The sequence below is a fragment of the Amycolatopsis sp. NPDC004378 genome, from assembly GCF_053602455.1.
The window spans coordinates 189,558-244,488 of the sequence record NZ_JBSGDR010000014.1 but is presented as its reverse complement, the minus strand read 5'-3'; the positions used below and the strand labels follow the sequence as shown (position 1 = coordinate 244,488).

Annotated in this window: 62 protein-coding genes (2 of these 62 only partly in view); 43 read left to right on the top strand and 19 right to left on the bottom strand. The window is 71.9% G+C overall.

What is annotated here, in order from left to right; genetic code table 11:
• From ACWEN0_RS33770 to ACWEN0_RS33750, 5 genes are all read left to right on the top strand, one after another.
• A protein-coding gene (locus tag ACWEN0_RS33770; protein ID WP_451982898.1) for a hypothetical protein crosses the window boundary here: on the top strand, nucleotides 1-501 show its 3' portion. It extends 183 nt beyond the left edge of the window; only the last 501 of its 684 coding nucleotides appear in the window; its start codon lies beyond the left edge, outside the window; it ends in the stop codon at nucleotides 499-501.
• An 82-nt stretch (nucleotides 502-583) separates the two neighbouring features.
• On the top strand, nucleotides 584-877 hold the full coding sequence (locus ACWEN0_RS33765) for a DUF2516 family protein (RefSeq protein WP_451982895.1): 294 nt from the start codon (nucleotides 584-586) through the stop codon (nucleotides 875-877).
• A 95-nt stretch (nucleotides 878-972) separates the two neighbouring features.
• On the top strand, nucleotides 973-1,515 hold the full coding sequence (locus tag ACWEN0_RS33760; protein ID WP_451982892.1) for a YbaK/EbsC family protein: 543 nt from the start codon (nucleotides 973-975) through the stop codon (nucleotides 1,513-1,515).
• Nucleotides 1,512-2,519 carry an ornithine cyclodeaminase family protein gene (locus tag ACWEN0_RS33755; RefSeq protein WP_451982889.1) on the top strand — a complete coding sequence of 336 codons (1,008 nt, stop codon included), beginning with the start codon at nucleotides 1,512-1,514 and terminating at the stop codon, nucleotides 2,517-2,519. Before ACWEN0_RS33760 ends, ACWEN0_RS33755 begins: the two co-directional genes overlap by 4 nt.
• Nucleotides 2,516-3,955 carry an aromatic amino acid lyase gene (locus tag ACWEN0_RS33750; protein ID WP_451982886.1) on the top strand — a complete coding sequence of 480 codons (1,440 nt, stop codon included), beginning with the start codon at nucleotides 2,516-2,518 and terminating at the stop codon, nucleotides 3,953-3,955. Before ACWEN0_RS33755 ends, ACWEN0_RS33750 begins: the two co-directional genes overlap by 4 nt.
• A gap of 328 nt (nucleotides 3,956-4,283) precedes the next feature.
• Here ACWEN0_RS33750 and ACWEN0_RS33745 read toward each other — a convergent pair whose 3' ends face one another.
• On the bottom strand, nucleotides 4,284-5,219 hold the full coding sequence (locus ACWEN0_RS33745) for a GNAT family N-acetyltransferase (RefSeq protein WP_451982883.1): 936 nt from the start codon (nucleotides 5,217-5,219) through the stop codon (nucleotides 4,284-4,286).
• Between the two features lie 57 nt (nucleotides 5,220-5,276).
• Between ACWEN0_RS33745 and ACWEN0_RS33740 the strand changes: the two genes are divergently transcribed.
• Complete coding sequence (locus tag ACWEN0_RS33740; RefSeq protein ID WP_451982880.1) at nucleotides 5,277-5,840, top strand: cadmium resistance transporter; 564 nt, start codon at nucleotides 5,277-5,279, stop codon at nucleotides 5,838-5,840.
• A gap of 18 nt (nucleotides 5,841-5,858) precedes the next feature.
• Here the strand turns inward: ACWEN0_RS33740 and ACWEN0_RS33735 are convergent, their stop codons facing one another.
• Together ACWEN0_RS33735 and ACWEN0_RS33730 are read right to left on the bottom strand one after the other, a co-directional pair.
• Entirely contained in the window at nucleotides 5,859-6,569 is a 711-nt protein-coding gene (locus tag ACWEN0_RS33735) for an ABC transporter permease (RefSeq protein WP_451982877.1), read from the bottom strand.
• Complete coding sequence (locus tag ACWEN0_RS33730) at nucleotides 6,566-7,255, bottom strand: ABC transporter permease (RefSeq protein WP_451982874.1); 690 nt, start codon at nucleotides 7,253-7,255, stop codon at nucleotides 6,566-6,568. Before ACWEN0_RS33730 ends, ACWEN0_RS33735 begins: the two co-directional genes overlap by 4 nt.
• 139 nt (nucleotides 7,256-7,394) lie before the next feature.
• Between ACWEN0_RS33730 and ACWEN0_RS33725 the strand changes: the two genes are divergently transcribed.
• On the top strand, nucleotides 7,395-8,318 hold the full coding sequence (locus tag ACWEN0_RS33725; protein WP_451982871.1) for an ABC transporter substrate-binding protein: 924 nt from the start codon (nucleotides 7,395-7,397) through the stop codon (nucleotides 8,316-8,318).
• Here ACWEN0_RS33725 and ACWEN0_RS33720 read toward each other — a convergent pair.
• Nucleotides 8,315-9,094 carry a class I SAM-dependent methyltransferase gene (locus tag ACWEN0_RS33720; RefSeq protein ID WP_451982868.1) on the bottom strand — a complete coding sequence of 260 codons (780 nt, stop codon included), beginning with the start codon at nucleotides 9,092-9,094 and terminating at the stop codon, nucleotides 8,315-8,317. The genes ACWEN0_RS33725 and ACWEN0_RS33720 overlap by 4 nt on opposite strands.
• Before the next feature lie 28 nt (nucleotides 9,095-9,122).
• On the bottom strand, nucleotides 9,123-9,605 hold the full coding sequence (locus tag ACWEN0_RS33715) for a MarR family transcriptional regulator (RefSeq protein ID WP_451982865.1): 483 nt from the start codon (nucleotides 9,603-9,605) through the stop codon (nucleotides 9,123-9,125).
• 84 nt (nucleotides 9,606-9,689) lie between these two features.
• Between ACWEN0_RS33715 and ACWEN0_RS33710 the strand changes: the two genes are divergently transcribed.
• On the top strand, nucleotides 9,690-10,124 hold the full coding sequence (locus tag ACWEN0_RS33710) for an SRPBCC family protein (protein WP_451982862.1): 435 nt from the start codon (nucleotides 9,690-9,692) through the stop codon (nucleotides 10,122-10,124).
• Nucleotides 10,125-10,219: 95 nt separating this feature from the next.
• Nucleotides 10,220-11,230 carry an NADP-dependent oxidoreductase gene (locus ACWEN0_RS33705; protein WP_451982859.1) on the top strand — a complete coding sequence of 337 codons (1,011 nt, stop codon included), beginning with the start codon at nucleotides 10,220-10,222 and terminating at the stop codon, nucleotides 11,228-11,230.
• Here ACWEN0_RS33705 and ACWEN0_RS33700 read toward each other — a convergent pair.
• Genes ACWEN0_RS33700 through ACWEN0_RS33690 form a run of 3 tightly spaced genes read right to left on the bottom strand, consistent with a single transcriptional unit; the run spans nucleotide 11,227 to nucleotide 13,087 of the window.
• Entirely contained in the window at nucleotides 11,227-11,859 is a 633-nt protein-coding gene (locus ACWEN0_RS33700) for a haloacid dehalogenase type II (protein WP_451982856.1), read from the bottom strand. The genes ACWEN0_RS33705 and ACWEN0_RS33700 overlap by 4 nt on opposite strands.
• Before the next feature lie 4 nt (nucleotides 11,860-11,863).
• Nucleotides 11,864-12,478, bottom strand: coding sequence for a pyridoxamine 5'-phosphate oxidase family protein (locus ACWEN0_RS33695; RefSeq protein ID WP_451982853.1), 615 nt, complete (start codon nucleotides 12,476-12,478; stop codon nucleotides 11,864-11,866).
• A gap of 9 nt (nucleotides 12,479-12,487) precedes the next feature.
• Nucleotides 12,488-13,087 (bottom strand): TetR/AcrR family transcriptional regulator, encoded by a 600-nt coding sequence (locus ACWEN0_RS33690; protein WP_451982948.1) that lies wholly within the window; start codon nucleotides 13,085-13,087, stop codon nucleotides 12,488-12,490.
• 103 nt (nucleotides 13,088-13,190) lie between these two features.
• On the opposite strand from ACWEN0_RS33690, the gene ACWEN0_RS33685 reads away from it, so the two are divergent.
• Nucleotides 13,191-14,240 carry an NAD(P)-dependent alcohol dehydrogenase gene (locus ACWEN0_RS33685; RefSeq protein ID WP_451982850.1) on the top strand — a complete coding sequence of 350 codons (1,050 nt, stop codon included), beginning with the start codon at nucleotides 13,191-13,193 and terminating at the stop codon, nucleotides 14,238-14,240.
• Nucleotides 14,241-14,261: 21 nt separating this feature from the next.
• Here ACWEN0_RS33685 and purU read toward each other — a convergent pair whose 3' ends face one another.
• The 5 genes from purU to ACWEN0_RS33660 form a co-directional block, all read right to left on the bottom strand.
• Entirely contained in the window at nucleotides 14,262-15,128 is an 867-nt protein-coding gene (purU, locus tag ACWEN0_RS33680) for a formyltetrahydrofolate deformylase (protein WP_451982847.1), read from the bottom strand.
• 23 nt (nucleotides 15,129-15,151) lie between these two features.
• A complete protein-coding gene (locus ACWEN0_RS33675; protein WP_451982844.1) occupies nucleotides 15,152-15,724 on the bottom strand; it encodes a maleylpyruvate isomerase family mycothiol-dependent enzyme in 573 nt (190 codons plus the stop codon).
• A complete protein-coding gene (locus tag ACWEN0_RS33670) occupies nucleotides 15,615-16,322 on the bottom strand; it encodes a DedA family protein (protein ID WP_451982841.1) in 708 nt (235 codons plus the stop codon). The genes ACWEN0_RS33675 and ACWEN0_RS33670 overlap by 110 nt, the downstream gene beginning before the upstream one ends.
• A 63-nt stretch (nucleotides 16,323-16,385) precedes the next feature.
• Nucleotides 16,386-17,186, bottom strand: a complete 801-nt coding sequence (locus ACWEN0_RS33665; RefSeq protein ID WP_451982837.1) for a class I SAM-dependent methyltransferase — start codon at nucleotides 17,184-17,186, stop codon at nucleotides 16,386-16,388.
• Entirely contained in the window at nucleotides 17,165-17,671 is a 507-nt protein-coding gene (locus ACWEN0_RS33660; RefSeq protein WP_451982834.1) for a DUF2505 domain-containing protein, read from the bottom strand. Before ACWEN0_RS33660 ends, ACWEN0_RS33665 begins: the two co-directional genes overlap by 22 nt.
• 24 nt (nucleotides 17,672-17,695) lie before the next feature.
• Here ACWEN0_RS33660 and ACWEN0_RS33655 point away from each other — a divergent pair, with 24 nt between their 5' ends.
• The 7 genes from ACWEN0_RS33655 (at nucleotide 17,696) to ACWEN0_RS33625 (ending at nucleotide 24,916) form a co-directional block, all read left to right on the top strand.
• Complete coding sequence (locus ACWEN0_RS33655) at nucleotides 17,696-18,751, top strand: UDP-N-acetylmuramate dehydrogenase (protein ID WP_451982831.1); 1,056 nt, start codon at nucleotides 17,696-17,698, stop codon at nucleotides 18,749-18,751.
• 225 nt (nucleotides 18,752-18,976) lie between these two features.
• Nucleotides 18,977-20,152 (top strand): L,D-transpeptidase, encoded by a 1,176-nt coding sequence (locus ACWEN0_RS33650; RefSeq protein WP_451982828.1) that lies wholly within the window; start codon nucleotides 18,977-18,979, stop codon nucleotides 20,150-20,152.
• Nucleotides 20,153-20,156: 4 nt separating this feature from the next.
• Nucleotides 20,157-20,972, top strand: coding sequence for an alpha/beta fold hydrolase (locus tag ACWEN0_RS33645; RefSeq protein WP_451982825.1), 816 nt, complete (start codon nucleotides 20,157-20,159; stop codon nucleotides 20,970-20,972).
• A 22-nt stretch (nucleotides 20,973-20,994) separates the two neighbouring features.
• On the top strand, nucleotides 20,995-22,299 hold the full coding sequence (gene mshA, locus ACWEN0_RS33640; RefSeq protein ID WP_451982822.1) for a D-inositol-3-phosphate glycosyltransferase: 1,305 nt from the start codon (nucleotides 20,995-20,997) through the stop codon (nucleotides 22,297-22,299).
• Entirely contained in the window at nucleotides 22,296-22,808 is a 513-nt protein-coding gene (locus ACWEN0_RS33635; protein WP_451982819.1) for a YbjN domain-containing protein, read from the top strand. Before mshA ends, ACWEN0_RS33635 begins: the two co-directional genes overlap by 4 nt.
• 69 nt (nucleotides 22,809-22,877) lie before the next feature.
• Entirely contained in the window at nucleotides 22,878-23,744 is an 867-nt protein-coding gene (locus ACWEN0_RS33630; protein ID WP_451982816.1) for a DUF4349 domain-containing protein, read from the top strand.
• Nucleotides 23,745-24,166: 422 nt separating this feature from the next.
• Complete coding sequence (locus tag ACWEN0_RS33625; protein ID WP_451982813.1) at nucleotides 24,167-24,916, top strand: phosphoglyceromutase; 750 nt, start codon at nucleotides 24,167-24,169, stop codon at nucleotides 24,914-24,916.
• Between the two features lie 52 nt (nucleotides 24,917-24,968).
• On the opposite strand, the gene ACWEN0_RS33620 is transcribed toward ACWEN0_RS33625, so the two are convergent.
• Both ACWEN0_RS33620 and ACWEN0_RS33615 read right to left on the bottom strand, forming a co-directional pair.
• A complete protein-coding gene (locus ACWEN0_RS33620) occupies nucleotides 24,969-25,850 on the bottom strand; it encodes a hypothetical protein (RefSeq protein ID WP_451982810.1) in 882 nt (293 codons plus the stop codon).
• On the bottom strand, nucleotides 25,847-26,485 hold the full coding sequence (locus ACWEN0_RS33615; protein WP_451982807.1) for a DNA-binding response regulator: 639 nt from the start codon (nucleotides 26,483-26,485) through the stop codon (nucleotides 25,847-25,849). Before ACWEN0_RS33615 ends, ACWEN0_RS33620 begins: the two co-directional genes overlap by 4 nt.
• Nucleotides 26,486-26,552: 67 nt before the next feature.
• On the opposite strand from ACWEN0_RS33615, the gene ACWEN0_RS33610 reads away from it, so the two are divergent.
• The 8 genes from ACWEN0_RS33610 to proC all read left to right on the top strand — a co-directional run bounded on the left by ACWEN0_RS33610 (nucleotide 26,553) and on the right by proC (nucleotide 35,025).
• On the top strand, nucleotides 26,553-27,428 hold the full coding sequence (locus ACWEN0_RS33610) for an oxidoreductase (RefSeq protein ID WP_451982804.1): 876 nt from the start codon (nucleotides 26,553-26,555) through the stop codon (nucleotides 27,426-27,428).
• A gap of 145 nt (nucleotides 27,429-27,573) precedes the next feature.
• Entirely contained in the window at nucleotides 27,574-28,815 is a 1,242-nt protein-coding gene (locus ACWEN0_RS33605) for a sensor histidine kinase (protein ID WP_451982801.1), read from the top strand.
• Complete coding sequence (locus ACWEN0_RS33600; RefSeq protein WP_451982798.1) at nucleotides 28,812-29,501, top strand: response regulator; 690 nt, start codon at nucleotides 28,812-28,814, stop codon at nucleotides 29,499-29,501. Before ACWEN0_RS33605 ends, ACWEN0_RS33600 begins: the two co-directional genes overlap by 4 nt.
• A gap of 114 nt (nucleotides 29,502-29,615) precedes the next feature.
• The gene (locus ACWEN0_RS33595) at nucleotides 29,616-30,599 is read left to right on the top strand and encodes a Ppx/GppA phosphatase family protein (RefSeq protein ID WP_451982795.1); all 984 of its coding nucleotides are present in this window, start codon (nucleotides 29,616-29,618) and stop codon (nucleotides 30,597-30,599) included.
• A 157-nt stretch (nucleotides 30,600-30,756) separates the two neighbouring features.
• On the top strand, nucleotides 30,757-32,340 hold the full coding sequence (locus tag ACWEN0_RS33590) for a hypothetical protein (RefSeq protein WP_451982792.1): 1,584 nt from the start codon (nucleotides 30,757-30,759) through the stop codon (nucleotides 32,338-32,340).
• Nucleotides 32,341-32,417: 77 nt separating this feature from the next.
• Complete coding sequence (locus tag ACWEN0_RS33585; protein WP_451982789.1) at nucleotides 32,418-33,230, top strand: sugar phosphate isomerase/epimerase family protein; 813 nt, start codon at nucleotides 32,418-32,420, stop codon at nucleotides 33,228-33,230.
• Nucleotides 33,231-33,363: 133 nt separating this feature from the next.
• On the top strand, nucleotides 33,364-34,191 hold the full coding sequence (locus ACWEN0_RS33580; RefSeq protein WP_451982786.1) for a thioesterase family protein: 828 nt from the start codon (nucleotides 33,364-33,366) through the stop codon (nucleotides 34,189-34,191).
• A 24-nt stretch (nucleotides 34,192-34,215) separates the two neighbouring features.
• Nucleotides 34,216-35,025 (top strand): pyrroline-5-carboxylate reductase, encoded by an 810-nt coding sequence (proC, locus tag ACWEN0_RS33575; RefSeq protein WP_451982783.1) that lies wholly within the window; start codon nucleotides 34,216-34,218, stop codon nucleotides 35,023-35,025.
• Here proC and ACWEN0_RS33570 read toward each other — a convergent pair.
• The gene (locus ACWEN0_RS33570; RefSeq protein ID WP_451982781.1) at nucleotides 35,013-35,342 is read right to left on the bottom strand and encodes a winged helix-turn-helix transcriptional regulator; all 330 of its coding nucleotides are present in this window, start codon (nucleotides 35,340-35,342) and stop codon (nucleotides 35,013-35,015) included. The genes proC and ACWEN0_RS33570 overlap by 13 nt on opposite strands.
• Nucleotides 35,343-35,383: 41 nt before the next feature.
• Here ACWEN0_RS33570 and ACWEN0_RS33565 point away from each other — a divergent pair, with 41 nt between their 5' ends.
• The 5 genes from ACWEN0_RS33565 to ACWEN0_RS33545 all read left to right on the top strand — a co-directional run bounded on the left by ACWEN0_RS33565 (nucleotide 35,384) and on the right by ACWEN0_RS33545 (nucleotide 38,981).
• A complete protein-coding gene (locus ACWEN0_RS33565) occupies nucleotides 35,384-35,944 on the top strand; it encodes a carboxymuconolactone decarboxylase family protein (RefSeq protein ID WP_451982778.1) in 561 nt (186 codons plus the stop codon).
• A 182-nt stretch (nucleotides 35,945-36,126) separates the two neighbouring features.
• Complete coding sequence (locus ACWEN0_RS33560; protein ID WP_013222402.1) at nucleotides 36,127-36,342, top strand: helix-turn-helix domain-containing protein; 216 nt, start codon at nucleotides 36,127-36,129, stop codon at nucleotides 36,340-36,342.
• Between the two features lie 154 nt (nucleotides 36,343-36,496).
• Complete coding sequence (locus tag ACWEN0_RS33555; protein ID WP_007030867.1) at nucleotides 36,497-36,598, top strand: 30S ribosomal protein bS22; 102 nt, start codon at nucleotides 36,497-36,499, stop codon at nucleotides 36,596-36,598.
• A 257-nt stretch (nucleotides 36,599-36,855) separates the two neighbouring features.
• Nucleotides 36,856-37,902: an NAD-dependent epimerase/dehydratase family protein gene (locus ACWEN0_RS33550; protein ID WP_451982775.1), complete on the top strand. Its 1,047-nt coding sequence runs from the start codon at nucleotides 36,856-36,858 to the stop codon at nucleotides 37,900-37,902.
• Between the two features lie 74 nt (nucleotides 37,903-37,976).
• Nucleotides 37,977-38,981, top strand: coding sequence for a lysophospholipid acyltransferase family protein (locus ACWEN0_RS33545; protein ID WP_451982772.1), 1,005 nt, complete (start codon nucleotides 37,977-37,979; stop codon nucleotides 38,979-38,981).
• A 3-nt stretch (nucleotides 38,982-38,984) separates the two neighbouring features.
• Here the strand turns inward: ACWEN0_RS33545 and ACWEN0_RS33540 are convergent, their stop codons facing one another.
• The 3 genes from ACWEN0_RS33540 to ACWEN0_RS33530 form a co-directional block, all read right to left on the bottom strand.
• The gene (locus tag ACWEN0_RS33540) at nucleotides 38,985-39,872 is read right to left on the bottom strand and encodes an HAD family hydrolase (RefSeq protein ID WP_451982769.1); all 888 of its coding nucleotides are present in this window, start codon (nucleotides 39,870-39,872) and stop codon (nucleotides 38,985-38,987) included.
• Between the two features lie 90 nt (nucleotides 39,873-39,962).
• Nucleotides 39,963-41,036, bottom strand: a complete 1,074-nt coding sequence (locus ACWEN0_RS33535; protein WP_451982766.1) for a DUF5667 domain-containing protein — start codon at nucleotides 41,034-41,036, stop codon at nucleotides 39,963-39,965.
• A 114-nt stretch (nucleotides 41,037-41,150) separates the two neighbouring features.
• On the bottom strand, nucleotides 41,151-41,843 hold the full coding sequence (locus ACWEN0_RS33530) for a sigma-70 family RNA polymerase sigma factor (protein WP_451982763.1): 693 nt from the start codon (nucleotides 41,841-41,843) through the stop codon (nucleotides 41,151-41,153).
• A 312-nt stretch (nucleotides 41,844-42,155) separates the two neighbouring features.
• Between ACWEN0_RS33530 and ACWEN0_RS33525 the strand changes: the two genes are divergently transcribed.
• From ACWEN0_RS33525 to ACWEN0_RS33465, 13 genes are all read left to right on the top strand, one after another.
• The gene (locus ACWEN0_RS33525; protein WP_451982760.1) at nucleotides 42,156-43,661 is read left to right on the top strand and encodes an AMP-binding protein; all 1,506 of its coding nucleotides are present in this window, start codon (nucleotides 42,156-42,158) and stop codon (nucleotides 43,659-43,661) included.
• Between the two features lie 10 nt (nucleotides 43,662-43,671).
• Nucleotides 43,672-43,911, top strand: coding sequence for a glutaredoxin family protein (locus ACWEN0_RS33520; RefSeq protein WP_451982757.1), 240 nt, complete (start codon nucleotides 43,672-43,674; stop codon nucleotides 43,909-43,911).
• A gap of 57 nt (nucleotides 43,912-43,968) precedes the next feature.
• Complete coding sequence (locus ACWEN0_RS33515; protein WP_451982755.1) at nucleotides 43,969-45,525, top strand: molybdopterin-dependent oxidoreductase; 1,557 nt, start codon at nucleotides 43,969-43,971, stop codon at nucleotides 45,523-45,525.
• A gap of 322 nt (nucleotides 45,526-45,847) precedes the next feature.
• Complete coding sequence (locus tag ACWEN0_RS33510) at nucleotides 45,848-46,762, top strand: redox-sensing transcriptional repressor Rex (protein ID WP_451982752.1); 915 nt, start codon at nucleotides 45,848-45,850, stop codon at nucleotides 46,760-46,762.
• Nucleotides 46,759-48,066: a glutamyl-tRNA reductase gene (locus ACWEN0_RS33505; RefSeq protein ID WP_451982749.1), complete on the top strand. Its 1,308-nt coding sequence runs from the start codon at nucleotides 46,759-46,761 to the stop codon at nucleotides 48,064-48,066. Before ACWEN0_RS33510 ends, ACWEN0_RS33505 begins: the two co-directional genes overlap by 4 nt.
• 20 nt (nucleotides 48,067-48,086) lie before the next feature.
• On the top strand, nucleotides 48,087-49,016 hold the full coding sequence (gene hemC, locus ACWEN0_RS33500) for a hydroxymethylbilane synthase (RefSeq protein WP_451982945.1): 930 nt from the start codon (nucleotides 48,087-48,089) through the stop codon (nucleotides 49,014-49,016).
• Nucleotides 49,017-49,095: 79 nt separating this feature from the next.
• Nucleotides 49,096-50,628, top strand: coding sequence for a uroporphyrinogen-III synthase (locus ACWEN0_RS33495; protein ID WP_451982746.1), 1,533 nt, complete (start codon nucleotides 49,096-49,098; stop codon nucleotides 50,626-50,628).
• Between the two features lie 165 nt (nucleotides 50,629-50,793).
• Entirely contained in the window at nucleotides 50,794-51,765 is a 972-nt protein-coding gene (gene hemB / locus ACWEN0_RS33490; RefSeq protein ID WP_451982743.1) for a porphobilinogen synthase, read from the top strand.
• An 18-nt stretch (nucleotides 51,766-51,783) separates the two neighbouring features.
• The gene (locus ACWEN0_RS33485) at nucleotides 51,784-52,326 is read left to right on the top strand and encodes a hypothetical protein (RefSeq protein ID WP_451982740.1); all 543 of its coding nucleotides are present in this window, start codon (nucleotides 51,784-51,786) and stop codon (nucleotides 52,324-52,326) included.
• A complete protein-coding gene (locus ACWEN0_RS33480) occupies nucleotides 52,323-52,769 on the top strand; it encodes a hypothetical protein (protein WP_451982737.1) in 447 nt (148 codons plus the stop codon). The genes ACWEN0_RS33485 and ACWEN0_RS33480 overlap by 4 nt, the downstream gene beginning before the upstream one ends.
• A gap of 13 nt (nucleotides 52,770-52,782) precedes the next feature.
• Nucleotides 52,783-53,121 carry a hypothetical protein gene (locus tag ACWEN0_RS33475; RefSeq protein WP_451982734.1) on the top strand — a complete coding sequence of 113 codons (339 nt, stop codon included), beginning with the start codon at nucleotides 52,783-52,785 and terminating at the stop codon, nucleotides 53,119-53,121.
• Between the two features lie 62 nt (nucleotides 53,122-53,183).
• The gene (locus tag ACWEN0_RS33470; protein WP_451982731.1) at nucleotides 53,184-54,482 is read left to right on the top strand and encodes an efflux RND transporter periplasmic adaptor subunit; all 1,299 of its coding nucleotides are present in this window, start codon (nucleotides 53,184-53,186) and stop codon (nucleotides 54,480-54,482) included.
• A protein-coding gene (locus tag ACWEN0_RS33465; protein ID WP_451982728.1) for an ABC transporter ATP-binding protein crosses the window boundary here: on the top strand, nucleotides 54,479-54,931 show its 5' portion. The gene runs 252 nt beyond the window's last position; only the first 453 of its 705 coding nucleotides appear in the window; its start codon is at nucleotides 54,479-54,481; the stop codon falls past the right edge of the window. The genes ACWEN0_RS33470 and ACWEN0_RS33465 overlap by 4 nt, the downstream gene beginning before the upstream one ends.

Sequence of the window (54,931 nt, the reverse complement as noted above, 5' to 3'; positions counted from 1 at the left end):
GAGCTGCCGACCGACGTCGAGAGCCTCCGCGAGAAGCTGGACCCGGCCGAGCTGCGCAAGGTCATCGACGAGTACACCGAGGCCGCGCTCAAGCTGTACAACAAGCTGGCCGAGTCGGGCGAGCAGGCGTGGGACAAGTTCGCGACGCAGCCGCAGGTCAAGAAGGCCATCGAGCAGCTCGAGGAGGCCCTGACCACCGCGCAGGGCCAGGTCGAGGGCGTCACCAGCGAGGTCCGCGAGCGCGTCGACGGCGTGCTGGGCACCTTCACCAAGCGCACCCGCTCGGTCGGCGAGAAGACCGCCCGCAAGGTGACCGAGGTCGCCGGCGACGCCGCCGAGGCCATCGAGGAGCTGGGCGACGACGTCGCCCACGAGGCCCGCTCGGCGAGCCGCAAGGTCGCCAACAAGACGGCCCCGAAGACGACCAGCCCGGCGGCCCGCCGGACGACCACCACCGCGACCGCCGCGAAGAAGCCGGCCGCGCCGAAGACCGACAAGTAAAAACGCCGTGAACGCCCGGCCCCGCCACCGCACCCGGTGGCGGGGCCGGGGTCGTTCGGGCGGTTTGCCGTAAGCTGTCGCTGTGCTGGTTGCCATCTGGATCGTCAACGTCATCCACTGGGGCAGCGCGCTGGTCGGGCTCTTCGCCTTCGTGCACGCGCTGCTTCAGCGCGCCGACGCTTATTCAGCCGCCGACCGCAAGACCAAGCCCATCTGGATGCTCATCACCGGTGGCGCGACGCTCGCGATGGCGCTGTTCGACGTCATGGGCCCCGGAATGATCTTCTGGGTCCCGGCCATGGCCGCGGTCCTGGTCTACATCGTGGACGTGCGCCCGAAGCTGATCGAGGTCCAGCGCGGCGGATCCAGCTGGTAGCAGCCGGCCCTCGCGCGGTGCGCGCCTGGTCCGCCGAAGCCATCGGCCGTGGCTGTGGCCGGATCGGCGACAACCGGCACGGTTAGGGTGGGGTCGTGACCTGGACCATTGCCGGGAGCCTCACCGTCGTTCCCGCCCCCACCCGTACCGACCTCGTCGCCGAGCCCGTCGCCAAGGCGCTGGCCGCGCTCGGCGAACCGGATGCCGTCGGCGTCGCGGAGATCGACCCGTCGCTCGCCGACACCGCCGCGTTCTGCGAGGCGTACGGCTCGCCGCTCGAGGCGTCCGCGAACTGCGTCGTCGTCGCCGGCAAGCGCGCCGGCGAAGTCCGCTTCGCGGCCGCGCTCGTGCTCGCGACGACCCGCGCCGACGTCAACGGCGTGATCAAGCGCCGCCTCGACGTCCGCAAGGCGTCGTTCGCGCCGATGGACGAAGCCGTCTCCCTGACCGGCATGGAGTACGGCGGCATCACGCCCGTCGGCCTGCCCGCGGAGTGGCCCGTGTTGATCGACAAGCGCGTCGCGGACGCACCCGAGCTCGTCATCGGCAGCGGGATCCGCGGCAGCAAGCTGCTGATCTCCGGTGCCGCGCTGGCCGCGTTGCCCGGGGCCGAGGTCATCGAGGACCTCGCCCGGTGACGTCCGTCTGGCTCCGGTACCTGACCGGTGCCGACATCGACTCGCTCGGCGTCACGGACGCGGACATCGTCGGCGCGGTGGAGGACGTCCTCGCCGACCACGGGCGTGGTCAGGTTGTCTTCGAGCCGCGCACGCACCTCGTGCCGGACAACGGCGGCAAGGGCCACTTCAACATCCTTCGCGGCCACCTGTCCGCGAAGCAGGTCAGTGGCGTGAAGGTCGTCGGCGACTTCGTGGGGAACTTCGAGCGGGGCCTCCCTTCGGAAATGGCGTTGATCCTGCTGCTGGACCCGGAAACCGGCATGCCGCGGGCGATCGTCGACGGCACGATGATCACCGAGGCCCGCACCGGCGCGATGACCGCCGTCGGCGCGAAGTACCTGGCGCGCCCGGACGCCCGGGTGCTCGGGCACATCGGTGCCCGCGGCACCGCCTGGTGGAACGTCGTCCTCCTCGACTCGCTGTTCGACTTCGCCGAAATCCGCGTGACCAGCAAGCGCCCGGAGTCCCGCGAGGACTTCGGCCGCCGGCTCTCCGAGCGGCTCGGCAAGGACGTCCGCGTCTGCGCCACGGCCGAGGAGACCCTGGACGGCGCGGACATCCAGGTCGAGGCCTCCCGGCTGGTCGAACCCGAAGCCCTGGTGCGCCGCGAGTTCCTCCGGCCGGGCACCTTCCTGGTGCCCTACGGCACGATCAGCGCGCTCGAGCTCACGCTGCTCGACGACATCGACAAGGTCGTCGTCGACGACTGGCGCGAATCGCGGTCCGGCAACCCGCGGTTCGGCGCCCTGCGCCCGCAGCTCAACGCCGGCCTCCTCACCGCGGACGGGGTCCACGCCGAGATCGGCGACGTCGTGGCCGGGAAGAAGCCGGGCCGCGAGCACGACGCCGAGCGGATCCTGTTCTGGCACCGCGGACTGTCCACAACGGACGTCGCGGTGGCGAACATGATCCTCGCCCGTGCCGAGGCTTCCGGCGTCGGCACCATGCTGCCGTACCGATGATCGTCACCGGAACCGAGTTCGCCGACGGTGAACGGCTGGAATTGGCCGAACCGCTGGTGGAGACGCTTTCGCGGCGCCGCAAAGCGCTGTTGACAGCGCTCGAAAGCCGCGAAAAGCCCGTCTACGGCGTCAACACGGGGATGGGCCGCCTCGCCGGCGTCCCGCTCGACGCGCACCAGCAGGCCGAGCACCAGCGCAACCTGCTGATCGGCCGGGCGGTCGGGGGACCGCCCTGGCTTCCCCCGGCGGACGTCCGCGCGCTGCTTCTGGTGCGGCTGCGCGACTTCCTGCAGCCGTGGTCGGGGGTGAGCCCGGAGCTGGTGCGGTTCCTGGTGGACCGCCTCAACGACGGGTTCACGCCCGCGGTCCCGCGGTCCGGCCTCGGCAGTTCGGGCGAGATCATCCCGCTGTCGCACGCGTTCCAGACGTTCCTCGGCATCGGCACGGTCCTCGAGGACGGCGTCGAAGTCCCGGCCGCCGAGGCACTCGCGCGGCGGGGTGCCGGGCCGTACGCGCTGGGGCCCAAGGAAGGCGCGTCGCTGCTTCAGGGGTCGCCGCTCGCGGTCATGCACGCGGAGCGCGGCTGGACCGAGGCGAAGCGGCTGATCGACCTGCAGACCCTGACCGAGGCGATGGCGATCGACGTGCTCGGCGCACCGCGCGAGGTGTTCTCGCCGGTGATGGCGGGCGGCGACGACCACTTGCGCTCTGTGCTGGTTTCCCTGACTTCGTGGGTGGGTTCCGGCCCGCTCCGGCCGGGCGTGGTGCAGGCGCCGCTTTCGGTGCGGGTCGCGCCGCGGGCACTGGCGCACGCGGGCCGTGTCGCTGCCGAACTGCACGAGACTTCGCTGCGCTGGCGGACGATGCCCGGCGACTCGCCTTCGTTCGTCGACGGCGAATTCGTGCCGGGGACGGCGTACCACGCGGTGGACCTCGGGTTGCGGATGGACGCGCTGACGGCCTCGCTGGTGCACCTCGGCGAGGTCTCGGTGCAGCGGACGCACCGGTTGCTGGACGAACGGTTCAGCGGGCTCCCGGCCCAGCTCACGGCCGATCCGGGCCCGCGGGCGGGGCTGGTGCCCCTGCACAAGCGCGCGGTGGGCGAGCTGCACGCGCTGCGTCGGCTCGCGAGCCCGGCGACGCTCGGTTCGATCGACACGTCGGCGGGCCAGGAGGACGTGCAGGCGTTCGCGTGGGCGGCGGGGGAGCAGCTGCGGGCGGCCGCGTCGCACCTGTTCGCGATCACGGCTTGCGAGCTGATCGCCGGGTCGCAGGCGCGGTACCTGGCGCCGGCCGGGGTTCCTGGGTTGGGCGCGGCTTACGACTGGGTGCGGGGGGTCGTGCCGCCGGTGGACGAGGACCGTCCGCTGGGGCCCGAGGTCGAGCGGCTGATCGCGGCTTGCCGTGGGGCTTTCGACCTGTCGGCGTTGACCTGAGTTTCGCCACCTTCGATGAGAGTGGGTCCGTCCCCGCTCGACCTCTTTGCCTGAACGGGCTTTCGCGCGCGATCGACTTCTCTGTCTTGCGCGCCGCTTTCGTTGCCCGGAGGGGCTTTCGCGTGCGATCGACCTGCCGGACACAGCGCGTTTTGCGCCGCCGCCCACCCCGCCCCGCGGGGGCGCCCCCCGTCTCGAATCTATCGCGTGGCACCGACGGATTCGGGCCCGCGCAAGGGAAATCCCCGGAGTTGTCCACAGGCTTGCCCCGATGTGGACAACCGGCGGCCGGAGGGCGCCGAAACGGGGGGCCGGGTCGGGCGGAGCGCTACGTTCGTGGTTGTGCGCCCTCCGGGGATGCGGACCCGGCGGAAGGAGGGATACGACGAAGGGTCCGCGTGAAGGTGAGGGTGCGCGCATAGGGGCGGAAGCCCAGATCGCGGTAGAGAGGAAGTGCGGCAACGGATTTCGGATGACCGATCACCGGATACACCACGGCTTCGCGAGCGCCGGCGTGGTGGGCTTCGCGCAGCGCGGCGAGGCAAACCGCCCGGGCCAGGCCCGTGCGACGGAACTCCGGCAAGGTTCCGACGGGCTCCAGCTCGCCGACGGCATTGCGGTCGTCGAGCCAGATCAGGCACTGGGCGGCGAACCGGCCGTCGGGTGCTTCCGCGACCCAGTCGAGCCGGGCGCGGTACGGCCAGGCCGCCATCACGGCCCGGTAGCTCGACGCGGTCACCCGCGACGGCTGCCAGACCTCGCGGTGGACGGCCACGCGCCGCTCCACATCGTCCGGGCCGACCGGCCGGACGGCAAACCCGCCGGGCACCACCGGCGCCGGCAGATCCACGAGGAGGCGAGACAGATACGACAGGTAGGGAGCGTTCTCCTGGAGCGCGTACCCGCTTCGCTCCAACGCGGCGACGACATGCTTCTCGCCGTCGAGCACGGTGACCGTGAGCTCGGCGGCCGAGGCGGTGTCTTCGAACCAGCCGAGCACCTCGGACGCGAGTTCGGGGCGCGCCGGATCGACGAGCAGCGCCAGTTCACCGGGTAGCGAGACCCAACCCCAAGCGACGACCTCGCCACCCGCTTCCCACAGCACGGTCGGCCATTCCGCTTCGCGGCCGGTTTGCTGGAACCGCTGCCACGGGAGATCCCCGACGTGCACCGAACTCGACTTCGACCAGATCCGCTGGGCCAAGCCCTGCATGGCCCGGAGGTCGGCGGGACCGGCGTAGCTGCGGCGCGTCACGGCGGGCATGAGCAGAATCGTCCTGTGCCGGGCGGCCCTCGCCAAGCGGTTTACGGGAGGGCGGGCTTGGACATCGGACTGATCGGGCGGGCGGCCGCGATGTTCGCGGTGACGAACGTCGACGACCTCGTGCTGCTTGCCGTGTTCTTCGGGCAGGCCGCCGGACGGCGGGGTGAGCTGAAGGTCGTCGCCGGGCAGTTCCTCGGTTTCGCCGGCATCCTGGCCGCTTCGGTCGCCGGGGCGCTCGGGGCCGGGTTGCTGCCGGACGGCGCCGTCCGGTGGCTGGGTGTGCTGCCGGTCCTGCTCGGGATCCGGGCGGCCTGGCAGGCGTGGCGCAGGGAAGACGACGAGCCCGCGCCGGCGGCCGGGGTGCTCGGCATCGCGGCGGTGTGCTTCGCGAACGGCGGGGACAACGTCGGCGTGTACGTGCCCGCGTTCGCGGCGAGCGGGCCGGCCGGCCTGGCCGGCTACGTCGTGGTGTTCCTCGTGGGCGTCGCCGTGTGGTGCGTCGCCGGGCGGTTCCTCGCGACGCGTCCGGCTGTGGCGCGGGTGCTCGCGCGGTGGGGTCACGTCGTGCTGCCGGTGGTGCTGGTCGCGCTCGGCGTGCTGATCCTGCTCGGCGTGTTCTGACTGCCTGGCGCGTTCCGGCTACTCGCGGCGGGCGGATTGCAGGGCGAGGCCGCGCGGGGTCGCGGCGCGGGTGAGCAACGCGAACGCGCCGTCGCAGAGCAGGGCCAGGACGACCGCGGCCAGGCCGCCGGCGAAGATCTCGCCGTAGCCCTGGGCGCCGAGGGCGAAGCCGTCGACGATGTAGCGGCCCAGGCCGCCGCCGTCGTTGACGATCGCGCCGATCGCGACCGTGGCGATGAGCTGGAGGAACGAGACCCGGGCGCCCGCCAGGATGACCGGGGACGCCAGCGGGAGCTCGAGCCGGAGCATGATCTGCCATTCGCGGTAACCCGTGCCGCGGGCGGCGTCCACTGTGTCCTGTTCCAGGGAGACCACACCGGCGTAGGTGTTGGTGAACAGCGGCGGCATCGCCAGCGCGACGAGGGCCAGCAGCAACGGCCAGAACGTCGTGTCCAGTTCCCAGCGGCTGGCCAGGAACCAGAACAGGATGATCAGGCCGAAGCTGGGGATCGCCCGGCCGATGTTCACGGCGCTGCTCGCCAGGAACGCGCCGCGCCGGTAGTGGGCGAGCCACAGCGCGGCGGGGATCGTCAGGACGGCCGCGATCACCAGCGCCAGCAGGGAAAACCGGAGGTGCTCCAGCGTCCGGTACGGGATGCCGGCCTTGTCGGTCCAGCTCCAGCGGTGGGGGTCCGCGAGCCACGCGTTCAGCTGGTCGAGGAAGCTCATCGCGCCCGCACCTTCCGCGACCAGGGCGCCAGCAGGCGCTCGCTGAGCCAGAGAACCAGGTCGACGACCACCGCCAGGACCACCGACAGCACCACGCCGACGATGATCTCCGTCGGGTTCGGCGTCGCGGTCTGGATACCCGCGCGGATGAAGTAGCCCAGGCCGCCCAGGCCGAGCATCGACGTCACCGTCACGAGCCCGATCGTCGTGACCGCGGCGACCCGGAGCCCGGCGATCACCACCGGCAGCGCGAGCGGCAGCTCGATCTGCCAGAGCAGCCTGCCGCGCGTGTAGCCCATGCCGACCGCGGCCTCGCGGACCTCGTTCGGCACCTGGTCGACGCCTGTGACGATGTTGCGGACCAGGATCAGCAGCGTGTACGTCGCGAGCGGGATCATCGCGGTGAGGAACGTCAGCCCGAAGAACGGCACCAGCACGGCGAACGCGCCGAGGCTCGGGATCACGTAGAGCGCGCCGGCCGTGCCCAGGATGACGGGGTACGACCAGCGGTACCGCAGCGAGAGCACCGCGAGCGCGACCGAAACGACCAGGCCGGCCCCGAGCGCGGCGGCCGTCAGCGAGATGTGTTCGCCGAGGCGCTGGACGATGTCGTCCGCGTTGCGGTCCACCCACTTCCACTGGAAGATCGGCGGTCCGCTGTCGGCGGCCAGCGGGGTCACGTGCACCTGGTGACCCTACCCCGATCGGACCGGGCTTATTCCGGATTCTGGGAATTCGGGCGGTTATCTCTCAATATGTGGGCGCATGTCGGTGGGCGGGGCTAGGGTCCTTTCGTCTGTTCGAGTGACGAGGGAGTGGGGATTCGTGCGCTGGTTCCGGAACGCGTCCGTGGTGGCGGTGGCCGTCGCGGCGACGCTCGGTTTGGCCGCCTGTGGTGGTGGCAGCGACAGCGGTGACAAGCCCGCCGCGCAGAGCAAGGGTGGGGCGCCGATCGTCGTCGCGTCCTTCAACTTCACCGACAGCCAGATCCTCGCCGAGATCTACGCGCAGGCCCTGGAAGCCAAGGGCTACCCGGTGACGCGCAAGCTGAACCTGGGCTCGCGCGAGCTGATCTACCCGTCGCTGAAGTCCGGTGAGCTGCAGTTCATCCCGGAGTACCAGGGCGCGGCGATCACCACCGGCTTCGGCAAGGAGGCCGGCAAGACCGCGCAGGAGGAGCACGACCAGCTGGCCAAGCTGTTCGAGCCCAGCGGCGTCGGCCTGCTGAACTTCGCCGCGGCGGAGGACAAGAACACCTACATCGTCAAGTCCGACCTGGCCAAGGAAAAGGGCATCGCGTCGATCAGCGACCTGAAGAAGCTGGACAAGGTCGTCATGGCGGGCCCGCCGGAGTGCGAGAAGCGCCTGCCGTGCTTCCAGGGCTTCAAGGACGTCTACAAGCTGACGAACGCGACCTTCCAGACGATCCAGGAGGCCGGGCCGCGGGTCGAGCAGCTCAAGTCCGGGGCCGTCACGGTGATCCCGGTCGACTCGGTCAGCCCGCTGACCGGCGACTCGAACTACACCGTGCTCAAGGACGACCTCAACATCGTGCCGACGGAGAACGTCGTGCCGGCGGTCAACAAGAAGGTGCTCGACGAGCGCGGCGCCGACTTCGCGAACGCCGTCAACGCGGTGAGCGCCAAGCTGACCACGGACGTCATGCGCGACCTGAACAAGCGGGTCGACTCCGACGGCGAGAAGGCGGCGGACGTCGCGAAGGACTGGCTGTCGCAGGCCGGTCTCTAACCGGCGGTGCCGCGCACGACCCAGGCGCTCGCCGAAAGCGGGATCGAGCCGTCCGGGTTGGTCGGCAGGCGGCTGCGCAGGAGTTCACGGATCTGGTCCCGGCGTGCCTCGGGAAGAGTCGCGAGGTACGCCGGGGCCGGGCCCTGGGCGCCGAGGAACGGCCGCCAGTAGTCGTCGAAGCCCGCGAACACCGTCGGGATCTTGAGCTCGCTCACCGACACCGCCGCGAAGCCCGCGTCCGTCCACAGGCGGCCGAACGGCTCGGGGCGGCACAGCGGGAACCTGCGGCCCTCGTGCAGGTCCGCGACGGCCGGATCGAGCTCCGTCGCGGTGTCCCAGAAGAGCCGGATCAGCTCCATGCCCCCGGCGAGGTCCCACAGGTACGCCGCCGCGAGTCCACCCGGGACGGTCACCCGGGCGATCTCGGCCGCCGCGGCGGCCGGGTCCGGGACGAAGTTCAGCACCAGGCCCGACACCGTGACGTCGAAGCGGTCCTCGGGGAACGGGAGGGACTGGGCGTCGGCGACGGAGAACGTCACCCGCGGGTCCGTCACGCTCGCGCGGGCCGTCTTCAGGAAGCCGTCCGACGGGTCGACGCCGGCCACCTCGGCCGGGTCGCCCGCCGTCAGGACCGCCGACGTCAGCGCGCCGGTGCCGCAGCCGACGTCGAGCCAGCGACGGCTCGGCGGCGCGCCGAGCTGCCGGACAAAGGTCTCCGCGATCCGGCGGCTCCACCGTCCGATGTAGGCCTCGTAAGCGTCGCCCGACTGCCACATGCGTGGAGTACAGCACAGAAAGCGCTGGTCAGCCGTTAGCCAGATCACCCGTCGCCGTGTGACCCGCTGACGTCGCGCGCCGCAGGAACTCCGCGATCAGGGCCAGTTCCTCTTCGCTGTAGCCGGCGCAGAGGTCGTCCATCGCCGTGTTCATCCCCGCGTAGAGCCGGAACAGCTCGGCGTTGCGGCCGCGGACCGCGCGCACCGCCACCGCGCGGCGGTCGGCCCCCTCCGGGTCGCGCTCGCGGACGATCCAGCCGCCCTTCTGCAGCCGGTCGAGGATGCCCGTCATCGTCGCCGGGTGCAGGCCGGCGCGGCGGGCCAGCGCGCTGGGGCTCAGCGGACCGTACCGGGCGATCAGCTCCAGGCAGTCCAGGTCGACGTCCTTGAGCGCCAGGTGCGCGCTGACCTGGTGGTTCAGCAGGGAAAGCTGGTTGCGCAGGTCGCGCAGCGACTCCTTGAGCGCCACAGTCGCGCGCCGGCGGCGGGCGGCGTCCGGGGTGACACTCATGGGGGTCAGCCTAACGCGGTGCGCGGCGTCCGAGCCGGTGGTGGAATCGTGGTCCACGATCGGTACCTCGGGCAAAGGAGTGAAATGGGAAAGGTCACGGCCACCGCGGAGCGCACCATCGACGCCCCGGCCGACAAGGTGCGCGCGCTCGTCGCGGACTACGCCGAAACGCGCCCGAAGCTGCTCACCGAGCACTACCGCGACTACGAGGTGACCGCGGGCGGCGTCGGCGCCGGGACCCAGGCCGGCTGGAAGCTGCAGGCGACGTCCAAGCGCGTGCGCGACGTCAAGGCCACCGTCTCCGAGCCGAAGCCCGGCACCCTGGTCGAGACCGACGCGAACTCCAGCATGGTCACCACCTGGACCGTCGCCGAAGCGGGCGAGAAGAGCGTGGTCCGGATCGAGACGTCGTGGGACGGCGCGGGCGGCATCGGCGGCTTCTTCGAGAAGACCTTCGCGCCCGGCGGCCTCAAGAAGATCTACGACGGCGTCCTGGGGAAGCTCGCGGAGATCGTGTGACGGCTCACAATCGGAATGTGCGCCCCGGTTAGCCGGTTCTACCCGGTGGAATCCGGGGCGCGTGCCCCGCTTCGAGAGACTTGAGGAGTTCGACGGTGAACGCACAGGCGACCGAAATCCGGCTGGCTTCGCGCCCGGAAGGTGTTCCGACGCACGACAACTTCGACGTGGTCGACACCGAGATCCCGACCCCCGGCGAGGGGCAGATCCTGGTGCGCAACCTGGTCATGAGCGTCGACCCGGCCATGCGCGGCCGCATGCGTGACGTGAAGTCGTACGCGCCGCCGTTCGAGGTCGGCGAGGTCATGTCCGGCGGGGCGGTCGGCGAGGTCGTCGAGTCGAAAATCGACGGTGTCGGACCGGGCGACCACGTGCTGCACCAGGCCGGCTGGCGCACCCACGCGGTGCTGGACGACAAGCGCTTCGTCAAGGTCGACGCCGACGCCGCGCCGCTCTCGACCTACCTCGGTGTGCTCGGCATGCCGGGCCTGACCGCGTACGCGGGCCTGCTGGAGTCCGCCGAGTTCAAGCCGGGCGACACCGTGTTCGTCTCCGGCGCGGCCGGCGCCGTCGGCTCGCTCGTCGGCCAGCTCGCGAAGCTCAAGGGCGCCAAGCGCGTCATCGGCTCGGCCGGCTCGGCGGAGAAGGTGCGGCACCTGATCGACGACCTCGGCTTCGACGCCGCCTTCAACTACAAGGACGGCCCGGTCGCCGAGCAGCTGCACAAGGCGGCGCCCGAGGGCATCGACGTCTACTTCGACAACGTCGGCGGCGAGCACCTCGAAGCCGCGATCAGCGCCATCAACCTGCACGGCCGGATCGCCGTCTGCGGCATGATCTCCCAGTACAACGCCACCGAGCCGACGCCGGCGCCGCGCAACCTCGCGCAGATCATCGCCAAGCGGATCACCATCCGCGGCCTGCTCGTGCTCGACCACTGGGGCCTGCAGCAGCAGTTCGTCAGCGAGGTCGCGCCGCTGGTGCAGTCGGGGCAGATCAAGTACTCGGAGACCTTCGTCGACGGCATCCGCAACGCGCCGGACGCCTTCCTCGGCCTGCTCTCCGGCGCCAACACCGGCAAGATGCTGGTCCGGATCGCCGACTAACCCAGCAGCGGGGCCAGTTCGGTCAACGCCGAGATCGTGTACGTCGGCGCGGGCGAGCCGGGCAGCGGGCGGACGCCGGGGCGGGCGAGCAACGCCGTCCGCAGCCCGGCCGCCTGCGCGCCCGCGACGTCCCAGTCGTGGGCGGCGACCATCACGGCCGCGCCGGGCTCGGCGGCGTAGGCGTCCAGCACCTGCCGGTACGGCTCGGGCGCGGGCTTGAGCCGGCCCGCCTGCTCGGCCGAGAAGATCCGGTCGAACAAGGGCGCCAGCCCGGCGTTCTGGAGCTGGGTCTCGGCGGTGGCGAGCGGCGAGTTCGTCAGCGCGACGACGTCGTGGCCCGCTTCGCGCAGCTTTGTCAGACCCCCCACGGCATCCGGGTGGGCGGGCAGTGAGCGCAGGCCCTCGCCGATCTTCGCGAGGTCCACCTCACGCCCGTGCCGGGCAGCCACCTCGAGCGCGGCTTCGCCGGCGATGCCCGCGAAGTCGCGGTAGCCGCCGGTCGCGGTGACGGTAAGGACCGTGTGGATGGCCAGCCCGAACCATTCGCGCCGCAGCTCGGGCCCGCCGACCAGCGGGTCCATCGAGGCGAGGTCGAGCAGAGTCTCGTTGACGTCGAAGACGCACAGCATGGGTTCAGTATTGCTGGCTCACCGCCCGTTCGTTGAGGTCCGCGTCCAGCTCCTGCGCCGACACCGGCAGCGCCATCTGGTCGCGCAGGATCGTGCCCAGCGTCGGCAGCGTGGACCGCTCCGGCCAGGTCGACGGGTCCCACAGCGAAGAGCGCAGGAACGCCTTCGCGCAGTGCATGTACAGCTCTTCGACCTCGACGACGACCGCCAGCTTCGGGCGTTTGCCCTGCACGACGAGCGAATCGAAGTACGGCGCGTCCGACATCAGCCGGGCGCGGCCGTTCACGCGCAGCGTCTCGTTCATCCCCGGCACCAGGAAGAGCAGCCCCGCGTGCGGGTTGTCGACGATGTTGCGGAAGCTGTCGATGAGCTTGTTGCCCGGCCGGTCCGCGAGCACCAGCGTCTTCTCGTCGAGCACCAGTACCGAGCCCGCCGGGTCGCCCCGGGGGGAGACGTCGCAGCTGCCGTCCGGCGCCGAAGTCGCCAGCAGCACGAACGGCGAGTGCGCGATCAGCGTGCGCGCGTGCTCGTCGATGTGGTCTTGGACCTTCTGCGTCGTCCTCGGCTTCGGGTCGCCGATCAGCTCGCGCAAGGCCTCGTGTGAGTCGATGATCCCCATGCCCCCAAGCTAGCGCGGACCACCGACAATCCGGCCCGCGATCGCGATCCGCGCGGCCTCCGTGGACTTCCGGACGACCTGGTCCACCGAATAGCCGTGCTTCACGAAGACGCCGTCGAGCTGGAACGTGCCGTAGCCGTGGGCCTGCGTGAACAGCTGCTCCATCAGCTCCAGGGCCTCCGCCGGGCTCGGCGCGACGAGCAGGCAGCGCATCAGGAACTCGTCGGTCAGCCGCCGGGTCTGTTCGTGCAGCTCGACGTGGTCCGGGCCGTGGAGGCCGTCGGCGTAGAGGACGTTCATCCCGGCCCGGCGCTCGATCAGGTACCGCGTGTACGCGCCCGCGGCGGCGGCCAGCGCGTCCGCCGGGTCGTCGAACTCGCCCGCCGCGGCCGCGACGCGCTCGGCGAGCTGGCAGGCGACGTTGCACGCCACCTCGGCCAGCAGGCTTTCGCGGGTCGGGAAGTGCCGGTACGGCGCACCGGGGCTGACCTTCGCCCGCCGCGCGACCTCGGCGACGGAAAAGCCGGCGAGGCCCTGCTCCGCGATGAGGTCCAGGGAGACGCGCACGAGTTCGCCGCGGAGGTCGCCGTGGTGGTACTTGCCGCCCATGACCTGGCTCACATCTTTCGCTCGGAATATGTAAGAGCACTCTCACGTCGTGCATGTAAGAGACCTCTTACGAGGACAACGGTACTTGAACTTGGAGGGTTCCATGAGCACCACCACGCACGCCATCGCCGCCCCGGCGCCGGGTGCGCCGCTCGCGCCGACCACGATCGAGCGCCGTGCCCTGCGCCCCGACGACGTGCTGATCGACATCGCCTACGCCGGCATCTGCCACAGCGACATCCACCAGGCCAAGGAGGACTGGGGCCAGGCGATCTTCCCGATGGTCCCCGGCCACGAGATCGCCGGCGTCGTCGCCGCGGTCGGCTCGGACGTCACGAAGTACCAGGTCGGCGACCGCGTGGGCGTCGGCTGCATGGTCGACTCCTGCGGCGAGTGCGAGTACTGCAAGGCCGGCACCGAGCAGTTCTGCGTCAAGGGCAACGTCCAGACGTACAACGGCGTCGGCTTCGACGGCGAGAACACCTACGGCGGCTACAGCAACCAGATCGTCGTGAAGGACGCCTTCGTCTGCCGCATCCCGGAAGGCATCAGCCTCGACGTCGCCGCGCCGCTGCTCTGCGCGGGCATCACCACCTACTCGCCGCTGAACCACTGGGGCGCCGGCCCCGGCAAGAAGGTCGCCGTGATCGGCCTCGGCGGGCTCGGCCACATGGGCGTCAAGATCGCCGCCGCGATGGGCGCCGAAGTGACCGTGCTGAGCCAGAGCCTCAAGAAGCAGGAGGACGGTCTCAAGCTCGGCGCGACCGACTACTACGCGACCAGCGACGAGGCGACGTTCGACGTCCTCAAGGGCAAGTTCGACGTCATCCTCAACACCGTCTCGGCCAAGCTGCCGGTCGACGCCTACCTGAGCCTGCTCAAGGTCGGCGGCGCGATGGTGAACGTCGGCGCGCCCGGCGAACCGCTGTCCTACAACGCCTTCTCGCTGCTGGGCGGCAACAAGGTGCTGGCCGGCTCGATGATCGGCGGGATCGCCGAGACGCAGGAGATGCTGGACTTCTGCGCCGAGCACGGCATCGGCGCGGAGATCGAGACGATCTCGGCGGACAAGGTGAACGAGGCCTACGAGCGCGTCGAGAACTCCGACGTGCGCTACCGCTTCGTCATCGACGCCTCGACCATCGGGGCGTGACGCGCGCGCACGGCAACCGCGTCAGAACACCACGGTGCGGTTGCCGTGCACCAGCACCCGGTTCTCCAGGTGCCAGCGCAGGCCGCGCGCGAGGGTGACCTTCTCGATGTCGCGGCCCTTGCGGACCATGTCCTCGACCGAGTCGCCGTGGTCGACGCGGATGACGTCCTGCTCGATGATCGGGCCCGCGTCGAGGTCCGCCGTCACGTAGTGGCAGGTCGCGCCGACCAGCTTCACCCCGCGCGTGTGGGCCTGGTGGTACGGCTTCGCGCCGATGAACGACGGCAGGAAGCTGTGGTGGATGTTGATCGCCCGGCCCGCCCACTCGCGGCACAGGTCGGCGGGCAGGATCTGCATGAACCGGGCCAGCACCACGGCGTGCGGGTCGTGCTCGCCGACCAGCTTCCGCACCTGCTCGAACGCCGCCGCCCGGTCACCCGGCGGGAACGGCACGTGGTGGAACGGGATGCCGTGCGCGCGGGTGATGTCGGCCAGCGACTCGTGGTTGCCGATCACCGCGGCGATGTCGACGTCCAGCTCGCCGGACGCGACGCGGCCGAGCAGGTCGTACAGGCAATGGCCCGCCTTCGACACCAGGACCACCGCGCGACGCCGTTCGCCGGTGTCGCTCACCTGCCAGCTCGACTCCGCGGACAGGTCCGCGGCCACCTCGCCGAACCGGGCGCGCAGCTCCGCGGCGTCGAAGGGGAGCGAGTCGGCCCGGACGACCTGGCGCGTGAAGAACCAGCCCGTGTCCGGGTCGGTGTGGTAGGCCGCCTCGACGATCCAGCCGCCGTGCTCGGCGAGGAACCCGGAGATCCGGGCGATGATGCCGGTGCGGTCGGGGCAGCCGAAAGTGATGACGTAGCGGCGTTCTGGAGCGGTCACCAGGGCATTGTCCCCCGCGCCGGTCAGACGGCGGGGAGCCGGTCCCCGGTGGTCGCCGCGTGGTTCGGGCGGCCGTACAGCGCCCGGTAGACGTCGTCGGCGGCGCCGGACACCTCGGTTCCCGGGGTGCCCACGGTCCACGTCCGCTCCGGCGTCGTGACCCGCACGCCGAAGGTGAAGCCGCGGCGCGGGACGACGAAGGTCAGGAACTCGTCGATGCCGTCGTTCGCGAACTCGGGGGAGAAGCGCGTCGTGCCGTCTTCGAGAGCCGACTCGGCGTCGAGGCGGTGGATCGCCGTTTCGTGGGCCATCCGGCGGCCCCACGGCGACTCCGGGTTCCGCAGCAAGGCTTCCCGCAGGGCCAGGCGCTGGCCGTCCCACCACCCGAGGACGTCGTCCCAGCTCGCCGGCGGGTCGGATTCGCCCGGCTTGCCCAGCGTCAGGCCGACCGCCAGGGCGTGCACGGACGCGACGTGCGCCACCAGGTCATGGACAGTCCAGTTCGGACAGTTCGGGATCGGCGTCGCCGGACCGGCTTTCAGTGCCGCCCGCTTCAGCCCGTCGGCGTGGACGTCGATCGCCTCCAGCAGCTGCATGCGCCGACCGTAGCCGCCGGCCGGCCTCGATGGCGAACACCAGGCCCAGGCCGAGGCTGAACGACAGCAGCAGGCCCTTGACCGGCTCGTCGGCGAAGGCGGCGCCGCCGGCCAGGCCGATCAGCACGCTGTACACCGCCCAGATCGCCGCCCCGGCGAGGTCGAGCGGCACGAACCGGCGCAGCGGGTAGCCGAGGCCGCCGTTCGCGAGCGCGCTGGCGACGCGGCCGCCGGGCAGGTAGCGCGCGGCGATGATCAGCAGCCCGCCGTTGCGCCGCACCTGCTCGCGCGCCCATTCGTAGCGCCGCCGGCCTTCGGGACCGCGGTGCAGCCGCGCGATCGCGCGCGGCCCGGCGGCCCGGCCAACGGCGTACCCGAGGCAGTCGCCCACCCACGCCCCGCCGGCGGCGACCGCGGCGAGCAGGGCGAGCTGCCGCGGATCGGGACCGACCAGGACGGCGACCGTCACGACGGTCGTCTCGCTGGGCATGAACGGCAGCAGCGCGTCCAGCCCGGACACGGCGAACACCAGCACCCACAGCCACGGCGAGCCGAGCGCGTCGCGCAGCAGGTCGGTGAGCTGCCCCAGGAATTCCACAGCTCAATGGTGATCACCGCAGGTCACTTCGGGGTGACGCAGCGGGGGTGGACCGGTGAACGTTCAGGCCGGGGCCACCGAGGCCCACGGGACGGTCAGCTCGCCCAGCCGCACCCGCGACGGCGGATCGACCAGTGGCCAGCCCCGCGCCGCCAGCAGCCGGACCGTCTCCCGCCAGCGGGACCGGACCCCGAACCCCTGGTGCGGCGCGGCCGTCGCCCAGCAGGCGTCGAGCGCGGCCAGCAGCGCGTGGACGCGCTCGCCGGGGACGTTCCGGTGGATCAGCGCCTTCGGCAGCCGTTCGGCGATCGTCGACGGGCGGTCGAGGCCCGCCAGCCGCATCGACAGCGTCAGGGACACCGGGCCGGCCGCGGACACCAGCACCCACGTCGAGAGTCGGCCGATCTCGTCGCACGTGCCCTCGACCAACAGGCCGCCCGGGGCCATCGAGTCCAGCACCAGCGCCCACGCCCCCGGGACCTCGTCCTCCGCGTACTGGCGCAGCACGTTGAACGCCCGCACCAGCACCGGCCGCGTCCCGGCCAGCTCGAACCCGCCGCGGCGGAAGTCCAGCAGCGGCGGGGAAGCGGCCGGCCGCGCGAAGGCCACGCGCTCGGGGTCCAGCTCCAGGCCCAGCACCCGGACGTCCGGCCGGACGCGGCGCAGCCAGCGCGCCAGCTCGACCGTCGTCACCGGGGAAGCGCCGTAGCCGAGGTCGACGACCAGCGGCGACGCGGCCGCGCGCAGCAGGCGGGTCGTCGCCGGCGCGTACGTGATCCACCGGTCGACCCGGCGGAGGCGGTTCGGGTTGGTCGTGCCGCGGGTCGGCGCCCCGACCGGGCTCAGTTCGCGTCGGCGAGCCACTTCGCCGTGAATTCGGCTTCGCGCTCCAAGAGCTTCGTGACCTGTTCGGCGATCACGGCTTCCAGCTTCCCGCCGAACAGCGGGATCCGGACGGTGACCTCGCCGCTGGTCCGGAACACCGTCTTGGCGTCGGTGGCCAGCAGGGCCGTCCGCGCGACGATCTCGCCCGGGACGCCGCCGACCTCGACCGTCGCGTCGCCCTGGCGGCCGGTGCCGTCCTTGCTCACCCGCCAGGTCTGCGTGCGGGTCACCATCAGGTCGCCCTTGTGCAGCGTCCGGACCGCCGACGGCAGCTTGTCCGCGCTGATCCCCTGCCGCAGTTCGTACCGCAGGTCCGTGCCCGAGACCTCGTAGGACAGCAGTGCCGCGCCGTGCCCGCCCAGCTGCTCCAGCCGCGCGCGCAGCGCGTCTTCGCCCGCGACCGCCGCGTACGTCGCGGCGACGTCGGCGGAGAACTCAGCGCGGTGCTCGATCCGGGATCCCATGAGCCGGACAGTACCGTCAGACGCGTGAACTCCGCCCGAACTCCCGCTTCCCCGAAGCTCTCCGCGTACACCACGCTGCGCCTCGGCGGCCCGGCCCGCCGGTTCGTCAGCGCCGTGACCAGCGAAGACCTGGTCGCGGCCGTCGGTGAGGCCGACGCCGCGGGCGAACCGGTGCTGCTGCTCGGCGGCGGCTCCAACCTGGTGGTCGCGGACGCGGGGTTCGACGGCACGCTGGTCGAGGTGGCCACCACCGGCTGGCGCCGCGACGGCGACGTCGTGGAGGTCGCGGCCGGCCAGAACTGGGACAGCTTCGTCGCCGGGCTCGTCGAAGCGGGCCTGGGCGGGCTCGAATGCCTCTCCGGCATCCCGGGCAGCGTCGGCGCGACGCCGATCCAGAACGTCGGCGCGTACGGCTGCGAAGTCGCCGAGTCCCTGGTCAGCGTCGACCTCTACGACCGGCAGACGCGCGAAGTGCGCACGCTGAAGGCCGACGAGCTCGGCTTCGCCTACCGCACCAGTGTGCTCAAGGGCACCGACTCCGGCGTCGTGCTCTCGGTCCGCTTCGAGATCCGCGAAGACGGCCTCTCCGCGCCCATCCGCTACGCCGAGCTGGCGCGCACGCTGGGCGTCGAGATCGGCGCCCGCGTCCCGGCGGCCGACGCCCGCGACGCCGTGCTCAAGCTGCGTCGCGGCAAGGGGATGGTGCTCGACCCCGGCGACCACGACACGTGGAGCGCGGGCTCGTTCTTCACCAACCCGATCGTCCCGTCGGCCGAGGCGGAAGCCGTCCTGACGCGCATCACGGACGCCGTCGGCGCGGAGGTCCCGCAGTACCCCGCCGACGGCGGCGTGAAGCTGTCCGCGGCCTGGCTGATCGAGCGCGCCGGCTTCGGCAAGGGGTACCCCGGGCCGGGGAACCGCGTCTCGCTGTCGACCAAGCACACGCTGGCACTGACCAACCGCGGCGACGCGACGACCGAAGACCTGTTGTCGCTGGCCCGCGAGGTGCGCGACGGCGTTTTCGCGCGGTTCGGCGTCTCGCTGCACCCCGAGCCGCTGCTGATCAACTGCGCAATTTGAGCCGAACCGGGCAACCCGGACGTGTGTGGGACGTCTTTGTCGACAAAGGCGTCGCCACCTGATCGGATGGTCTTTACCTTTCGGGCGGTAACGTCGGACGGGCTACCAGCGCTAAGGGCGTGGACCCGCTGGTAGGCGGGGGACTTGACGCTTCGGGGGGTCCGGGGGGCAGCGCCCCCACGGCGGGGTGCGGGGGCTCGGCCCCGCAAGACACAGGAGGTTGCGGTGATCGAACGGCGTACGGTCTTCAAGGCCGCTCTCGCGGCTGGGGCCGCACTGGTCGCCGCGGCGTGTTCGAGCACGAACGACGGCACCGCGCTGCCCACCGGCGCCGCGGGGGCCGACGGCGGGGGCGCGCAGCCCGTGGCGAAGATCACGGCCGAGCCGGCGGTGAACGCCAAGGACGCCTCCGTGCTCAAGCCGGTCGTCATCAAGGTCGCCGACGGCAAGCTCACCGAGTGCAAGGTGACCGCCGACGGCGGCAAGGGCGTCAAGGGCGACACGGCGCCCGACGGGCTCACCTGGACCAGCTCCGAGCCGCTCGGCTACGGCAAGACCTACACCTACGCGGCCAAGGCCACCGGCACCGACGGCAGGCCGGTCGAGCTCACCGGCACGTTCAGCACGGTCAGCCCGGCCAAGCAGGTCCGCGCCACGCTGAACCCGGCCGACAACCAGCAGGTCGGCGTGGCGATGCCGATCAGCGTCAAGTTCCAGTCGCCGGTCAAGGACCGCGCGGCCGTCGAGAAGGCCCTGTCCGTGAAGACGGACAAGAACGTCGAGGGCGCGTGGGGCTGGCTGTCCGACAGCCAGGTCGACTACCGGCCCAAGGAGTACTGGCCGCAGAACATCACCGTGAGCGTCGAAGCGAAGCTGTACGGCGTCGAGCTCGGCGGCGGCGCGTACGGCAAGGCCGACGTCACGACGAAGTTCAAGATCGGCCGCAACCAGGTGGTCAAGGTCAACACCCCGGACCACCAGATGCACGTCTACCGCGGCGGCGCGCAGTACAAGAGCTACCCGTGCGCGAACGGGCTGGACGCCGAGGTCGACCGCAACACCCCGAACGGCACCTACATCATCATGAGCAAGGAGCCGACCGCCGTCTTCGACAACGCCCGCTACGGCTACACGAACGTCAACAAGAAGTGGGCCTGCCGCTTCTCCAACCACGGCGAGTACATCCACGAGAACCAGGACAACGCGGCCAACATCGGGAAGACCAACAACTCCCACGGCTGCGTCAACCTCCTCGAAGCCGACGCCAAGGACTTCTTCGACTCCGCGCTGATCGGCGACCCGGTCGAGATCACCGGCTCCCAGCTGGGCGCGCCGATGGCCTCGGACGTCAAGGACTGGAACTACAGCTGGTCGGCCTGGCAGTCGCTGGGCGCGAAGTAACCCCGTGCGCACCGAAGTCGTCGGACACGGCGGGACCCGGCTCGGACTGCGGGTCGAGGGGGCCGAAAACACCAGGCCGATCGTGTTCGTGCACGGCTGGGCGCAGTCGGCCGGGTGCTGGGCGGCGCAGCTCGCCGACCCGGCCCTGACCGCGCGGTTCCGGCTGGTCGCGGTGGACCTGCGCGGCCACGGCGCGTCCGACGTGCCCGCCTCGGGCTACGACGACCCGGTCGCCTGGGCCGACGACCTGGCCGCGGTGCTCGACTTCGCCGGGCCGGGCGCGATCGTCGTCGCCTGGTCGTACGGCGGGCTCGTGCTGGCCGACCACGTCCGCGTGCACGGCACCGCACGGTTGGGCGGGATCGTGCTCGTCGGCGCCATCACCGAAATCGGCCGCGAGCGCCCGGGCGGGCGCGTCGGTGCGCTGATGCGCGAGCACATGCGCGCGATGCTTTCGGACGATCCGGACACCGCGGTCCCGGCGCTCACCGCGTTCAGCCGCGGGATGGTCACCCGTCCGGTGCCCGGAACACAGGCCCAGGCCCTGCTCGGGGCGTCGTTGAGCGTGCCTCCCGCGGTCCGTTCGGCGCTCTTCCGCCGGGACGTCGGCAGCGGCGACGTGCTGACCGCGATCGATAAGCCGGCCCTGGTCGTGCACGGCACGGCCGACCCCGTGATCGAGCCCTCGGCGGCCGAGTACGCACTCGGGAAGATTCCGGGTGCGGTCGGGCGTTGGTTTGCTGAAGGGGGCCACGCGCCCTTCGCCGAGTCCGCGGCCGAGTTCGACGCGGTGCTGCGGCAGTTCGCCGAGGAATGCTGACGTACGCGGGAGACGAGACCAGGTGACCAGCTCCATCCGGGGGTTCCGTGCTGCGCCGCGCCGGATCGCGGTGTTCTCAGTCCACACTTCGCCGCTCGAGCAGCCGGGCACCGGCGACGCCGGCGGCATGAACGTGTACATCAGCCAGACGGCGACCGAGATGGCCCGCCGCGGCGTCGAGGTCGAGGTGTTCACCCGGGCCACGGCGTCCGACCAGCCGCCGGTGGCCGAGCTGGCGCCGGGCGTGACCGTGCGGCACGTGCAGGCCGGGCCGTTCGAGCCGCTGGGCCGCGACGAGCTGCCCGCCCAGCTGTGCGCGTTCACCTCCGGCGTGCTGCGCACCGAGGCGTTCCACGAGCCCGGGTACTACGACCTCATCCACTCGCACTACTGGCTGTCGGGCCAGGTCGGCTGGCTCGCGCGCGACCGGTGGTCCGTGCCCCTGGTGCACACCGCCCACACCCTGGCGAAGGTGAAGAACGCCGCGCTCGCCGAGGGGGACAAGCCCGAACCGCGCGTCCGCGTCATCGGCGAGGAACAGGTGGTCGCCGAGGCCGACCGGCTCGTCGCCAACACCGCGGTCGAGGCGCGTCAGCTCATCGACCTCTACGACGCCGAACCGGACGCGGTGCACGCCGTGCCGCCGGGCGTCGACCTCGAACGCTTCACACCCGGTCCGACGGCCGCCGCGCGCGCCGAGCTCGGCCTGGCGGACGGCGACGTCGTGCTCGCCTTCGCCGGCCGGATCCAGCCGCTCAAAGCACCGGACGTGCTGCTGCACGCCGCGGCGGCGATGCTGCGACGGCGTCCCGAGCTGGCTTCGCGCCTGGTCGTGCTGGTCGTCGGCGGGCCGTCGGGCACCGGGCTGGAACAACCGCAGGCCCTGCGCGAACTGGCGGTTTCGCTGGGCATCGACCAGCAGGTGCGGTTCCTGCCGCCGCAGCCCGGCGAGTCGCTCGCCCGCGTCTTCCGCGCCGCCGACGTCGTCGCGGTGCCGAGCTACAACGAGTCGTTCGGGCTCGTGGCCCTGGAGGCGCAGGCCTGCGGGACCCCGGTCGTCGCGGCCGAGGTCGGCGGGCTGCCGGTGGCGGTGCCGCACGGCGTCTCCGGCCTGCTGGTGCCCGGGCACGGCGCCGAGGAGTGGGCGGACGCGCTGGCCGCGGTCGCGCTGCGCCCCGAGCGGTGCGCCGAGCTCGGCGCCAACGCCGTCGTGCACGCACAGCGGTTCTCCTGGCGCCGCACGACCGACGCGCTGCTCGACATCTATGCTCAGGCCACCGGCGCGTTCCGGCGCGCCCTGGACCTGCGCACGGAGGTGGCGGTGTGAGCCTGGACCGGCTGATCCAGTCTACTTTGGACTCGGCGGAGCTCGAATACGACAAACGCGGGCCGGGCAAGTACTTCGTCACGCTGCCGGGGACCAAGAAGCTGCAGACGAACGCGTGGCTCGTCGACGGCGACCACGCGTTCTCCGTCGAAGCCTTCGTCTGCCGGCGTCCCGACGAGTCCCATGAGGACGTTTACCGTTTCCTGTTGCAGCGCAACGCGAAGCTCTACGGCGTGCACTACACAGTGGACAGTCTCGGCGACATATACCTGGTCGGCCGGTTCGGCAAGGACACGATGTCTGCCGACGAGCTCGACAAGGTGCTCGGCCAGGTCCTCGAAGCCGCCGACGGCGACTTCAACACGCTGCTGGAAATCGGCTTCGCGACGTCGATCAAGCGCGAGTGGGACTGGCGCGTCTCCCGCGGCGAGTCCCTGGCGAACCTGCAGGCGTTCAAGCACCTCGTGGCGCCCGAGAAGCCGCACGAACCAGGCTTGACCGAGTCGTGACCCGGGCCGTGCAACGGCCCTGAACCGGGCATCCGTCTCCTCGCCAGGCAAAACTGGAGGGAGACCAGGATGCGGACTCGATGGAGAGCGGCGCTCGCGATCACGGCGGTGGCGCTGGCGCTGGCCGGCTGCTCGGCGGCGCAGAACGGGGCATCGTCCACGGCGGACAGTGCCGGCGTTCCGGCCGCGCCGCAGCAGGGGACCGGGGGCAAGGCCGAGTCGAAGGTGACGCCGCCGCAGGCCGGTGCCACCGACCGCAAGCTGTCGCGCAGCGCCCGGCTGGAGCTGACCGCCACGAAGGTCGTCGACGTCGTCGCCCAGGCCCGCGGGATCGCGGTGGGCGCGGGCGGCTACACCGGGCAGGAAAGCACCGGCGACGAGTCGGCGACGCTGTCGCTGGCGGTGCCCTCGGACAAGCTCGACCCGGTGCTCGACCAGCTCTCGCACCTCGGCTCGAGCATGGTGAAGCGGGAGCTGAACACCCAGGACGTCACCGAGCAGGTCGTCGACGTCGAAGCGCGGCTGACGACGCAGCGGAAGTCGGTCGAGCGGATCCGCGCGCTCCTCTCGCAGGCGACGTCCGTGTCGGACATCACGTCGATCGAAAGCGAGCTGACGAGCCGCGAGTCGGCCCTGGAGTCGCTCGAACAGCAGCGGAACTCCCTGGCGGGCAGCGTCGCGATGGCGACGGTCGCGATGACCATCCGCAGCGTGGCCGCACCGCCGCCCCCGTCGGAGGACCACAGCGGCTTCCTCGGTGGCCTCGCGGGCGGCTGGTCCGCGTTCCTGACCTTCGGCGGCGGGCTGCTGACGGTGCTGGGCGCGATCGCGCCGTTCCTGCTGGTCGTGGGCCCGCTCGGGTGGGTGGCCTGGCGGCTCAACCGGCGCCGTCGGCTCGCGAAGCCGGAGCCGGAGCCAGTGCCGACCGAGGTGTGAAGCGGGCAGGCGGGACGGCTCGAGGGAGGGGGGAGTCGCGATCTCGAGCCGCCCCGCTGAAGTTCCCGCCGATCAGGACCCGGTGACGAGGGGGATGCCAACGGGGCCGGCGGGCCGCGGCTCGGCAGGGGGGAGACGAGCCGCGGTCAACGCCCGAAGCGGGCCGGGGAGTGCGTGGAATCCGGCCGCTCGGGACGTAGTCAACCTGTCAGATCTCGACCTGTAATCACAAGACTACTCACTAGTCCGTTCGAGTGAATTTACTCCACGGCGATAACGGTGCGCAGTCCGTTGCGGGGATTTTGCGCGTTGTTGGCACCCGGACTTGCATGAGGGTGAAGGTGTTACTGCTCGGTAACACACTCTGCGTAGGACACCAGGTCACCAGTCGATCGCGTGGTCCCGTCTGGCAGGCTGACGGCATGGCTGAACTCGGGACATTGGTGCTGCTGCGGCACGGGCAGAGCACGTGGAACGCGGAAAACCTGTTCACCGGCTGGGTGGACGTGCCGCTGTCGGAGCGGGGCGAGGGCGAAGCCCGCCTGGGCGGCAAGCTGCTGGCCGACGCCGGGCTGCTGCCGGACGTGGTGCACACCTCGCTGCTGCGGCGCGCGATCTCCACCGCGAACATCGCGCTGGACGCCGCCGACCGGCACTGGATCCCGGTGAAGCGCGACTGGCGCCTCAACGAGCGCCACTACGGCGCGCTGCAGGGCAAGGACAAGAAGCAGACCCTCGCCGAGTTCGGCGAGGAGCAGTTCATGCTCTGGCGCCGGTCGTACGACACCCCGCCGCCGCCGATCGACCCGAAGGACGAGTGGAGCCAGGTCGGCGACCCCCGGTACGCCGACCTCGGCGACCACGCGCCGCTCACCGAGTGCCTCAAGGACGTCGTCGCGCGGCTCCTGCCGTACTGGGAGTCCGCGATCGTGCCGGACCTGCGCGCGGGCAAGACCGTGCTGGTCGCCGCGCACGGCAACTCGCTGCGCGCGCTCGTCAAGCACCTCGACGGGATCTCCGACGCCGACATCGCCGGCCTGAACATCCCGACCGGCATCCCGCTGCGCTACGACCTCACGGCCGACCTGAAGCCGGTGAAGGCGGGCGGCGAGTACCTCGACCCCGAGGCCGCCAAGGAAGCCGCCGCCGCGGTCGCCAACCAGGGCCGCTGACCCGTTTGCCGTGAGGGCACCTTCACCGCCGTGAAGGTGCCCTCACGGCGGCTCAGGCCGTGGTGAGCGGGCGGATGGCCGTGGCCTTCCAGGCCGTGCCTTCGCGGGCGACGTCGAACTCGGCCGTGAACGGCTTGCCGGTGACCTTGCCGGTCGCGTCGGCCACCTGCAGCGTCGTGAAGAACAACACGACCGCCTTGCCGTCGGCGAGCGCGACGACCCCGGCCATCGGGTCCGGGCCCAGGGCGACCTTCGTGCCGCTCTTGCGGATCGCCTCGACGTAGTCGGCCTTCTTCGCCCGGTAGTCGCTCAGCAGGGTGCCGGTGATGACCGCCTCCGCCCGCGCGTACGAGCCTTCCGGGTCGGCGCTGTCGGTGGTGAACAGCCCGCCCGCGACCGCGCGGGCGCCGGCCACTGCCGCGTCGCGCGCGCCCGCCGCGCTGCCGTCGTCGGCGTGCGGCGCGGGCGGCGGCTGAGCCGGGTTGACGGCGATGTCCGAGAGCCGCCAGTGCCCGTTCGACCGCTGCCCGGTGAACGCGACCGTCGCCAACCCCTTGGTGGCGCCGCTGTCCTGTTCGAGCACGGCCAGGTCGCGGACCCGGTCGCCGGTGAACTCGAGCGCGGCCGCCTGCCGCACCCGCGTGGTCAGGCGAACCGGCTGCGGGCTCTTCCTGACCTGGTCGAACAGCTTCGTGAGCTGGTCCTTCGCCGCCCCGGTGACGTTCGCCGCGACGGCCTGGTCGAACGCGGCCGGGTTCGCGGAGTCGTAGCTGAACACCGCCTCGGCGGCCGACTTCACGCCGTCGAGCGCGGCTCCGGTGCCGAGGGCGTCGACGAGCGCGAGGTTCCCGGTGAGCGGCACGGGCGCGCCGGAGATCGCCGACGTGCACGCCGAGGTCGTCAGGAGCAGGGCGAGCAGCGCCGCCCGCTTCACAAGAGCCCGGCTTCGCGGGCCCGCGCCCCGGCCTGGAACCGGGACGACGCCCCGAGGATCGCCATCACCTCGGCCACCCGCCGCCGGTAGGTGCGCAGTCCGACGCCGAGGGTGCGGGCCGCCGTCTCGTCCTTGCAGCCGGACGCGAGCTGCTCGAGGATCTCGCGCGCGCCCAGCTCGGTGAACCGCGCCTGGTAGGACTCCAGATCGGTGCCGCCGGCCCAGGCCGCCTCGAACAGCGACTGGATGCCCTGGACCAGTTCCGGGCTGCTGACGACGGTGTAGCTGCGCACGCCGCCGACCTGGTCGCCGGCGACGATCGCGATCCGCCGGTCGAGCAGGATCGTCTCGTTGACCTCGCGTTCGGTGATCCGGATGCGCGCGCCGTGGGTGGCCATGAACCGCAGGTGCTCCGCCAGCGCCGGGTCGAACAGCACGCCGGGCAGGTACATCTTGCGCACGGAAGTCGTGCGCACGGCCTGCTCCCGCTCGGGCACCGTCGGGTGCGCTACCGACCAGGTGTGCAGGTCGCGGGCCGCGCACGCGACTTCGGTCGCGGTCGCGAACAGGTGTGCGGTCCGCTCGAACAGCTCGGCTTCGCCGCGCACCACGACGACGTCACTGACTCTCTCCACGCATTCCAGTGTGGCAGCAAACTGCCAAACCCGGAGGTCACCGGCGCTCCCTCGGAAAGCTGAAGCCATGACCACGAACACCACCACCACCCCCGCCGCCGCGGCGGGCACCTGGCAGCTCGGCTCCTTCGAAGTCAACCGGCTCGGGTTCGGCGCCATGCGCCTGATGTCCACTTCGGACGGTGGCATCCGCGCCCGCGAGACGTCGATCGCCGTGCTGCGGCGCGCCGTCGAGCTCGGTGTCAACCACATCGACACCGCCGTCTTCTACTTCGCCGGCCCGCGCTCGGCGAACGAGCTGATCAACACCGCCCTCGCGCCCTACGACGACCTCACGATCACCACCAAGGTCGGGCCGGGCCGCGACTTCACCGGCGCGTTCTACACCGCGCGGCCGGACCAGCTGCGCGCCCAGGTCGAGGAGAACCTGCGCGAGCTGGGTCTGGACCACCTCGACGTCGCCAACTACCGGATCGGCCAGGGCCTCGACCGCGGGGAGGGCTCGCTCGCCGACGGCTTCGGCGCCCTCGCCGAACTGCGTGCGGAAGGCCTCATCCGCGAACTGGGCATCTCCAACGTCGCGCCGCACCACCTGACCGAGGCGCTGGAGATCGCGCCGGTCGTCTGCGTCCAGAACCAGTACGGCCTCACCGCGCGCCGCGAGGACGACGAGATCGTCCGGATGTGCGCCGAGCGGGGGATCGCCTTCGTGCCGTTCTTCGCCGTCGCGAGCGGGACGGGCGAGGACGCGCGGGTCGCGGAGGTCGCGCGCCGGCACGACGCCACCCCGGCGCAGGTGCGGCTCGCGTGGACCCTCCACCAGGGCCCGCACGTGCTGGCCATCCCGGGCACCGGCGATATCGCGCACCTCGAGCAGAACGTCGCCGCGGCCGCGCTGCGGCTCTCGGACGACGATCTGAAAACCCTTGATGCGAACGGGTGATTCACCCGGAATGTCTCGCCGCGGAATCGATCGGGTGAACGCCGGTTGAAGCACCGGCGAACAGGTCTTCTCCAGGTGTCGCGGTGCTCACGACAAGGCGGACAACGCTAGGCCGAAGGGCCACATCACGGCTTACGATCGGCCTGTGACCACGCCTGTTTCTGTCGCACTGGCCATCGGGGCACTGGTGGCCGGTGCGGTGGTCGGCTACTTCCTCGCCCGGGCGAGGACCCGCCGCGAAGAAGCCCGTCCGCCGGGCCCGACCGTCGCGGAGCTCCTCGAACGGCTGGTCCGGTCCTCCCACAACGGCGTCGTCGTGCTCAACAAGTTCGGCGACATGGTGCTGCACAACCCGCGCGCGTACGAGCTCGGCCTCGTCAAGGTCAACCAGGCCGACCCGCGGGCCCGCAAGGCCGCCGAACAGGTTGTCGAGACCGACGAGCCGATGGAGATCGACCTTTCGCCGCTGGAGGCGCGCGGCCGCCAGCCGGAGGCGGTGCTCGGCCAGGTGCGGCCCCTCGGCGACGGCTTCACCGTCGTCGAGGCGGTCGACCACTCCGAGGCCATCCGGCTGGAGGCCGTGCGCCGCGACTTCGTCGCCAACGTCAGCCACGAGCTGAAGACCCCGGTCGGCGCGATCGCGCTGCTCACCGAGGCCGTGCTCGACGCCGCCGAGGACGTCGAGGAGGTCCGCCGCTTCGGCGGCAAGATCCTCCGCGAGTCCACCCGGCTCGGCCAGCTCGTCACCGAGCTGATCGCGCTCTCCCGGCTGCAGGGCGCCGAGCGGCTGCCGGACCTCAACGTCGTCGAGGTCGACGCGGTCGTCCGCGAGGCGCTCGGGCGGACGACGCTCTCGGCCGAGTCGGCCCACATCCGGATCACCACCGACACCCCCAGCGGCCTGCTCATCGAGGGCGACCGGACGCTGCTGGTCACCGCGCTGTCGAACCTGCTGGAGAACGCCGTCGCGTACTCGCCGGCCGGCAGCCCGGTGTCGATCTCGCGCCGGCTCGCGGACGGGATGGTCGAGATCGCCGTCACCGACCGCGGCATCGGCATCGCCGAGGAAGAGCAGCAGCGGGTGTTCGAGCGTTTCTACCGCGCCGACAAGGCCCGCTCGCGCGCCACCGGCGGCACCGGGCTGGGCCTGGCGATCGTCAAGCACGTGGCGGCCAACCACGGCGGCTCGGTCGGGCTGTGGAGCCGTCCCGGCACCGGCTCGACGTTCACCCTGCGCATCCCCGCGCACGTCCGCCCCGAACCGGCCCCCGAGCCGGCCAAGGCCGCCAAGACCTCGCCGGGACCACGGCAGGAGAAGACCCCCGAGCGCACCCAGAGGCTCGTGGTTACCGGGCAGGAAAGCCCAGATCATGGAGGAAACCTGTGACCAGGGTTCTCATCGTCGAGGACGAGGAGTCGTTCGCCGACCCGCTCGCCTTCCTGCTGCGCAAGGAAGGGTTCACCGCGGCCGTGGCCGGCACCGGCCAGGCCGCGCTCGAGGAGTTCGACCGCAACGGCGCCGACATCGTGCTCCTGGACCTCATGCTGCCGGGGATGAGCGGCACCGACGTCTGCAAGCAGCTGCGCCAGCGCTCGGCCGTGCCGGTCATCATGGTGACCGCGCGCGACAGCGAGATCGACAAGGTCGTCGGCCTGGAGCTGGGTGCGGACGACTACGTCACCAAGCCGTACTCGGCGCGCGAGCTGATCGCGCGGGTCCGCGCGGTGCTGCGCCGCGGCGGCGAGCCGGGCGCGGAAGGCGAGCTGGCGCCGCTGGTGCTCTCGGCCGGCCCGGTGCGGATGGACGTCGAGCGGCACGTCGTGACCGTGGACGGGCAGGAGGTTTCGCTCCCGCTCAAGGAGTTCGACCTGCTGGAGTACCTGCTGCGCAACGTCGGCCGGGTGCTGACGCGCGGGCAGCTCATAGACCGGGTGTGGGGCGCGGACTACGTCGGCGACACGAAGACCCTCGACGTCCACGTGAAGCGCCTGCGCTCGAAGATCGAGCCGGACCCGGGTTCGCCGCGGCACCTGGTGACGGTGCGCGGCCTCGGGTACAAGTTCGAGACATAAGCCCCTTTTCGTGCGGTTGCCGCCCCGGTGGGAGGCGCGCCGGGGCGGTACCGCACCGAGTGTTGTTGGTTACATGTTCGAGACCTGGCGCCGATCCCGGTACGCTGGACCCCCGTGCGCCTAGGGGTACTCGACGTCGGTTCCAACACCGTCCACCTGCTCGTGGTCGACGCCCACCGTGGCGCCCACCCGACGCCGATGCATTCCGAGAAGTCCGTGCTGCGCCTGGCGGAGCAGCTCACCCCCGGCGGTGAGCTCAGCAAGGCCGGGTCCGACGACCTCGTGACCGCCGTCGAATCCGCGAAGGACGCCGCGGCCCGGCTGGGCTGCGAGGAGGTCATGGCGTTCGCCACCTCCGCGGTCCGCGAAGCGAAGAACTCCGCCAAGGTGCTGGCCCGCGTGGCCGACCGCACCGGCGTCGAGCTGCAGGTCCTGTCCGGGGTCGACGAGGCCCGGCTCACCTTCCTGGCCGTCCGCCGCTGGTACGGCTGGTCGGCCGGCCAGCTGCTCGTGCTCGACATCGGCGGCGGCTCGCTCGAAATCGCGATGGGCCGCGACGAAGAGCCCGTGCTGGCCGAATCGCTGCCGCTGGGCGCCGGCCGCACCACGCGCACCCGCTTCCGCCACGACCCGCCGACGCGCTCCGAGCTCGTCGCGACGTCGGCGTGGCTGGACGACCAGCTCACCGAGCTCGCGCGGAAGGTCACCAAATGGGGTGAACCCGATCGTGTGGTCGCGACGTCGAAGACGTTCCGCTCCCTCGCCCGGCTGACCGGCGCCGCCCCCTCGGCGGCGGGCCCGCGCGTGCGACGTACGCTCACGGACACCGCGTTGCGCCAGCTCCTGGCCTTCATCTCCCGGATGACCTCGGCCGATCTGGCTCAGCTCGAAGGAGTCAGCTCGAGCCGGTCGCACCAGCTGGTGGCGGGGGCGCTCGTCGCGCAGGCCACGATGCGGGCCCTGGGTTTGGCGGAACTCGAGATCTGCCCATGGGCTCTGCGAGAGGGTGTGATCCTGCGGCGGCTGGACCATTCCAACGGCGCGGATGAGACTGGAGCGGCTCTCGTGGCGCGCTTCGGCGCACAGGAGGACCGGTGAAAGCACGCGGCTGGACTTCCCGGAAGGTGGACGGGCACGGTGGAGAGGTGACGGACATGCAGAGGACGGCGTACAGCGCGCGCTGCGCCGCCGGCGTGCCGTCGGGTACCGCTTCGCCGAACGCCGAGGACCCGGAGCGCGCAGGGGAATACCAGGTATGACGGACCAGACCGGAGGCGATCAGCCGCAGAAGACCGTGGCTGAGCTGCTCGCCCAGCACGGCGCCCAGGTCGACGGCGGACGCCGTCGCCGCCGGCGCGCGGCCGATGACGACGACGAGCCGGGCACCCCCGAGGCCCCGCCCGGCGCGACCGGCTCGCACCGGCGTCCCGGCGTCGGCGACACCGGCCCGCAGGCGATCATCGACCGGGTCGCCTCCGAAGGCACCCCGCCGCCGCCTTCGCGGCCCGCCGGACGGCGCCGCGCCGAGCCGCCGTCCCCGCCGCCGCCCGCACCCCGCGCGGTCCCGCAGGACTCCCAGCCGCTGCCGCGGCCGGTCCCGCCACCCCCGCCGCCCCCGGCCCGGCCCGCTCCCGGCGGCGCCGAGTCCGGCCAGTACGCGCGCCCGGCGCCGCAGGAGTCGGGCCAGTACGCCCGCCCACAGGAGTCCGGGCAGTTCTCGCGGCCGCCGCAGGAGCCGCCGGCCCCGCCCCAGGCGTCGCAGCAGCTGCCGGTGCCGCCGCGCGCACCCCGGCGCCAGCCGCCGCCCCCGCAGCCTTCGCAGCAGCTGCCGGCCCCGCCGCCGACGGCCGAGGAGACCCGCGGGGCCGTCCCGCCGGTCCGGCGCCGCCCGGGGCCGCCGCCCCAGGCGTCGCAGCAGCTGCCGACGCCACCCCCGGCCGGCGGTCCCCTGTCGGCCCGGCTCGACGGCCTCAACGGCACCCCGGACGCCGAGGCCGACGTCCCGCCGGGTCCGATGGCCAGCGGCACCTTCGCGACGCCGCCCGCGGCGCCCGGGCGCCCGCGCCGGGCCCCGGCCCGCCGTCCGCAGCCGCAGCAGGAGGCCTACACCGAGCAGTTCTCGGCCGTCCCGGACGAGGAACCGCCCGCGCCGCCGAAGAAGGCGGACGAGCCTTCGTCGCCCGCGGGGCTGGCGAACTGGCGCAAGCGCCGGCAGAAGGAGCAGATGGAGGACACCGAGATCGGCGTCATGCCGGTGGTGCCCACCGAAACCCCGGACGACGGCTACCCCGAGGACGACTTCGAGCCCGACGGCTTCGCGCCGGAGAGCAGCGGCTACCAGGCCGCCTACGACGCGGGCCCGCCGACGGGCGCGTACCCGCCGCCGATGCCGTTCGCGCCCGGCGACCGCGCGTCGCGCACGCCGATCCCGGACGACCTCGAGCCGTACGAGCGCGAGTTCGCCGACGGCTACCCGGCGGACGGCCCGGACTTCGAGCACGACGAATACGGCTACGAGGACGACGAGTACGACGACGTCCCGCCGGAACCGGTGGCCGCGGAGGAGCCCGAGACCTCGCCCGGCAAGGCGTGGCTGGCGCTGGCCGGCCAGCTGGCGATGGGTGTCGTCGGCGGCGCCGCCGTGTGGCTCGGGTTCAACTGGCTCTGGGTGAACATCCCGGCGGCCGCCCTGGTGGCGGCGCTGCTGGTGGTCGTCGCGCTGGTCTGGATCGTGCGGAAGATCCGCCGCGCCGAAGACCTGCAGACGACGGTGCTCGCGGTGCTGGTCGGCCTGGTGGTCACGGTGTCCCCGGCGGCCCTGCTGCTCGTCGGCCGCTGACGTCCGGCGGGGACGCGGTGAGATCCGCGTCCCCTTCGCGGCCCGGCGATTCCCCGCACCGTCGGTGACGGGGCAGGATGGCGCGCGTGACAGACGAGCAGCCGGTCCCCGTCGGGCTCAGCACGGCGTCCGTGTGGCCCCTCAAGGCGGGGACGGCCTTCGAGCTGGCCGCCGAGCTCGGCTTCGACGGCGTCGAGGTGATGGTCTGGGCCGACGCCGTCAGCCAGGACGTTTCGGCGCTGCGCCGCTGGTCGCGCCGCACCGGGGTGCCCGTGCTGTCGATCCACTCGCCGTCGCTGCTGATCACCCAGCGGATCTGGTCGCCGGACCCGGTGGTGCGGCTGCGGATGTCCGTCGAGGCCGCCCAGGAGCTCGGCGCGCGCACGGTCGTCGTGCACCCGCCGTTCCGCTGGCAGCGCCGCTACGGCGACGCGTTCGGCGATCTCGTCGACGAGCTGGAGGAGACCAGCGGGATCGAAATCGCCGTCGAGAACATGTTCAAGGTCCGCCCGCCGGGCGGTTCCCGGAATTCGCGCGTGTCCGCGTTCCGGCCGTCGATCGACCCGACGGACGTCGGTTTCCGGCACTACACGCTCGACCTGTCCCACACAGCGGCAGCCGGGATGGACGCGCTCGCGCTGGCGCAGCGAATGGGTGAAGGCCTCTCGCACGTCCATCTGGCGGACGGGACCGGCGTCCCGAAGGACGAACACCTGGTACCCGGACGGGGTGGTCAGCCCTGCGCCGAACTCCTGGAAAAGCTGGTCAGCAGCGGTTTCGCCGGGCAGATCGTGCTGGAGGTCAACACGCGGCACGCCCTCACCGGGGCCGAGCGGGTCCGCGATCTGGCCGAGGCAGTGCTGTTCGCGCGATTCCACCTCGGCCAGTAATTGCGCACTTTCGGACAGACACGGCTGCTCCCGCCTCCATTTCCGCCGGTCGAACACGTAAAGTTCCGACTGTGAACCCGTCGCGCTCGTTGATCGTCACCTACCCGGATTCCCCCATCGGCACGGCGCGTTCGTGAGCGGACCGGACGGCACCGTCGCGTCCTTCGACGTGGCGAGTGCGGCGCGGTCGCTGGGGGACGGCACCTTCACCGCGGTGCTGCGTGCGGAGTGGGCCATCGGCTCGCACCCGCACGGGGGTTTCCTGCTGGCCCTGCTGGCCCGGGCGGCGATCTCCGCCCTGCACGAACGCGGCGAGCCGCACGCGGAGCCGCTGGTCGTCAGCGCGGAGTTCCTGCACGCGCCGGCCCTGGGGCCGGTGCTGCTGCGCACGGACGTCCGCAAGGTCGGCCGCCGCGCGACGGTCGTCGAGGTCCGGCTGGAGCAGCGGGGCCGCAGCTGCGTCGAGGCGAGGGTGACGACCGGGCGGCTGCCGATGCGGCGCCCGGAGTGGACGGACGTACCGTCGATGCCGGCCGAGCCCGCACCCGGCGCGCTCGCCATGCCGGAGAGCCCCGAGGGCCCGTTCAACCTGGCCAAGGGCTGTGAAGTGCGGCTCGACCCGGCGACCGCGGGCTACCTGGCCGGCCGCACCGGCGAGCCGCCCCGGATGCGGCTGTGGGTCCGGCCGCGCCACGGCCTGGTCGACCCGTACTTCACGCTGCTCGCCTCCGACGTCAACCCGCCGGTGGTGATGAACCTGGGCCGCATCGGCTGGGCCCCGACGGTCCAGCTGACGGCCCTGCTGCGCACCCGCCCGGCCCCGGGCTGGCTCCGCGTGGTGGTCGAGTCGAGGTCGGTCCACGAGTCCTGGTTCGACTCGGACGCCACGGTGGTCGACTCCCAGGGGCGGCTGGTGTGCCAGGCCCGGCAGCTGGGCCTCGCCCCGGCACCGGGTGCCTGAGGCGCGTTTGGCACGCTTTACGGCATGACGGTCATCGCGGTGCTGGGTGCGGGAAAGATCGGCGAGGCGTTGCTCTCGGGGCTGCTGCACGGCGGCCACGAGCCGGGCGACCTGCTCTTCACCGAGCGGTACCCGGCGCGCGTCGAGGAACTCACCGCGCGCTACGGCATCCGCGGTGTCGAGGTCGAGGATGCCGCGAAGCAGGCCGACGTCCTGGTCGTGGCCGTGAAGCCGCAGGACATCGACCCGGTGCTCGACGAGCTCGCGCCGCTGCTCGGGCCCTCGTCGCTCGTCGTGTCACTGTGCGCCGGGCTGCCGACCTCGCTCTACGAGCGCCGGCTCGCCGACGGCGTGCCCGTGGTGCGGGTCATGCCGAACACGCCGATGCTGGTCAACGAGGCCATGAGCGCCATCTCCGCCGGGCGGCACGCGACCACCGAGCACCTGGCGATCGTGCGCGACCTGCTCTCGCACGTCGGTCAGGTCGTCGAGGTGCCCGAAGCGCAGCAGGACGCCGTCACCGCGCTCTCGGGCTCCGGCCCGGCGTACTTCTTCTACCTGGTCGAGGCCATGATCGACGCCGGCATCCTGCTCGGGCTGCCGCGGGCACTGGCCGGGCAGCTGATCATCCAGTCGGCCGTCGGCGCGGCGAAGATGCTCGCCGAGTCCGAGGAGCACCCGGTGCTGCTGCGCGAGGCCGTCACGTCGCCCGCCGGGACCACCATCAACGCGATCCGCGAGCTGGAGAAGCACGGCGTCCGCGCGGCGCTGCTCGCCGCCATCGAGGCCGCCAAGGACCGCTCGGTGGAGCTGGGCAAAGCTCACGAAGGCTGACGGGGCCGCCAGCCGTTCGCCCAGGCGTCCAGCTGGACGAGCGTCCCGAACAGGGACTTCCCCTGCTCGGTGAGCGCGTAGCCGTCGTCGGCGTGGTCGACGAGGTCCGCTTCGCCGAGTTCGCGCAGGCGGGTGGTCAAGACGCTCGACGAGACGCCGTCACAGCGCTGCTGCAGTTGACGGAACGTCGGCTTCGCGTCGTCGCGCAGCTCCCAGAGGATCCGCAGCGCCCAGCGCCGGCCGAGCAGGTCGAGCAGCGCCATCACCGGGCGGCCGGTCGTGGACCCCCGGACGGGACGGCCGGGCAGTGGGGTCATCGTGCTTTCCTTTCCGAAGCGCCGATGTTAGCTTGCCCGGTATGCCTCTGAAATCGAAGCAGCCCCGGATCGCGCCGCTCGAGCCGCCGTTCGACGCCGAGACGGCCTCGCTCCTCGAACGGCTGGGGCCGCCCCTTCGGCTCTTCCGCGTCTGGGCCCGGCGTCCCGACCTGGCCCGCGGGATCGCGGAGTGGGGCCGCTACTACTTCTCGCGGCAGTCCGCGCTGACCGTCCGGCAGCGCGAGCTGGTCATCGACCGGACCACCGCCCTGTGCGGCGCCGACTACGAATGGGGTGTCCACATCGCGGTCTTCGCCGAGAAGGCCGGTCTCGGCGCGGAGCAGGTGCGCTCGCTGGCCACGGGCAGCCCGGCCGACGCGTGCTGGGACGCGGGGGACCGGGCGGTGCTCGCGGCCGTCGACGAGTTGCACGCCACCAGCGACCTCGCGGACGGGACCTGGTCGGCGCTGGTGGCCGCCGCCGGCGAGGACGGCGCGCTCGACCTGCTGCTCGTCTGCGGCTGGTACCACGCCATCTCGTTCACCGTCCGCGCGCTGCGGCTGCCCCTCGAACCGGGCACCGCGCGCCCGGATTCGCCGTAATGGGCGATTCCGGCGGTCTTGCACGCGCGGGTGCCCGTGCGTTAGCGCTGGTAAGGGCCCATCTCGGTGACAGGCGTCGCATTAGTCCCACCAGTCCCGCTACTCTCGATAGAGCACGTGCGTGTCGATACCACAGGTGGGGAAGCCTCGTGGCGCGACACGTGTCGAAGGACGCGGTAAACATGTCGCCGAACAAGAAGGAGGATCTGCCGGCTGTCGGGCAGGTCCAGTTCCTGACGGTCGCCGAGGTGGCCACGCTGATGCGGGTCTCCAAGATGACCGTCTACCGTCTCGTGCACTCGGGTGAGCTGCCCGCCGTCAGGGTCGGGAAGTCCTTCCGGGTGCCGGAGAAAGCAGTGCACGAGTACCTCCAGGGCGCCTACTACGACGTGGGCTGAGTTCGCCGCGGCCGGCGGCGCGCCGGGCTACGGCCCGCCCGCCGACCGGCCCGCCGGAGGAGCCGAGTAACCTGGTAGACCGCTCGTGCCTGTGCGCTCCACCCGTTGGACGCTGCGCCGGGCAGCGTGACCGACGACGACCTAAGGAGCGCCCATGGGCTCTGTGATCAAGAAGCGCCGCAAGCGCATGTCGAAGAAGAAGCACCGCAAGCTGCTGCGCCGCACGCGAGTGCAGCGTCGTAAGGCCGGCAAGTAAGACCCAGCCGTGCGTAGCCGTGGCCCGTCCAGTCTCTGGACGGGCCACGTCCATTTGGTGGGCCGGTTCCCCCCGTTCGAGTGAGGTCTGCGTCGCATTCCGGCGCGATGCGGTTAATAGCACGTAAGACACCCCGGAGCTACCACTGAAGAGCGGTAACATCTCAAGGGCGTCCGCGCGATGCTTCCAGTGAGTGCAGGTTCGCGCACTTCGGGTGATCGTCCACCCCCACCACGCCCTACGCCGCAGGGAGCCGTATGCCGTCGAACATCGTGCTCGTCACCGGGGTCGCCGGGGAACTGGGCGGGAAGCTCCTCGCCCGGCTGGGCAACAACCCCGACTTCGAGCGGGTCATCGGTGTCGACACGGTCGCCCCGGACAAGACGGTGCTGCAGCGCATGGGGCACGCGGAATTCGTCCGCGCGGACATCCGGAACCCGTTGATCGCGAAGGTGATCAGCACCGCGAAGGTCGACACGGTGATCCACGCGTCGTGCACCGCGCACCCGGCGGGCCCCGGGCGCCGCACGGCCATCAAGGAAGTCAACGTCATCGGCACCATGCGGCTGCTGGCCGCGTGCCAGCGCTCGCCGCTGGTCAAGAAGCTGGTGGTCAAGTCGACGGCGGCGGTCTACGGCGCCGGCGCCCGCTCGCAGGCGGTGTTCACCGAAGACTCGGAGCTCATCCCGACGTCGTCGAGCGGGTACGCGAAGGACGCCGTCGAGATGGAGGGCTACGTGCGCGGCCTGGTGCGGCGCCGTCCCGACATCACCACGACGTTGTTCCGCTTCGCCAACATCATCGGGCCGTCGACGGACACCGTCCTTTCGCGATACTTCGCGCTGCCGGTCGTCCCGACGGTCTTCGGCTACGACGCCCGGCTGCAACTGTTGCACTCGTCGGACGCGTTGGCCGTGCTGGAAAAGGCTTCTCTGACGGATCGGCCCGGCGTGTTCAACGTCGGCTCGGAAGGGGTACTCACCCTCTCGCAGGCGATCCGGCGAGCGGGCCGGGTCGAGCTGCCGATGCCGCGGAGCGTGGTGCCGTCGGTCGGCAAGGTCCTGCGCGGCGCCCGCGTCGTGGACTTCTCCGCCGACCAGGTCCGGCTGCTGAACTTCGGCCGGGTCGTCGACATCGCCAAGCTGAAGAACGAGTTCGGCTACACCCCGCGGTGGACGACGCGTGAGGCGTTCGACGACTACATCACCGGGCGCGGCCTGCGGCCGGTGCTCGACGGCGGCAAGCTGGCCGGCCTGGCCGGCAAGGTGCTCGTCGCCGCGGCTACCGGGCAGGCGAGCCGGTGACCCATTCTTTCGGGGGTCCGGGTGGCGGAGCCCCCGGCCCGGAGCGGAGCTCCGGTTGTCACAGGCCGTACGACTTGGACGAAAGCGAGGCGGAGACGGTGGGCGGTGCCGAGGCACAGGTCATCCCCCTGCACGGGCCAGGCCGGGAGAAGCCGGAGGCCGAGCGGGACCAACGCGTGCGGGAAGCCGACGCGCCGGTCGTCCCGTTCCCCGGCGGTGAGCGGGTGGCGCAGGCGCCGGACGTCCTTTCGGACGCGGCCCGCTCCGCGCTCGGCTTCCTCCGCGACCGGCTGACGGGCGACTACACGGTCGACGAGTTCGGCTTCGACGCCGAGCTGACGGACGCGGTGTTCCTGCCGCCGCTGCGGGCGCTGTACAAGAAGTGGTTCCGGGTCGACACGTTCGGCGTCGAGAACCTGCCGCTCGAGGGCGGCGCGCTGCTGGTGTCCAACCACTCGGGCACGATCCCGCTCGACTCGCTGATGACGGCGGTGGCGGTCCACGACGAGACGGGCGGCCGGCACCTGCGCGGCCTCGGCGCCGACCTGGTGTTCCAGGTGCCGCTGGTGGGTTCGTTCGCCCGCAAGTCCGGGCAGACGCTGGCCTGCAACGAGGACGCGGAACGCCTGCTGCGCGGCGGCGAGCTCGTCGGGGTTTGGCCGGAGGGCTTCAAGGGCGTCGGCAAGCCGTTCTCGTCCCGGTACAAGCTGCAGCGCTTCGGCCGCGGCGGCTTCGTGTCGGCGGCGCTGCGCGCGGGCGTGCCGATCATCCCGGTCTCGGTCATCGGGGCCGAGGAGATCTACCCGAAGCTGGGTGACATCAAGCTCCTGGCGCGCATGTTCGGGTTGCCGTACTTCCCGGTGACGCCGTTGTTCCCGCACTTCGGCCTGCTGGGCGCGATCCCGCTGCCGACGAAGTGGAGCATCGAGTTCGGCGAGCCGATCCCGACGGACGCGTACGGCCCGGAGGCCGTGGAGGACCCGATGCTGGTGTTCCAGCTGACGGACCAGGTCCGCGAGTCCATCCAGCAGACGCTGTACCGCCGGCTTTCGCAGCGGAAGTCCGTTTTCCGCGGCTGACGCTCAGCGGCGGCGGTAAGCCATTCCCGCCGCCACCGCGCCGGCCAGCGCGCCCGCGCCCAGCACCGACGGCACCCCGATCTTCGCCGCCTTGCGACCGGTCCGGAAGTCCCGGATCTCCCAGCCGCGCGCGCGGGCGACGTCCCGAAGGCCACCATCGGGGTTCACCGCCACCGCCGTCCCGACCGCGGACAGCATCGGGATGTCGTTGGCCGAGTCCGAATACGCCGTGCAGCGCTTGAGGTTCAGGCCCTCGCGCGACGCCAGGGCCCGGACCGCGTGCGCCTTCGCGCGGCCGTGCAGGAGGTCGCCCACCAGACGGCCCGTGTAGACGCCGTCGCGGGTTTCCGCCACCGTGCCCAGCGCGCCGGTCAGGCCCAGGCGGCGCGAGATGATCGCCGCCAGCTCGATCGGCGTGGCCGTCACCAGCCAGACGCGCTGGCCCGCGTCCAGGTGCATCTGCGCGAGCGCGCGCGTGCCGGACCAGATCTTGTCCGCCATCAGCTCGTCGTAGATCTCTTCGCTGATCGACGTCAGCTCGGCCACCGTGCGGCCGGCCACAAAGGACAGTGCGCGTTCGCGGTGGGTCTTGATGTCTTCCTTGTTCTCGCGGCCGCCGAGCCGGAACTTGATCTGGCCCCAGACGAACCCGGCCAGGTCCGACGACGTGAAGAACTTCCGGGCGGCGAGGCCGCGCGCGAAGTAGAAGATCGACGCGCCCATCATCATCGTGTTGTCGACGTCGAAGAACGCGGCCGCGGTGAGGTCGGGCGGCGCCGGCGGAGAAGGCGGTTCCGAAAGAGCGTGGGCGGCCTCGGCCGACGCCTCGCCCGCGAGCGTGGCGAGCCGTTCCAGCTCCTGACTCTTATCCCTGCCACGCCAAGCTGACACGCACACCGCCTCCACGTCCCTGCGAACGTCCGGATCCTTCGCACAGCGTAGCGAGCCGCCCACCGCCCCGTCGCAGGTGTGGCCCGGACCTCAGCCGATGACGATCGGCGGCAGACCCGGGAGCAGCGGCGGGATCGAAACCAGCGGTGGCGGTGTGGTGGTCGACGTCACCGGCAGCCGCGGGGTGGTCGTCGGCACCTGGCCGTACACCGGGGGCGGCGTGACCCCGCCGGTCGCCTTCGGGACGCCGGGCGTCGTGGCCGCTTCCGACGGCGGCGGCTGGGTGGTGGTCGTCGGCGCCGGGGTCGTCTCGGTCGTCGGCGCCTGGGGCGCCGACGACGCCGGGTCGCCGCCCGCCGAGGGCGCCGGCCGCTGGGTGCACTCGCCGGTCGCCGGGAGCAGGCCCAGGTCGTCGGACGTGCCGGTGGTGATCTGGTAGCAGTTCATCCGCGCGGCCAGCCCGCTCGTGCGCTCCTGGACCTTGCCGAGGAGGTTCCGCACGTCGTCGAACACCGGGGCCGCGCTCGCCGGGAGCGTCGGCCGCTGCTCCGCGAGCCGCGCCTCCTGGTTCCGCGCCCACAGCCGGACGTCCGCGAGCGCCTGCGCGCCGCCGCCGTCGCTGGTCGCCACCGTCGCCATCTGGGCGACACCGGCCTTCAGGTCGGCGGCGAAGTCGTTGTACGCGGTCTGGTAGTCGGCCTGGCTCGCGCCCTGCGCGGCCATCTCGCCGAGCTCGGTGACGCGGTTCGTGGCGAACTCGAGGTGCTTGCGGGCGCGGGCCTCGTCGCCGAAGGTCAGGCCCAGCGACGTCGACTCCCCGGCGCGTTTGACGCCGTACAGCGCGTCGCCGGGTACTGCGTTGCGCGACAGCACCAGGGTGAGACCGGAGAGGACGAGGAACAGGAAGAGCGCGGCGGCCACCAGGTCGGCGGTCCGCGGCCGCCACCTCCGACGCGGGGTGGCCGCCGCCGTCTCCAGGCGGCCCGCGATCTCCGCGCGGATCCGCTGCCGCGTCTCCAGGTCCGGGGCCCCGGCCGCACCGAGCTCGCGCAATGCGCCGACGAGGGCCAGTTCGTCGGCGAATTCACCGTCCCGCTGCTTCGGGGACGGCTCCAGGGCACGCGCGAACCGGTCGATCTCGGCTCGCTCACGCGCAAACCTCACTGCGCTGCTCCATCTCAAACCGTTGGCCGGTCCTGACACCGGTCTGGCAGGAGTAACGATCCAGAAGGCGTGAGGGTTACCGGTTTCGGTCGACGGACCGGAAAGTTCGCGGGATCAGCGCAATCCGGTGGGCAGAAGTTGTGCCAAACGGCGTACGGCGCGGTGCTGGAGCGCCTTGATCGCCCCTTCGTTGCGGTTCATGATCTGCGCCGTCTCCGCCACCGACAGGCCCTGCAGGAACCGCAGGACAATGCATTCCCGCTGGTCGTCGCCCAGTTCCGCGACGCAGCGCAGCAGCTCGGTGCGGGTCGCGCGGGAGATGGCCTCCTGCTCGGGGCCCGCCTGGGCGGTCGCGCCGACGCTGAAGGGTGCCGAGCCGGGCTCGGTGACCTCGTCGGTGACGACTTCGAGGCGGAACCGGCTCGACTTGACGTGGTCGAGCACGAGGTTGCGGGCGATGGTGACGAACCAGGCGCCGACGTCACGGCCCTGGTAGCTCACCGACGTGATCCGGCGCAGCGCGCGCAGGAACGTCTCGCTGGTGACGTCCTCGGCCAGGTCGCGGTCGCCCAGGCGGAAGAGCACGTACCGGTAGACGACGTCGACGTAGCGGTCGTAGAGCCGGCCGAACGCGGACGAGTCGCCGTCCTGCGCGGCGCGCACCAGGTCCCAGGCCTCGGCCTTCGCGGCTTCGGCGCGCTCGTCGTCGGAGTTCTGCCTGCTCAGCGGCACGGACGCGGAACGCCCGAACACGCGCTCGGCGAACATGAAGACGGGCCCGCGGCTCACGGCGGTCGGCACGGTCATCGGGCGGCACCTCCGGCGGCGGCTCTGACCCAGCGGGCCACGGTACCCCCGGACCACGGGCGAGCAGGGGCCTGCCGGCTCGCATGCCCCACGGCCTCGTGGGCAGGCAAGTTCGTCACGGCGACTCCCTCTCTCCGGTCGCGGCGGTGATCAACACCACCCCGCGACGCAGTGCAGCATACGTGTAGTTACCGCGAAGTAGGTAGTGGCTCCGGGGTTGTGCAGACGCGACGCTCGCGGTCAGCACCCATGACGTCGCTCCGAATGACAGACTTGCAACGGTTTGGCCGGGAGAAGAGAGGTGGACCGCGGGTGAGTGCTCCAGAGGCGACGCAGTCGGGGGTCGGCGGGCTGCTCACGCGGGCGGCGGCGACCTGGCCGGAGCACCCGGCCGTGCGCGAGACCGGCACCGGGCACGGCCTGACCTACCGCGAGCTGGACGCGGCCGCGCAGGCGCAGGCCAGGCGGCTCGTGGACGCCGGTGTCGAACCCGGCGACCGGGTGGCGCTGCGGCTGCCGACGTCGGTGGACTTCGTGGTGGCGTTCTTCGGCGCCCTGCGCGCCGGCGCGGTCGTCGTGCCGATGTCGCCGCAGGCCCCGGGCCCCGAGCTGGCGAAGCTGCTCGACCACAGCGGTGCCAAGGTTGTCATCACGCGCCACGCCGACGAGGAGCTGCCGGCCGGGGTGAGCGGGCTCACGCCGGAATCGGACCCGGATGGAGTAGCCGAGGACGCCGGCCGCGGCGGCGAGGACATCGCCGTCGTCTCCTACACCTCCGGCACGACCGGGCCGCCGCGCGGCGTGATGCTCTCGCACCGCGCGCTGCTGGCGAACCTGGCGCAGCTCGACGAGGTCGACGGCGTCCTCGACCACGACGACCGCGTGCTGATCACCATCCCGCTCTTCCACGTCTACGGTCTCGGGCCCGGCCTGCTGCACGCCACGGCCGTCGGCGCGACCGCGATCCTTTCGGAGCGCTTCGAGGCGCAGCGCACGCTCGACGACTGCGCCGAACACGGCGTCACGACGATCACCGGCGTCCCGACGATGTACACGGAGTTCGCCGCCCTCGGCGCCGACGAACTGCGCGCCAAGCTCGCGACGCTGCGCCGGATGACGTCGGGCGCCGCGCCCCTGCACCCGAAGGTCCTCGGCGCGATCCGCGAGGCCACCGGCCTGGACGTCTACGAGGGCTACGGCCTCACCGAGTGCGCGCCGGTGGTGACGTCGACGCTGGTCACCGGCTACCCGAAGCCCGGGTCGGTCGGGCGGCCGCTGCCCGGGATCGAGCTGCGGCTGGTCGACAGCGACGGCACCGACCAGGCCGTGCCGCTCGACCCGGACGACGTCGACGACGTCTTCGAGGCCGAGGGCGAGACCGGGCTGGTGTCGATCCGCGGCGCGAACCTGTTCTCCGGCTACTGGCCCGACGGCGAGCACGGCCCGGACGACGAGGGCTGGTTCCGCACCGGCGACGTCGGCTACCTCGACGTCGACGGCGACCTGCACCTGGTCGACCGAGCCAACGACCTGATCATCGTCAACGGCTTCAACGTCTTCCCGCGCGAGGTCGAGGAGGTCATCGGGCAGCTGCCGGAGGTGGCCGAGGCGGCGGTCGTCGGGGTCGTGGACGAGCGCAGCGGCGAAGCGGTGAAGGCGTTCGTCGTGCCGGCGGCCGGGGCGGCGCTGTCCGAGCAGCAGGTCGTCGACCAGTGCACGGCCCACCTGGCCGGGTACAAGGTGCCGCACCTGGTCGAGTTCGCGGAGTCGCTGCCGCACTCGGCCACCGGGAAGCTGCGCCGCGTGCGGCTGCGGTAGGAAAGACGGCATGGCGCACGAAGTGACGGTGATGAGCCGGGTCGGTTGCCACCTCTGCGAGGTCGCGGAGGCGGACGTCGCGCGGATCTGCGGCGAGCTGGGCGTCGGGTGGACGACCCAGGACGTCGACACCGACCCGGAGTGGCGCGCGGAGTACGGCGACCGCGTGCCGGTGATCCTGGTCGACGGCGCCGAGCACGGCTACTGGCGCGTCGAAGAGGACCGGCTGCGCAAGGCCCTCAAGCCGTAACACGCTCGTAAGGGGGATCGAGCAGCCGCTTCACGCTCCGGCTCCGAAGATGGAGGCGTGAGCACTCTGCAGGAAGCGCCGCCCGAAGCACCCCGGCGGCTTTCGCTGCCCGTCGCGACCCTGATCGGGCTCCTCGCGCTGGCCGCCGCGCTCGGCGTCGGGCACCTCGTCGCGGGCTTCGTCGGCTACACGGCTTCGCCGTTCATCGCGGTGGCGAACTACGTCATCGACCACAGCCCGACCGGGATCGTGAAGTGGGCCGAGCGGACGCTGGGCACCTGGGACAAGCCGGTCCTCAAGATCGGGCTGGGGGTCGTGCTGGTCCTGCTCGCGGTGCTGGCCGGCCAGCTCTCGCGGCGGACGCCCCGCGCGGGCCAGGTGCTGGTCTTCCTGCTCGGCGCGGCCGGGGTCGCCGCCGTGTATTCGCGCAGCGACCTGGGGCAGGTCTCGCTGCTGGCGCCGGTCGCCGCCCTGGTCGCCGGGCTCGTCGTGTTCACCCAGCTGCACCGGGTCGCGCTGCCCGTGGCCGTCGTGCCCGACCGGGGTTTCGACCGCCGCAAGTTCCTGCGCGCCGGGATCGGCGTCGCCGCGGGGTCGGGGATCGCGGCCGTGGTCGGGCAGGTGGCCGGGACCAGCACGAACGCCGAAGACTCGCGGGCCGCCGTCGGGCCGCTCGTCCCCGCGCGGACCGTGCCGCCGCTGCCCGCCGACGCCGACTTCGCGAAGCTCGGCTCGCCGCCGTTCATCACGCCGAACGGCGACTTCTACCGCATCGACACCGCGCTGGTCGTGCCGCAGGTCCGCACCGAGGACTGGAGCCTGAAGATCCACGGGATGGTCGACCGGGAGGTCACCTTCTCCTACGCCGACATCCGGAACCGGCCGCTGGTCGAACGGCGCGTGACGCTGACCTGCGTGTCCAACGAGGTCGGCGGCCCGCTGATCTCGAACGCGACCTGGATCGGCGTCGACCTCGCCGACCTGCTCGACGAAGCCGGCGTGCAGACCGGCGCCGAGCAGATGTACGCGACGAGCGTCGACGGCTGGACGTGCGGCACCCCGGCGAACGTGGCGCTGGACCCGCAGCGCGGCGCGATGCTGGCGATCGGGATGAACGGCGAGCCGCTGCCGGTCGAGCACGGCTTCCCGGCGCGGATCGTCATCCCCGGCCTGTACGGCTACGTGTCGGCGACGAAGTGGGTCGAGTCCCTCGAATTCACCAAGTGGGACGCCCGGCAGGCGTACTGGCTCAGCCGCGGCTGGGCCGAGCAGGCGCCGATCAAGACCGAGTCCCGGATCGACACCCCGACCGGCTTCGCGAAGGTGAGCGCGGGCAAGGTCCGGCTGGCCGGCACGGCCTGGGCGCAGCACACGGGCATCGCGAAGGTCGAGGTCCGGCTGGACCAGGGCCCCTGGCAGCCGGCGACGCTCTCGGCCGAGATCAGCAAGGACACCTGGCGCATGTGGTGGGCCGAGCTGGACGTGCCGAAGGGGACGCACCAGGCGTTCGTCCGCGCGACCGACCAGGACGGCTACACGCAGACGGAGAACCGCGCGGACCCGGTCCCGGACGGCGCGACCGGCTGGCACTCGGTGAGCCTCGACGCGAGCTGACGCGACCGGCGCGGCGGAGCCGTTCACCGCGCCGGACGGCCCGCTCACGGCGTCGCCGGGCCGGCACCCGGGCGGGCTCGGCCGGGGCCGTCCGCCCGAACTGCCTTGCCCGGCAAGGATTCTGACGCGGTGTCATGATCGCGGGCCCGGCGGAACCGCCTCCGACCAGTGACTTTGTGCGCGCGTTCACAAGTGGTCTACCGTAGGACCATCGCCCCCGGGTGGTCCGGCATCGAACCGGACCTCGTGCCCTGGGTCAAGACACAGTTCGGAACGGCCGTGGCGATGGCCGCCGGGTGCACAGCGGGCAGGAGACGACGGCGTGGTGACACAGCGGGGGAGGCGCGACGAAGCGGGCTCCCCGGGCCGGCCGCCGCGACGGCCCCGCCGGCAGGGCACCCCGGACGCCGACAACGCGCCCACCGCCGAGATCCCGGCCGTACCCGCGCACGGGTCCGCCCGCAACGGGGATGCCCCCGAGGCCGTCCGGGCGAAGTCGATCCCCGAAGCCGCCGTCGCCCGGCTCGCCGTCTACCTCCGGGTGCTGTCCGGAATGTCGGAACAGGGCGCGACGACCGTTTCGAGCGAAGAGCTCTCGCAGGCGGCCGGCGTCAATTCCGCGAAATTGCGCAAAGACCTCTCCTACCTCGGCTCGTACGGCACCCGCGGGGTCGGCTACGAAGTCAGCGTCCTGGTCAGCCAGATCGAGCGGATCCTGGGCCTGACCCGGCAGCACAAAGTGGCCGTCGTCGGGATCGGCAACCTCGGTCACGCCCTGGCCAACTACGGCGGCTTCCCGGGGCGCGGGTTCCCGGTCGAAGCGCTGTTCGACCTGGACGCGGACCTGATCGGCGTGCCGGTCGGCGGCCTTCCGGTGTCGCACGTGGACGACATCCCGCGGGTGTGCGCCGAGCGCGGCATCTCCATCGGCGTGATCGCCACCCCGCCGACCGCCGCGCAGTCGGTCTGTGACCGCCTGGTCGCGGGCGGTGTCCAGTGCATCCTCAACTTCGCCCCGGTCGTGTTGCAGGTTCCTGCTCACATCGAGGTCCGCAAAGTGGATTTGGCTGTGGAGCTGCAGATACTCTCGTTCCATGTGGCCCGCCGCGCGGACGACGCCGCCGGTAATCAGGGCAATTCCGGATTACCCGGTGCGGGCCTGCCGTCCGAGAATGGCAAGGGCGGGCGGAACGGTTCGGGTCCGGACGGCGGACGGGAAATGGTGGTGCGCTCATGAGCGTGTTGGCGGTCGGTCTCTCGCATCGCACTGCGGAGCTGAGCACGCTCGAGCGCGTCGCGGTGCCGGCGCCCGAGGTCGGCAAGGTGCTCGACGAGCTGCAGCAGGCCGAGCACGTCAGTGAGGTCATGCTCGTCTCGACGTGCAACCGCATCGAGGTCTACGCCGTCGTCGAGACCTTCCACGGCGGCCTCGACGACGTCACCCGCGTGCTGTCCCGCCAGGCCGGGGTGGAACCGGCCGACCTCTACGACAGCCTGTACGTCCACTACGCCGGTGCGGCCGTCGAGCACCTGTTCTCGGTCACCTCGGGCCTGGACTCGATGGTCGTCGGCGAGACGCAGATCCTCGGGCAGGTCCGGTCCGCCTACGCCACCGCGCGCGAGGCCGGCACCGTCGGCCGCACGCTGCACGAGCTGATCCAGACCACGCTGCGCGTCGGCAAGCGCGTGCACTCCGAGACCGGCCTCGACCAGCTGGGCGCGTCGGTCGTGTCCGAGGCGCTCGCCGCGGCCGGGGACGTCGCCGGCAAGCACGCGGTCATCGTCGGCGCCGGGTCGATGGGCGCGCTGAGCGCGTCGCAGCTGCGCAAGGCCGGGATCGGCGAGATCACCGTGGCCAACCGCACCGACGCCCGCGCCCGCCGGCTCGCCGCGAACGTCACCGAGCAGGGCGTCCCCGCCCGCGCGATCCCGCTGTCCGGGGTCGCCGACGCGGTGCGCGACGCCGACGTCGTGATCTGCTGCACCGGCGCGCAGGACGCCGTCTTCGGGCCGGAGCACGTGCTGCCGCGCGGCGGCCGTGACCTGGTCGTCTGCGACCTGGGTCTGCCGCGCGACGTCGACCCGGCGGTCGGCGAGCTGGCCGGCGTCCGCGTCGTCGACCTCGCCACCATCCAGCGCCGGATGCGCGAAGCCGGCACCCCGACCACCGAGCGTCAGACCGCCAAGGCGACCGGGATCGTGCTCGACGAGGTGCGCGACTACCTCGCCGGGCAGCGCAGCGCCGAGGTCACCCCGACCGTGACGGCGTTGCGCCGCCGCGCCGCCGAGGTCGTCGACGCCGAGCTGCTGCGCCTCGACCACCGGCTGCCGGACCTGGAGCCGGGCGTCCGGGAAGAGGTCGGCCGCACCGTCCGCCGGGTGGTCGACAAGCTGCTGCACGCACCGACGGTGCGGGTCAAGCAGCTGGCCGCCGATTCGGCTGACACCGACTACGCGAACGCGTTGCGAGAACTGTTCTGCCTCGACCCGCAGGCCCCCGCCGCGGTGGCGAGCCCGAAGCCCCCACCGGAGAAGAAGTAGTAGTGACCAGAGTCATTCGCATGGGCACGCGCGGCTCGAAGCTCGCGCTGACCCAGACCGGGACGGTCGCCGACGCGCTGCGCGCCCAGGGCGTCGAGGTCGAGATCGTCAAGGTGACCACCCCCGGCGACAAGTCGATGGCACCGATCGCGACGATCGGCGTCGGCGTGTTCACCTCCGCGCTGCGCGAAGCCTTGCTGCGCAACGAGGTCGACGTCATCGTGCACTCCTACAAGGACCTGCCGACGGCGCCGGAGCCGGGCATCACGCTCGCCGCCGTGCCGCCGCGGGAGGACCCGCGGGACGCGCTGATCGCGCGGGACGGCCTCACTTTGGGCGAGCTGCCGCCGGGGTCCACAGTGGGCACCGGGGCCGCCCGGCGCACCGCGCAGCTGCGCGCGCTGGGCCTCGGTTTGGAAATCGTGCCGATTCGCGGCAATATCGACACCCGCATGCGCAAGGTCACCGACGGCGAGCTCGATGCCGTGGTGCTCGCGCGTGCCGGACTGGCCAGGGTCGGACTGGTCGAGGCGATCACCGAGACCCTCGACCCGATCCAGATGCTGCCCGCCCCCGCCCAGGGGGCGCTGGCAGTGGAGTGCCGGTCCGCCGACGTGGACATCGAGCAGCTGCTCGCATCCACAGTGGACGACGAGGGCACGCGGGTCGCGGTGACGGCCGAGCGGGCCCTGCTGGCCGCGCTCGAGGCGGGGTGCAGCGCGCCGGTGGGCGCGCTCGCCGAGATCGTCGAAGATCTCGACGCCGAGGGCAAGGTCGTGGAACGGATCTCGCTGCGCGGCACCGCCGCGGCCGAAGGCGAGAACGGCGCGGTGGACATGGTCCGGGCCTCCGCGCTGGCCGACAAGGACCAGGCCGCCCAGCTGGGCAAGGACCTGGCCGCCGAGCTGCTGGACCTGGGCGCCGGAGTGTTCTCCGGCCCCGCGCAGTAGCGCCCCCGCGGGCGCTTCGAAAGACGTGTAGGAGACCTGTGGCCCTGCGATCCCGCATGGCCGCCGCAAGAGGAGAGAGATGACCCCCGCGCGAAAGACCACCGGGCGCGTAGCGTTCGTGGGCTCCGGCCCCGGCGACGCCGGCCTGCTCACGGTCCGTGCCCAGGAACTGCTCGCCAAGGCCGAGGTCGTGGTGACCGACCCCGACGTGCCGCAGGCCGTGCTGGCCATGGCCGCCGAGGGCGCCGAGGTCCGGCCCGCCGTCGGCGAGGCCGCCGAGGTCGCCAAGGACCTGACCGCCGAGGCCAAGGCCGGGCGGCTGGTGCTGCGGCTGATCGCGGGCGACCCGCTGACCACCCCGGCCGTCGTGGCCGAGGTGCAGGCGGTCGCGCGCACGAGCGCCGTGTTCGACGTCATCCCGGGCGTTTCCCCGGGCGCGGCCGTCCCGGCGTACGCCGGCGTCGCGCTGGGCGGCACGCACACCGAGGTCGACGTCCGCGGCGACGTCGACTGGGCGGCCCTGGCCGCCTCACCGGGCCCGCTGGTGCTGCACGCGACGTCGGCCCACCTGGCCGAGGCCGCTTCGGCGCTGACCGGCAACGGCCTGCCGTCGTCGACCCCGGTCGCGGTCACCGCGAACGGCACGATCAACACCCAGCGCACCCTCGACACCACGCTCGAGAAGGTCGCCAACGACGCGGGCGAGCTCGTCGGGCCGCTGATCGTCACGATCGGCCAGGCCGCCGGCCACCGCTCGAAGCTGTCCTGGTGGGAGTCGCGCGCGCTGTACGGCTGGAAGGTCCTGGTGCCGCGCACCAAGGAGCAGGCCGGCGAGATGGCCGAGCGCCTGCGCGGCCACGGCGCGACGTCGCACGAGGTGCCGACCATCTCGGTCGAGCCGCCCCGCAGCCCGGCGCAGATGGAGCGCTCGGTCAAGGGCCTGGTCGACGGCCGCTACCAGTGGATCGTCTTCACCTCCACCAACGCGGTCCGCGCGGTGTGGGAGAAGTTCGAGGAGTTCGGGCTCGACGCCCGCGCGTTCTCCGGCGTGAAGATCGCCTGCGTCGGCGAATCGACCGCGGCGAAGGTGCGCTCGTTCGGCATCATCCCGGAGCTGGTCCCCTCGGGCGAGCAGTCCTCCGAGGGCCTGCTGGCCGAGTTCCCGCCGTACGACGACGTGCTCGACCCGGTCGACCGCGTGCTGCTGCCGCGGGCGGACATCGCCACCGAGACCCTGTCGGCCGGCCTCCGTGACCGCGGCTGGGAGATCGACGACGTGACGGCCTACCGGACCGTCCGGGCCGCCCCGCCGCCCGCCGAGACCCGCGAGATGATCAAGACCGGCGGGTTCGACGCGGTCTGCTTCACCTCGTCCTCGACCGTGCGGAACCTGGTCGGCATCGCCGGCAAGCCGCACACCCGCACGCTGGTCGCGTGCATCGGCCCGAAGACGGCCGAGACCGCGGTGGAGTTCGGCCTCCGGGTCGACGTCCAGCCGGAGAAGGCCGACGTCCCGCACCTGGTGGACGCCCTGGCCGAGCACGCCGCGCGCCTGCGTGCGGAAGGCGCCCTGCCGCCGCCGCGCAAGGCGAAGCGGGCCCGCCGCTCCTGACGCTCCAAGGTCCGTGAATGGCACATTGAGGGACTCTGAGTCCCTTAATGTGCCATTCACGGCTTTCGGCCGGGGTGGTCGGCGACCGCGCGTTTCGGCGATCGGGGAAGACCGCTGAGCACCCTTGCGGAACCCCGGCGATCAGGGCGGGAGTAACTTGGAAGGGTGTTCCCAGAGCATCGTCCCCGCAGGCTCCGCACCACCCCGGCCATGCGCAGGCTGGTGGGTGAGACGACACTGCGGCCACGCCAGTTGATCCTCCCGATGTTCGTCGCCGAAGGCATCGACGCGCCGCGGCCGATCTCGAGCATGCCGGGGGTCGTCCAGCACACGCGGGACACCCTGCGGAAAGCCGCCGTCGACGCGGTCAACGCCGGCGTCGGCGGGCTCATGCTCTTCGGCATCCCGAAGACGCGGGACGCCGAGGGCTCCGGGGCCGTCGACGAGAACGGCATCCTCAACGTCGCCCTGCGCGACCTGCGCCACGAGCTCGGCGACGCGACCGTGCTGATGGCCGACACCTGCCTCGACGAGTTCACCGACCACGGCCACTGCGGTGTCCTGGACGCCGACGGCGCGGTCGACAACGACGCCACGCTGCGCATCTACGCCGAGATGGCCGTCGCGCAGGCCGAAGCCGGGGCGCACGTGCTCGGGCCGTCCGGGATGATGGACGGCCAGATCGGCGTCATCCGCCGGGCGCTCGACGAGGTCGGGCACAGCGACAAGGCGATCCTCGCCTACTCCGCGAAGTACGCGAGCGCGTTCTACGGCCCGTTCCGCGAGGCCGTCGACTCGCAGCTCAAGGGCGACCGCAAGACCTACCAGCAGGACATGGGCAACGCGCGCGAGGCGCTGCGCGAGATCGAGCTGGACCTCGCCGAGGGCGCGGACATGGTCATGGTCAAGCCCGCGCTGTCCTATTTGGACGTCGTCAAGGCGGCCGCGGACATCTCGCCGGTGCCGGTGGCGGCGTACAACATCTCGGGCGAGTACGCGATGGTCGAGGCGGCCGCGGCGAACGGCTGGCTGGACCGCGAGCGCACGATCCTCGAGGTGCTGACGTCGATCCGCCGGGCGGGCGCGGACCTGATCCTCACGTACTGGGCCACCGAAGCCGCCGCCTGGCTGGACTGAGCGGTTAGAGTCACCGCCGTGGCGGACAAAGACACCGAGGATCTCAGCGGTCTCACCGACGACGAACGGCGCAAACGCGGCCGTTCGCCCGACCCGGTGCTGCCGGGCCAAAAGGCCCCGAAGGCGGCACCGCCCCGGCCGGTGGCCATCTCGTTCTGGCTGTGGCTCGCCGGCGGCGTCGTGCTGATCCTCAGCTACGTCCAGCTGCTGAGCAGCAAGTCCGCGGTGATCGACCAGTTCGTCAAGGCGACGAACGACCCGAAGTACACACCGCAGACGATCGCGGACGGCGTCACGGCGCTGCTGTGGTACCTGCTCGGCGGCGCGGTCGTGTTCGTGCTGCTGTTCCTGCTCTTCGCGTACAAGGCGCGCGAGGGCACCCGCTCGGCGCGGACGGTGCTGACGATCCTGCCGATCGTGATGCTGCTGCTGATCATGACGATCGCGCCGATCATCAACTACCTGACGCTGGTCGCGGTGCTGGTGTTCGTGGTCGCCCTGGTCATGCTGTACCTGCCGTCGGTGGCGGGCTACTTCCCGAAGGCCGGCAAGAAGCCGTGAGCGACCGGCTCTACGCCGAATCGGGCGTGAGCTGGGGGGCCATCGCGTGGGGCCCGGTGTTCGCGCTGCTCGGCGCGCTGGCGGAGCTGGCCACGGGCGGCCCGGTGCACGTCGTGGGCTGGCTGATGGTCGGGTTCGGCCTCTGCGTCATCACGGTGCCGTGGGTGTACGCCCGGCGCCGGTTCCTGTCGCTGGAGGTCACGACGAAGCAGCTGCGCCAGGGCCGCGAGAAGGTCCCGGCCGACCAGCTCGCCTCGGTGACGGACGTCGGCGCGCCGGTGGGCGCCCGCGTCCTGGGCGGCGGCTGGGCGGTGCCGCGGAAGTACGACTCGCTGCCGGTGGAGCTGGCGGACGGCACGGTGGTCCTGGCGTGGGCGAAGGACGTCGAGGCCCTGCGGGACGCGCTGGACCGGCTCGTCCGGGCGACGCCGGGGCAGGCATGAGAAAATCCCCGCTGTGATCGACCTTCCGCAGCCCACCGGGGCCGAGCTCTGGCCGCCGGAAGAACCCGGCCCGCGCGCACGGCTGCACAAGCCGTGGCGGACGCTCGTCGCCGTCGTGGAGGTCCTGCTCGCCGTCGCGGCCGGGTGGGCCGCCTACGCGTGCTGGCACGGCGGGATCGCCACCGTCGTCACGCACACCGACGACGGCGCGACGCTCGAGTCGCACCGGTACTTCGGCGGGCTGCTCGCCGCCGCCATCGGGCTGGGCACGGTGGCCGCGATCCTGCTGGTCGACGCGGTGCGTCAGCTCTCGCTCGCGGTGCGTGCGCGCCACCGCGAGCCCAAGGCCTGATACACAGCTCCCGCACAGGGAACGAACAGTCAATTGCTAAACAGCGGCACCAAGGTTGCCGCATGACGCGCGTGCGTGCCTCGAAGGCATGGGTGATCAACGGTGCTCTGGTCGTGCTGCTGGCCGGAGCGGGATTCGGGATATACCAGGCATTCAGCCCGTCCCAGACCACGGCGCAGGCCCAGACGCGCAGCACCCCGGTGCGCCGCGCGACGGTCACCGAGACCATCTCCGCGGCCGGGACCCTCGCGAGCAGCTACACCGGCGCGGCGAACTTCGCGACGGCCGGGAAGGTCACGTCGATCGACGTGAAGGTCGGCGACGTCGTCAGCGCCGGGCAGAAGCTCGCCACCGTCGACAGCACGCAGGCCGCGAAGCAGCTGCAGGTCGCGAAGGCGAACCTCGCGGTCGCGCAGGACAGCCTGGACACCGCCGAGACGGCCGAAGCCACCCCGGCGACCGGGCCGAACAGCCAGAACTCCGCGCAGTCCGCCGCGAACAACGTCACCTCGGCGCAGGCGAAGCTCGACCAGGCCCAGCTGGACGTCCAGACGGCGCAGACCGCCCTCGACAACACCACGCTCTACTCGCCGGGCTCCGGCACGGTCACCGCGGTCAACGGCTCGGTCGGCCAGCAGTCCTCCAGCGGGTCCGCCGCGAGCAGCCAGGCGACGTCGAGCAGCGGCGGCAGCGGGCAGGGCGGGCAGGGCTCGTCGAACTCGAACAGCTCGTCGTCGAGCAGCAGCTCCAGCAGCAGTGGCTTCATCACCATCACGAACATGACCGGCCTGGTCGTGAACACCTCGGTCGCCGAAATCGACATCAGCAAGGTGAAGACCGGCCAGAAGGCCACCGTGACCCTCAACGCGCTGCCCGACCAGCCGATCCAGGCGACCGTCTCCAGCATCAACCTCACGCCGACCACGAGCGGCAGCGTCGTTTCCTACGGCGCGCAGCTGGCGCTGACGAGCCCGCCGGACGGGCTGCGGCCCGGGCAGTCGGCGAGCGTCGTGATCACCGTCGCCGAGGCGCAGAACGCGCTGAGCGTGCCGGCCGCGGCGGTGACGACCGTGGGCAGCAACAACATCGTCACCGTGCAGGCGAACGGCCAGAACGTGACGCGCCAGGTGCAGGTCGGCATCCGCGGCGAGTCGACCGTCCAGATCACCTCCGGGCTCACCGAGGGCGAGAACGTCGTGCTCACCGCGACGGCCGCGACCGGGACCACCGGCGGCAACGGCCGGACCGGCGGCACGGGCGGCACCGGCGGGTTCCCGGGCGGCGGGACCGGTGGCTTCCCCGGCGGCGGAACGCGCGGTACGGGCACCGGCGCCGGTGGCGGTTTCGGCGGCCGCGGGTGAACCCGGTGATCGCGGTCTCCGGACTGCGCAAGACCTACGGCGCCGGCGAGACGGCCGTGCACGCGCTGCGCGGCGTCGACCTCACCGTGTGGCCCGGCGAGTACGTCGCCATCATGGGGGCCTCGGGCTCGGGCAAGTCGACGTTGCTGAACATGCTCGGCTGCCTCGACGTGCCGTCCTCGGGCAAGTACCTGCTCGACGGCTTCGGCGTCGACAAGCTCAACGAGCGCCAGCTGGCCCTGCTGCGCAACCGGAAGATCGGCTTCATCTTCCAGTCGTTCAACCTCGTCCCGCGCACGACCGCGTTGTCCAATGTGGAACTTCCGCTCGTCTACAGCGGACTCCGGCGGGCCGAGCGGCGGCGCCGCGCGCTCGCCGCGCTCGACATGGTCGGGCTGTCGGACCGGGCCAAGCACCTGCCGAGCGAGCTGTCCGGCGGGCAGATCCAG

Coding starts and splice junctions, on each gene's coding strand:
- ACWEN0_RS33690 (WP_451982948.1), bottom strand. CDS start 13,087: ATGGGCGGCAAGTACCACCACGGCGACCTCCGCGGCGAACTCGTGCGC.
- hemC (WP_451982945.1), top strand. CDS start 48,087: ATGGGCACGCGCGGCTCGAAGCTCGCGCTGACCCAGACCGGGACGGTC.
- ACWEN0_RS33560 (WP_013222402.1), top strand. CDS start 36,127: ATGTCGCCGAACAAGAAGGAGGATCTGCCGGCTGTCGGGCAGGTCCAG.
- ACWEN0_RS33745 (WP_451982883.1), bottom strand. CDS start 5,219: ATGCCCGCCGTGACGCGCCGCAGCTACGCCGGTCCCGCCGACCTCCGG.
- ACWEN0_RS33720 (WP_451982868.1), bottom strand. CDS start 9,094: ATGTGGCAGTCGGGCGACGCTTACGAGGCCTACATCGGACGGTGGAGC.
- ACWEN0_RS33695 (WP_451982853.1), bottom strand. CDS start 12,478: ATGGGGATCATCGACTCACACGAGGCCTTGCGCGAGCTGATCGGCGAC.
- ACWEN0_RS33630 (WP_451982816.1), top strand. CDS start 22,878: ATGCGGACTCGATGGAGAGCGGCGCTCGCGATCACGGCGGTGGCGCTG.
- ACWEN0_RS33530 (WP_451982763.1), bottom strand. CDS start 41,843: ATGACCGTGCCGACCGCCGTGAGCCGCGGGCCCGTCTTCATGTTCGCC.
- ACWEN0_RS33750 (WP_451982886.1), top strand. CDS start 2,516: ATGATCGTCACCGGAACCGAGTTCGCCGACGGTGAACGGCTGGAATTG.
- ACWEN0_RS33735 (WP_451982877.1), bottom strand. CDS start 6,569: ATGAGCTTCCTCGACCAGCTGAACGCGTGGCTCGCGGACCCCCACCGC.
- ACWEN0_RS33675 (WP_451982844.1), bottom strand. CDS start 15,724: ATGCAGCTGCTGGAGGCGATCGACGTCCACGCCGACGGGCTGAAGCGG.
- ACWEN0_RS33570 (WP_451982781.1), bottom strand. CDS start 35,342: ATGACCCCACTGCCCGGCCGTCCCGTCCGGGGGTCCACGACCGGCCGC.
- ACWEN0_RS33715 (WP_451982865.1), bottom strand. CDS start 9,605: ATGAGTGTCACCCCGGACGCCGCCCGCCGCCGGCGCGCGACTGTGGCG.
- ACWEN0_RS33660 (WP_451982834.1), bottom strand. CDS start 17,671: ATGGGATCCCGGATCGAGCACCGCGCTGAGTTCTCCGCCGACGTCGCC.
- ACWEN0_RS33555 (WP_007030867.1), top strand. CDS start 36,497: ATGGGCTCTGTGATCAAGAAGCGCCGCAAGCGCATGTCGAAGAAGAAG.
- ACWEN0_RS33520 (WP_451982757.1), top strand. CDS start 43,672: ATGGCGCACGAAGTGACGGTGATGAGCCGGGTCGGTTGCCACCTCTGC.
- ACWEN0_RS33685 (WP_451982850.1), top strand. CDS start 13,191: ATGAGCACCACCACGCACGCCATCGCCGCCCCGGCGCCGGGTGCGCCG.
- ACWEN0_RS33700 (WP_451982856.1), bottom strand. CDS start 11,859: ATGCTGTGCGTCTTCGACGTCAACGAGACTCTGCTCGACCTCGCCTCG.
- ACWEN0_RS33565 (WP_451982778.1), top strand. CDS start 35,384: ATGCCTCTGAAATCGAAGCAGCCCCGGATCGCGCCGCTCGAGCCGCCG.
- ACWEN0_RS33585 (WP_451982789.1), top strand. CDS start 32,418: ATGGCGCGCGTGACAGACGAGCAGCCGGTCCCCGTCGGGCTCAGCACG.
- ACWEN0_RS33470 (WP_451982731.1), top strand. CDS start 53,184: ATGACGCGCGTGCGTGCCTCGAAGGCATGGGTGATCAACGGTGCTCTG.
- ACWEN0_RS33710 (WP_451982862.1), top strand. CDS start 9,690: ATGGGAAAGGTCACGGCCACCGCGGAGCGCACCATCGACGCCCCGGCC.
- ACWEN0_RS33495 (WP_451982746.1), top strand. CDS start 49,096: ATGACCCCCGCGCGAAAGACCACCGGGCGCGTAGCGTTCGTGGGCTCC.
- proC (WP_451982783.1), top strand. CDS start 34,216: ATGACGGTCATCGCGGTGCTGGGTGCGGGAAAGATCGGCGAGGCGTTG.
- ACWEN0_RS33550 (WP_451982775.1), top strand. CDS start 36,856: ATGCCGTCGAACATCGTGCTCGTCACCGGGGTCGCCGGGGAACTGGGC.
- ACWEN0_RS33590 (WP_451982792.1), top strand. CDS start 30,757: ATGACGGACCAGACCGGAGGCGATCAGCCGCAGAAGACCGTGGCTGAG.
- ACWEN0_RS33610 (WP_451982804.1), top strand. CDS start 26,553: ATGACCACGAACACCACCACCACCCCCGCCGCCGCGGCGGGCACCTGG.
- ACWEN0_RS33505 (WP_451982749.1), top strand. CDS start 46,759: ATGAGCGTGTTGGCGGTCGGTCTCTCGCATCGCACTGCGGAGCTGAGC.
- ACWEN0_RS33625 (WP_451982813.1), top strand. CDS start 24,167: ATGGCTGAACTCGGGACATTGGTGCTGCTGCGGCACGGGCAGAGCACG.